Genomic DNA, 56714 nt, shown 5'->3' with positions numbered 1-56714 from the left:
GGCGCATCTGAAACTTTTTACCAACTGGTTCGCCACCTGGCTGCGCCCAAAAACGCCGATCACAGGGCAGAACCTGCCAAGCCACGGTGCAACATCCTGGGCCCCACCGCCTTGGGATTCAGGCACCGCGATGATTTGGCAGAAATACGCAAGCTGCTGACCGACATGGGCGTGGAGATCAATGTGGTGGCCCCTTTGACGGCCACGCCTGACGACATTGCACGCTTGGCCGATGCCGATTTCAATGTGGTTCTTTACCCTGAAATTGCCCAATTGAGCGCGCAGTGGTTGCAACGCACTTTTCAACAGCCGTTCACCAAAACCATTCCGATTGGGCACAACGCAACCTGTGCTTTTATTCGGGAAGTGGCGGAACTTGCCGGGTTCGATCCAGAAGCCACCTTGTCCAAGGCCGTGTCACGAGCCGCTTGGTACAGCCGCTCGGTCGATTCCAACTATTTGACGGGCAAACGGGTGTTTGTGTTTGGCGATGCCACACATGCCGTGGCCGCCGCCAAAGTGGCAGCGCAAGAAATGGGCTTCACGGTGGTGGGCATTGGCACTTACAGCCGGGAGTTTGCAAGGGAAGTGCGTGAAGCCGCAAAAATTTACGGTGTGGAGCCCTTGATCAGTGACGACTATTTGGAAATAGAAGCACACATCGCGCAGTTGAATCCTGAGTTGGTGCTGGGCACCCAAATGGAGCGCCACATTGCCAAGCGTTTGGGTGTGCCGTGTGCGGTCATTTCAGCGCCAGTGCATGTGCAAGATTTCCCCGCTCGCTATTCACCGCAAATGGGCTTTGAAGGCGCCAGCGTGCTGTTCGACACCTGGGTCCACCCACTGATGATGGGCTTGGAAGAGCACCTGATTGGGATGTTCCGTGGCGACTCTGAGTTCCATGAAGATGCTGCGCCCTCTCACCTGGGCGGTGGTGTTCACGCGCAAAGCCTTCAAGACGCAACGAAAGCGATGCCCGTGGATCAGGCACAAAAAACCAATGCATCCACCACTCCGGAAAGCATCACCGTATCAGTTTGGGATGCAGGCGCAGAGAAAGAGCTCAAAAAAATTCCATTTTTCGTCCGAGGCAAGGCCCGGCGGAATACCGAGAGATTTGCCACCGAACGCGGCATCTCGGTGATCACGACGGAGACACTGTATGAATCTAAAGCTCACTTCTCACAGTCGTAAACCACTGCTGCGAGACACCACACCCATCAAATTGGTGGTGGTGACCATGGACACGCACTTTGCGAGTTCATTCAATCGTGCCAATGACCAATTGAAACGTGACTTTCCAGGCTTGACTTGGAATTTGCATGCGGCCTCTGAATACGCTGGCAACGATGCGCTCATCGCCAAATGCAAGGCCGACATTGCCTCTGCCGACATTGTGTTGTGCGGCATGCTGTTTCTTGAAGACCACTTTTTGCCCATCCTGGACGATCTGCGTGCCCGTCGCATGCACTGCGATGCGATGATTTGCATGGCCAGTGCCACGGAAGTGACACAACTGACACGCTTTGGTCAGTTTGACATGAGCAAACCCGCCAGCGGCCCCATGGCCTTGTTGAAGAAATTGCGTGGCGGCAGCAAAGACAAGCCCACCACAGGTGGCGCTGCACAAATGAAAATGCTGCGCCGCTTGCCCCAGTTGTTGCGCTTCATTCCCGGCACCGCGCAAGACGTGCGTTCGTACTTCATCACCTTGCAATATTGGCTGGGTGGCTCGGACGACAATGTCTTGAACATGGTGCGCCACTTGATTGACCGCGGTGCCGATGGCCCTCGCAAATCACTGCGCGGCTCAGTCAAGGTTCATGCCCCTGTGGATTACCCAGAAGTGGGTGTGTACCACCCCCGCATGACGGGCAGGTTCAGTGAAGACACCCATGCCTTGCCCTTGCCGCAAGGCATTCCCGTCAAAGGCACCGTCGGTGTTTTGTTGTTGCGTTCCTATTTGCTGTCGGGCAATGCGGGGCATTACGATGGCGTGATTTCGGCACTGGAGGCCAAGGGTTTGCGCGTGATACCGGCTTTTGCGGCCGGCTTGGACTCCCGCCCGGCCATCGATGCATTTTTCATCCAAAACGGCCAAGTCTGCGTGGATGCCGTGGTCTCGCTCAGTGGTTTTTCGTTGGTCGGGGGCCCTGCTTACAACGATGCCAAGGCCGCAGAAGAGGTATTGGCCAAACTGGACGTGCCCTACCTGGCCGCGCACCCCGTTGAATTTCAGACGCTTGACCAATGGGGTGGATCGGACAGGGGTTTGTTGCCGGTGGAAAGCACCATCATGGTGGCCATTCCAGAACTGGACGGCTCCACCAGCCCCATGGTTTTTGGTGGGCGTCCAGGCACAGCAGGCGTGACCTGCACAGGCTGTCACCATGCTTGTACTTTTGGTGAAAGTACCAACGCGCAAGACATGCACTCGTGTCCAGAGCGCGCCATCATGTTGGCGGCGCGTGTCAGCAAATTGGTAGCCTTGAAACGCAGCGAGCGGCAAGACCGCAACGTGGCCATTGTGCTGTTTAACTTTCCGCCCAATGCAGGCAACATCGGCACGGCTGCTTTTCTGTCTGTTTTTGAGTCCTTGTGGCACACCCTGAACGCCATGAAGGCGCAGGGTTACCAAGTCGAATTGCCTGCAAGTGTGGACGATTTGCGCGATGCCTTGCTTCACGGCAACGCTGCTCAACACGGCGCAGATGCCAATGTGCATGCTTTGATATCTGCTGACGAACACATCAAGCGTGAGCGCTGGCTCAGAGAGATTGAGGCGCAGTGGGGCCCCGCTCCTGGTCGTCAGTTGAGCAACGGCAGTTCCATATTTGTGTTGGGTAAACAGTTTGGTCATGTGCTCGTCAGCGTGCAACCGTCCTTTGGCTATGAAGGCGATCCGATGCGCTTGTTGTTTGAAAAAGGCTTGGCACCCACGCATGCCTTCTCTGCTTTCTATCGCTATTTGCGTGAAGATTTCAAAGCCCATGCCGTGCTCCACTTTGGTACCCATGGTGCGCTGGAATTCATGCCGGGTAAGCAATCCGGCATGAGCGGCGCATGCTGGCCCGATCGTTTGATTGACGATTTGCCCAACATCTATTTGTATGCGTCCAACAACCCCTCAGAAGGTGCCATTGCCAAGCGTCGATCTGGCGCCACCTTGATCAGCTACCTGACACCCCCCATTACCCAAGCGGGTTTGTACAAAGGTTTGAACGAGCTGAAGTCATCGCTTGAGCGTTGGCGCTCCTTGGCAAGTGATGATGCCGAGCGTGTTGATTTGGCCGTGGTCATCCAAGCGCAAGCTGCACAACTGGATTTGGTGCCTGCAGAGCCTGCGTGGGACGCTGCCTTCATGGGTTCTGAGTTGGACATCCCGGTGATGCACTTGGCTGCACAAATGCTGGAGCTGGAGTACGCGCTGATTCCACATGGTTTGCATGTGACCGGTCGTGTCCCAAGCCCGGCACAACAGGTTGACATGTTGTTGGCCATGGCCGACGCCAACCACGGCATGCAACTGGAGCGTGCAGCTGTCGAGGCCTTGGTGGAAGGACACTCGCCAGAGCGTGCTTTGACGGCTGCAGGCTTGCCGCGCAACCACGCCAGCTTAGACGTTTTGCGTGCGTTGGTGGAACCTCAAGCGCATTTGGCTGTTGATACCGAAGTTTCTGCCATGCTTCGCGCTTTGGACGCTTGCTACATTCGGCCTGCACCGGGTGGCGATATTTTGCGCACACCGGCTGTGTTGCCGACGGGCCGCAACATCCACGGATTTGACCCCTTCAGAATTCCAAGTGCCATGGCCGTTCGGGATGGCAAAGTACATGCCCAGTTGTTGATTGACCGCTACTGTGCCGATGGCAACCCTTTGCCAGAATCCATTGCCATGGTGTTGTGGGGCAGCGACAACCTGAAAAACGAAGGCGCGCCCATTGCACAGGCCTTGGCCTTGATGGGCGCCATGCCCCGCTTTGACTCTTATGGCCGCATCGCGGGCGCCACGCTCATCTCTTTAGAGGAGTTGGGACGTCCTCGCATTGACGTGATCATGACCTTGTCAGGCATTTTCCGTGATCTCATGCCACTGCAAATCAAGCTGTTGGCTGAAGCCGCTTATCTGGCGGCATCGGCAGACGAGCCCCTCGAGATGAACTGGGTCCGAAAGCATGCACTGGCCTATCAGAAAGAGCATGGCTGCAATTTGGAAACAGCCTCGCTGCGGGTCTACGGCAATGCCGAAGGAGCTTATGGCTCCAACGTCAACAACCTGGTCGAAAGCAGCCGCTGGGACGATGAAGGCGAACTGGCTGAGACCTACAAACGGCGCAAAGGTTTTGCTTATGGACGCACGGGCCGAGCCGTTCAACAAACGGCGCTCTTGCAAACCGCTTTGGCCGATGTGCAACTGACCTATCAAAACCTCGATTCTGTCGAGTTGGGCGTCACCACCGTGGACAACTACTTTGACACCTTGGGCGGTATCACCCAAGCGGTGAAGATGGCCAAAGGCGGTAAAACACCGCCCGTCTACATCGGCGATCAGACCAAAGGCAATGCGGCTGTGCGTTCATTGAAAGAACAAGTGTCCATCGAAATTCGCACCCGCATGCTCAACCCCAAGTGGTTCGAAGGCATGTTGGAGCATGGCTACGAAGGTGTTAGACAAATAGAGGCCCATGTGACCAACACGATGGGTTGGTCTGCCACCACAGGCCAAGTACAACCTTGGGTCTACAAGCAATTGTCCGAGACATTCATGCTTGACCCTGCCATGCGTGATCGCCTGGCCAAACTGAATCCGACGGCCTCTGCCCGCGTGGCCAACCGTTTGATCGAAGCGTCTGAACGCAACTATTGGCAGCCCGATGCCGAGACCTTGCAAGCACTTCGCCAAGCCAGTGACGAATTGGAAGATCGCCTAGAAGGTGTATATGAAGGAGTTCCCGCATGAACGTTGAAACCTTACCGTTTCCCACAGTGAAACGCAATCCAAAATTGGATGGAGAGGGCAGCTTGCAAGTTCAGCTGGACCCGGATGTGAAAATTGGCAATGCCAAAGTTTTTGCCATTTATGGCAAGGGCGGCATTGGCAAAAGCACCACATCGTCTAACTTGTCAGCCGCCTTTTCCAAAATGGGCAAAAGGGTGCTGCAAATCGGTTGCGATCCCAAGCACGACAGCACATTCACCTTGACCAAGAAGATGCTGCCCACCGTGATCGACGTGCTGGAGTCCGTAGACTTTCACGCCGAAGAATTGCGCGTGGAAGACTTTGTGTTTGAGGGCTACAACGGTGTGATGTGTGTGGAAGCCGGCGGCCCGCCCGCAGGCACAGGCTGCGGCGGTTATGTGGTCGGTCAGACGGTGAAATTGCTCAAAGAGCATCACCTGCTGGAAGACACCGATGTGGTGATTTTTGACGTATTGGGCGATGTGGTGTGTGGTGGTTTTGCCGCACCTTTGCAACATGCCGATCGCGCCATGATCGTCACGGCCAATGACTTTGACTCCATCTTCGCGATGAACCGCATTGTGCAGGCCATTGGTGCCAAAGCCAAGAATTACAACGTGCGTTTGGGGGGGGTGATTGCCAACCGCAGTGCTGCCACCGATCAAATTGACAAGTACAACGACCGCATTGGATTGAAGCTGGCCGCGCATTTTCCAGACCTGGATGTGATTCGCCGCAGCCGCTTGAAAAAATCCACCCTGTTTGAGATGGAGCACTCGCCAGAACTCGAGGCCGTGCAAAAAGAATACATGCGACTGGCGGCGAACATGTGGTTAGGCGGCGAGGCATATTCCGCAGTGCCCATGAAAGACCGCGATATTTTTGACCTGCTGGGCTTCGATTGAGGCTTTGAACCATGAGTGACATCACTTACGAACAACGCCGCGGCCAAATCGAAAACTACTTCGATCGCACAGCCGCTGCCGCTTGGGAAAAATTGACCTCTGATGCGCCGGTGGGCCGCATTCGCGCCTCGGTGCGTGCAGGGCGCGATCAAATGAGGTCAACCTTGGTGTCATGGTTGGGTCAAGACCTCAAAGGCAAACGCATTTTGGATGCAGGCTGTGGCACAGGTGCACTGGCGGTTGAAGCAGCACGCTTGGGCGCTCAGGTGGTGGCCATTGATTTGTCCCCCACCTTGGTCGACTTGGCGCGGGAAAGAATTCCAGACGACATCGCGCACTTGGTGGAATTTCACAGCGGCGACATGCTCGACAAAGCCCTGGGCCAGTTTGACCATGTGGTGGCGATGGATTCCATCATTCACTACGACACCGAGGATGCTGTTCATGCACTGGCACAGTTGGCTGAGCGCACCAGCCAGTCCATTGTGTTCACCTTTGCGCCCCGCACGCCCATGTTGGCTTTGATGATCTCTGTGGGTCGCTTGCTGCCAAGGGGCGACCGTGCACCTTGGCTAGAGCCGATGGCTGAGACACGCATTGCGGAGTTGATGAAGACGCATCCATCGTTGAACGGCTGGCAATGTGCCCGCGCACACAAAGTGTCGAGCGGCTTTTACAAATCCAAAGCGATGGAGTGGATCCGCTCATGAGAGCCAAAACGTTTGCCAAGTTTGCCAAGCAAATGCCTGTGAATTGGCTGCCGTTTGCGGACGTGGCCAGCCCAGGCTTGCCGATGGCGCGTTTGTTGCGCTTGTCACTGTTCAAGTTCACCATGGGCATCACCACCGCCTTGATGATCGGCACGCTGAATCGGGTCATGATTGTGGAATTGTTTGTCCCCGCTTGGTTGGTGGCATTGATGTTGGCCCTTCCCTTGCTGGTGGCGCCGTTCAGGGCGGTCACGGGCTACCATTCCGATGTCCACATCTCCGCCTTTGGATGGCGCCGGGTGCCTTACATGTGGGGCGGCACATTGATTCAATTTTTAGGGCTTGCGGTCATGCCGTTTGCATTGCTGGTCTTGTCGGGGGGTGGGCAGGTCCCCGTGCCTGACTGGGTGGGTCAGGGCGCTGCTGCCATCGCATTCTTGATGGTGGGTGCAGGTTTGCAAACCTCGCAAACCGCAGGTCTGGCCTTGGCCACGGATCAAGCCAGTGAAGAGACCCGGCCACGCGTCGTGGCCCTGATGTACACCATGCTCTTGGTGGGGGCCGTCTTTGGCAGTTTGGCGTACAGCTTTTTACTCGCCACCTTTACACCCGAAATTTTGGTTCAGGTCGTGCAAGGTACGGCGCTGGTGGTGTTGCTGCTCAACGGTGTCGCGCTTTGGAAGCAAGAGCCCCGCAATCACGAGCGTGTCAAGGCGATGAAAACCGAAATTCGCCGCCCATTCAAAGAGGTTTGGGCAGAATTTATTGCTCTACCCAACGCGAGGCGCTTCTTATGGGCCACGGCTTTGGGCACCATGGGATTCAACATGCAGGACATTGTTCTTGAACCCTATGGCGGCGAAATTCTGAAATTGAGTGTGGGCGCCACCAGTGCTCTGACAGCGATGCTGTCTGCGGGTGGCTTGTTGGGCTTTTATGTGGCTGGCCGCCAATTGGCCAAAGGCATAGACCCCATGCGGCTGGCAGCCTATGGGGCATTGGCAGGCTTGCCTGCATTTGCAGCCGTGATTTTTTCAGCGCCTTTGGATGCGGGTTGGCTGTTCAGGTTTGGCGCCATGGGCATTGGCTTTGGTGGTGGCTTGTTTGCGGTCGGCACTTTGTTCACCGCCATGCGCATTGAGTCCAATTTCATAGGCTTGGCCTTGGGTGCTTGGGGGGCTGTGCAAGCGGCAGCCGCTGGCCTGTCGATGTTCTTTGGCGGTGCGTTGCGCGACATCATGAACACATTGGCCTCGCAAGGCGCTTTGGGCGAAGGTTTGACGGACCCCTCGGTGGGGTACAGCATGGTCTACCACGTTGAAATGCTGTTGTTGTTTCTCACCCTGATTGCTGTGGGGCCCCTGGTCAAACGCAGCAGCTCTTTTTCAATCGCTGTCCCCTCAACCCTCGGTTTGACCGAGTCACGCATTTAATTGTTCAAAGGAGAAGACGTTATGCAAACAGTTGGCAACATCACGGGTTATGTCGATTTAGCCCAAATCCTGCTTTATGTATTCTGGCTATTTTTTGCTGGCCTGATTTGGTACTTGGTCACCGAAAACCACCGCGAAGGCTATCCCATGGAGTCCAGCAGCAGCGGACGCGCTGTGGTCAAGGGCTTTCCCATTCCAGCCCCCAAAACTTTCTTGCTCGAAGGTGGCAAAACGGTCACGGTTCCAGACCTCACACGGAAAGAACCGGCTTACAACGCCGTGGCAACCAATCGCAGTTCTGGCTCTCCCATTGAGCCCAAAGGGAACGCCATGACCGCCGCCATCGGCCCAGGCGCGTACACGATGCGCGAGGATGTCCCCGAGCGGACATCCCATGGCGTGCCTCTGATTCAACCTTTGCGGATCGCCAACGATTACACCGTCGCACCACAGGACGTCGACCCACGCGGTCTGCCCGTCATGGCTGGCGATGGCAAACAAGGCGGCACGGTCAAGGACATTTGGATAGATTCTGCTGAAATGATGTTCCGATATTTGGAAGTTGAAATCGCGGGTGGTCGTACCGTTTTGCTGCCCATCACGTTTTCCCTAATTCGCAGAAACCAGGTAGAAGTGCATGCTCTCTATGCTCGCCATTTCGCAGATGTGCCTGCCCTGAAAAATCCAGACCAAGTCACAAAATTGGAAGAAGAAAAAATCAGTGCTTACTACGGGGCCGGAACTTTGTATGCCGATGCCCAACGCAGTGAGCCGCTGATTTAAAGCTTCACGGCCATGCGTGTTGAATGAACAGCTGAAGAGGAATCAAATGCCCATCGAAAACCTTGGTCATGAATACGAGTTTGAACCGCAGTACGGCCTGCCTGAAAGGTTGCCGTCTGATGAGTTCATAGTTTGGCAAGGCTCACCCGAAGTCGCAGCACTGGCCTCTTCGGCCTTTCATATCAAAAAGCTGGTCATCTATTTTGCGGTGCTCATTGTGGCCTGCGCGTGGCCGGCTTTGGAAGCAAGTGCTGGTGTCATGGCAGTGCTGCTGTCCATCCAATGGATTACGCCACTGGCCCTCGTTGGCCTAGGTTCCGTGTGGCTCATGGCTTACATGACCTCTCGCACGACGGTTTACACCTTGACCAACAAGCGGGTGGTCATGCGTTTGGGCATCGTATTCACCGTGTCGTTCAACTTCCCGTTGAAACAAGTGGCATCAGCCGATATTCGGACGCTGCAGAACGGCTTTGGGGACATCACCTTGGCGTTGAAAGGTTCAGACCGCATTGCATGGATTCATTTATGGCCCAGTGTGAGGCCCTGGAAAATAAACCAACCAGAGCCCACCCTGCGCGCCATTCCCCATGTTCAAGAGGTTTCCGCCAAGTTGCGAGATGCATGGTCACAAAATACAGGCCAGCCTGCCCATGCGACTGCTTCCGTCACGATTGGAAAATCCAATTCAAATGAACTTCAAGTGAGTCTGACATGAGCGGATTGCAAGCATCCACCTTGACACGCAAAGCCACACCGGATCACTTCCCTCAGTGGGTTTTGTATTGCGCGGCGGGCATCATCGCGTTCTCGCTCATTTCTGTCGGCCTCGTTCGCATCACCGGCAACGGTCCAGACCAAAAAGCCGCAACCCCCACTGTCCAACGATCACTGGTTTTTCAGGATCACCATGACGGTGGTGTCCGTGTGGAAGACGGCGTGACTGGAAAAACTTTGACGGTTTTGCACGGCGAGCAAGGCTTTGTTCGAGGCACTCTGCGTGCCTTGACGCGTGAGAGGTACTCACGGGGCATTGGTTCTGAGTTGCCCTTTGAATTGATTGCCCGCGTGGATGGCCGCGTCACTTTGTTTGACCCGAGCACTGGACAACGGGTGGACTTGGAGTCATTTGGACCGACCAATACGGGTGAATTTGCACGGTTCTTGGCCATGCAGCCCGAATAAAGACGCAACAGCTTTGTTTTAAGAAACTGGAATATTCGTTTATGCAAACCGCCTCAACCATTGACAGCGCTGAAAAAGCATCCCAAAAAGCCGTTGAGAGCACGATGCTCAGCCCACGCTTTTATACGACAGACTTTGCTGCCATGGACAAACTGGACGTGTCCCCCATGCGAGCGGAGTGGGACAAAATGATGGCGGAATACGAGGGTGACAACAACCACGATCACTTCCAGCGTGATGAAGCGTTTGCCAAAGAAGTGGCCGAAAGATTCTCTCAAGTCAGTCCTGAAATGCGCCAAGAGTTTTTAGACTTTTTGATTTCATCACTCACTTCCGAGTTTTCGGGTTGCATTCTGTACAACGAAATTTTTAAATATGTGGAGAACCCCGATATCAAACAGCTGATGCGTTACATGGCGCGAGATGAGTCTCGCCATGCCAGTTTCATCAACCAGTCCTTGAAGGACTTTGGCTTGGGTATCGACTTGGGTAATTTGAAACGCACCAAGGCTTACACCTACTTCAAGCCCAAGTACATTTTTTACGCGACCTATTTGTCCGAGAAAATTGGCTACGCCCGTTACATCACCATTTACCGTCAATTGGAAAAGAATCCGGACAAACGCTTCCACCCCATTTTCAGGTGGTTTGAGCGCTGGTGCAACGACGAGTTCCGCCATGGCGAATCTTTTGCCTTGATCATGCGCGCCAACCCGCATTTGCTGCGGGGCGGCAATGTGTATTGGATCCGATTTTTCTTGGTGGCCGTCTATGCCACGATGTATGTTCGTGATCACACCCGCCCCATGCTCCACCAGGAGATGGGTTTGGAGTCGGGCACCTACGATTACGAAGTGTTCCGCATCACCAACGAAATCACCAAGCAAGTATTTCCTGTCAGCTTGGACATCGACAACCCCGTCTTCAGGGATTGCTTGTCCCAGTTGTTCCATGTGCAAACCCAAATGGATGCGGCCAAAGCCAAGGGTGGTTTGGTGGGGAACTTACAGCGAGCGCGTTGGGCCATTTCGGGCGGTTTCACCTTCCTTCGCTTGTACTTTTTGCCGGTCAAACACCATGCGCTGCCCGAAGATGTTCGCATGGTGCCCGCCTGGTGATTTTGCAATCCACCCAATCTGAAAGCCAAGGATGACCGACACCTTGATGGCATTGGGATTTGCGATTTTTATCTGGTGGTTCAGCACGGGCATTGTGATCCTTTTGAATCGCATGTCGCGTACTGCAGTCACCTTGAGCTTGGTCATTTCTTCTGCGCTTGGCATTGGCGCTTTGATGGGTTTGTCCCATACCGCTCAGCAAACCGGCATCATGGGGGCCTATTGCGCTTTCACCTGTGCCTTGCTGGCTTGGGGTTGGAACGAGTTGAGTTTTCTCACGGGCTGGATCACCGGTCCACAAAAAACAGCCATCTTGAAAAGCACAACAGGTTGGCCTCGGTTTGCAGCCTCCTTCAATGCAGTGGTTTGGCACGAATTGGCCATCCTCATGGTGGGCTTGGCCATTGTGGCCATCACCTGGGATGCGCCCAACCAAGTGGGAACAGGCACTTATATGGTTTTATGGACCATGCGCACCAGTGCCAAGCTGAACCTGTTTTTGGGTGTGCGCAACCTGAGTGAAGAATTCTTGCCTGTGCACTTGGCGTATTTGGAAAGTTTCTTCAAGCGCCGCCGCATGAACGCATTTTTTCCCTTCGCTGTGGTCTCCGCCAGCGCCTGTTTGTGGTGGCTGGTTGACTTTGTAAATCAGCCCATGACCACACCTGCGCAAGTGGTGGGCTCGGTCCTGGTGGGCACCATGTTGGCATTGGCCATTCTTGAACACCTGATGCTGGTGCTGCCACTGGACACCACGGCATTGTGGCGCTGGGCCATTCGCAAGCAGAACACACAAGCCCCTGCGCCCTACGCGGCGCATGTGCCGCCGGTTTAGCCCGCCCACTTGGAATTTAATGACAAATCTCTACAAATCCATCCATTTCAACGCAGGCTCAGGTGACGGTGGTGGTCTTCAAAACCACCCCACAGGCTCAGCGTCAGATTTGGGAGATCGTGCACCGACGGCCATTGTGATTGGCACTGGTTTTGGTGGCTTGGCTGCCGCCATCCGTTTGAGCGTCAAAGGTTACCGCGTTCAAATGCTGGAGAAACTCGATGCACCGGGTGGCCGCGCCTATGTGCACAAACAAGACGGTTTTACCTTTGACGCGGGCCCCACCATCATCACCTTGCCGCACCTGATTGCCGAGCTGTTCACGCTGTGTGGACGAGAGATGAAAGACCACGTCGATCTGCGCTTGATGTCGCCCTTCTACCGCATCCGTTTTGACGATGGCACGCACTTTGACTACAGCAACAACGACGAGCAAATGCTCGAGCAAATTGCCAAGTTCAGCCCCGAAGATGTACAAGGTTTCAAGAACTTGATGGTGGCTTCCGAGAAGTGTTTCCAGCTCGGTTTTGTCGAGCTAGGCATGGTGCCCTTTGAAACCATTGGCGATGTGATCAAGGCCATGCCCAATTTGGTCCGCATGCAAGCTTGGCGCTCCATTTACAGCTTGGTGGCCCAGCACATCAAGCATCCCAAATTGCGCATCGTCATGAGCTTTCACCCCTTGCTCATTGGCGGCAATCCTTATTCAGTCACTTGCGTCTATTCCCTCATCCATTCATTAGAGCGCCGCTGGGGCGTTCACTCTGCCATGGGCGGCACCGGTGCCATTGTCAAAGAACTGGTCAAGCTGCTGGATGAACGCCAAGTGCCCATTCGCTACAACGCGCCCGTCACACGCATCCGTGTTGAGGACGGCCGAGCCCAAGGCGTCGAGTTGGCCAATGGCGAATATTTGCCTGCCGACATTGTGGTGAGCAATGGCGATGCCTCTTGGACTTACCGTCACCTCATCGAACCGCAGCACCGCAAACATTGGACCGACAAACGGATTGCCAAAGGCAAGTATTCGTCGGGCTTGTTCGTTTGGTATTTCGGCACGGATCGAAAGTACGAAGATGTGCCCCACCACATGATGGTCTTGGGCCCTCGCTACAAAGGCTTGCTGCAAGATATTTTCAAAAACCACAAGCTGTCCAAAGATTTCAGTTTGTATTTGTACCGCCCAACCGCCACCGACCCTTCTTTGGCACCTGAGGGCTGCGACAGTTTTTATGCACTCTCGGTGGTCCCCAACTTGAGCAGTGAAACCGATTGGCCTGCCATCACTGAGCAGTACCGCGATGCCATTGCCACCGTGCTGCAAGAAAGTGTGTTGCCCGATCTGAAGCAGCACGTGGTGTCGTCCAAGGTCACCACGCCGCAAGATTTCCAAGACCGTTTGTGGTCCTACAAAGGGGCAGGTTTTGGTCTCGAGCCCATCTTGGTTCAAAGTGCATGGTTTCGGCCGCACAACAGATGCCAAGATGTTGAAGGTTTATTCATGGTGGGTGCCAGCAGCCAGCCCGGCGCAGGCGTACCCAGTGTCTTGATGTCCGCAAAAATGCTTGAACAGGTGGTTCCCGATGTCAAATCTTTCGTCTGACCACAGCTTGAAATCAACGCCCGTGTCTATGCCTTATGACTTAGAGGCTTGTACAGAACTGATGCGCGGAGGTTCCAAATCTTTTTTTGCAGCTTCCAGGTTGTTGCCGGCCCGTTTGCGACCACCCGCGATCGCGCTATACGCATTTTGCCGCTTGGCCGACGACGCGATTGACGATGGCGATGACCCGGTTTTGGCTATGGCCGATTTGAAGTCGCGCTTAGCGGCCATCTATGCAGGACGTCCCGGCACCGAAGATGCCGACCGCGCTTTGACGGTGGTGGTTCATCGTTACGGTATTCCTTGTGGCTTGCTGGAGGCTTTGCTGGATGGTTTCTTGTGGGACTCTCAAGGCCGCCGTTACGAAACTATGGCCGATGTCGAAGCCTATGGCGCCAGAGTTGCGGGCACCGTCGGCGCCATGATGTCCATCATCATGGGGGCGAGCACAGACACGGCCATTGCACGCGCCAGTGAGCTGGGCGTGGCCATGCAATTGACCAACATTGCCAGAGACATCGGCGACGACGCGCGCATGGGGCGCTTGTACATTCCGCGAGCATGGTTCCGTGAAATTGGCATGGACGCCGACGCTTGGTTGGCCAACCCAGTTTTCGATTCCCGCATTGCAGGTTTCACGCAGCGCTTGTTGTTGCGTGCGGACGCCCTTTACCGCAGAGGCGAGTTTGGTTTGGCTGAATTGCCCTGGGATTGCCGCCCGGCCATACAGGCTGCCCGTTTGGTCTATGCCGAAATCGGCAAACAATTGGAACGCGAAGGCCTCAACTCTGTGAACCACCGCACGGTGGTTTCAACTGCGCGCAAACTGGCCTTGATTGCCAAAGCGACCGCCGTGGCGGTCAAGGCACCTGTGTTGCCCGATGTCCCTTTGAGTCCCGTGCCCGCCATCCATTATTTGGTGGACATCGTGAGCTGCGAGCGGCATTCACTGTCCATCCAAAAGCCTTGGACCGTGCCTTCTCGAAGCTTCGACCAACGCGTGGCGTGGATGTTGGATTTGTTCGGCCGCTTGGAGCAACGTGAAAGAGCGGAGCGCTGAACGGTCGTGTCACTGAAAGTCATTGAAGTCCTGGTGCTGCTGATCGCTGGCTTTTTGTTTTTCGCCTGGCAATGGCGCGATTTGAAAAAAGCCCGGGAAATCACACGCCAGCAAAACGAAAAACAGGCTCGTTCAGAGCCCTCCTCCGCTACAAACAAGTCCGCTCAACCGAGCACAGAACCTCCGGGCACTGAGAAAGGGTCAGATGGAGGTTAATCTGAAAATTTTGCACCTGGTGTGTGCTTGCTTGTTTTTGGGCAATGTGATCATCAGCGGCATTTGGGCCTTGTTGGCCGAACGCACGCGCAACCACACCATCATCAGCTTCAGCAACCGATTGGTGCTCATCACCGATGTTTTGTTCACCTTGACAGGTGCTGTGGGCGTGGTGTGGACAGGTCATCTGATGGCCCATTCTTTTGGCGGTGAGGCCAACCAACTTTGGATTCAATGGTCCTATGTTTTGCTCAGTTTTTCAGGCTTGATTTGGATCGGTGTCTTGGTGCCCATTCAACTCAAACAACGCGCCTTGCTGCGCAAAAGCACCACACTGGGTGAAGACTATTGGCGTCTGTCACGCATCTGGCAAATTTCGGGGGCGATTGCCACCTTGTTGCCGCTGCCTATTGTTTACCTGATGGTCACCAAAGCTGCTTGAAACAGTCCCTGGCATGACCGCGACTGAACCCACCTTCAAGCCCTTTTGGGGCAAAAGCAAGCACGTGGTGGTGATCACAGGTGCTGCCTCTGGCATTGGCGCGGCCACGGCCTTGGAGGTGATGGCACAAGGGGGTACACCGGTTTTGGTGGATTGCGATGCAGAGCCCTTGGCCGACATGGCGCTGCGCTGTGGTCCCAACACCTTGTATTGCGTGGCCGATGTCACGCACCTCGACGCCATGCACCAAGTGGTGGCCCAAACACTGTCGGTGCATGGCCAAATCGACGTGGTCTTTGCCAACGCGGGGGTGGCCGCTTTTGGGCCCTTGGCCCATGTCGACCCGAGTGCTTGGCGTCGCTGTATTGAAGTGAATGTTTTTGGTGTTTTCAACACCGTGCGAGCGGCCTTGCCGGCCCTGATGCAGCAGCAAGGCTATGTGTTGATCAATGCCTCCGTGTCTTCGTTTGCTCACCCACCGGTGATGTCGGCCTATGCGGCCAGCAAATCGGCCGTGGAAGCCATGGGCAATGCCTGGCGCATCGAGCTGGCAGCGCACCGCGTCGGCGTGGGCGTCTTGCACGCCGGGTGGGTACGCACCCCCTTGGTCACAGAAGGGGCCTTGCACCCAGGTTTTGTTCGCTTGCGCGCCACCATGCCAGGCCCATTGAACGGCGAATCTTCGGCACCCGATGCAGCGCGTGTCATTGTGCGCGGCATGGCCAAGCGAGAGCGAAGGGTATGGCTGCCCGGGTGGATGCGCATTTTGTTTGCACTGCGGGCCTTCTTGCACATGCCATTTGCCGAGCGCCAATTGCTGCGTGCAGCCCCTGAAATTGAGGCCCTTTATTTGGAAGGATTGGCCGCTGAAGGGGCTTTGGCCTCCAGCTTTGGCCCCCGAGAGCGAGAGCGAACTTTGCATCGGGCCCGGCAAAAAAGATGATCCGTTCACGCCCGTCTGGGCATGCGCCAAGGCAACATGAATCGCACCGGCCATGAGACCAGCCTGGGAATGTCCAAAGACTCGTGCACCGCAGTCACTGGCTCAGACTGCCATTGGGTGCGCAGCAATGAACGCACATAAAAAGGCGTGTCTTCCAAGGTGCTGATGATTTCTGGTGGATGGCCCGCCTCGCTGGACATGCTGCGGGCAATGCGCCAACCCGATGACGGCAAAGCATGCCGCGGCGGCGCGTCAAAGGCCACGTGGCTGCCATCCGGCGAGAATCGCTGCGCCACCACCCGCCCTGGCCCCGTCAAAGGCCTGACGTCGTAGACGACATTGGTATCGCCATTGGCCATCTCTGCACGCGCCCAATCCCAGTCTTTGAAACCGTTTTCTACCGGCTCATCGCCTTCATTCGAGTCCATGTAGGCGTGACCTCGCCAACTCAGGCCCGGACTGCTCATGTCCACCTCGATGCGCGAACAAGGGGCAATCGGACCCCAGCGGTGACGCCCTGCGTGGTCCAAAGGCGTGACAAAACGGCACAGCCCCTCAGGGCGCACCGTCACGCGGCCGCGCACACGCATGGGCCATGGGACATTGATTTCATCTATGTCTATCGTCAGGGCTTGGCCATCCCAATGCAAGCTGCTGGGCCCCATCTTGAATTGCTGCGCGCTGCGCGACGTGTGTTGACGCCCCCGCTCGGTCATGGTCCAGCGCTTGCCACCTTTGCCGTACAGCGCAACGTTCAAGGCGCAGAAATTTTCGGGATCGGCCACACCACCGCCTTGGCGGCGCGCCCAAGCGTAGTAAGGCGAAAACACACTGCCCACAAAAGCGATGATGGTCAGGCCATTTTGGCCATCATCACTCAGCGCATCGACGTACCACCAGAGATAACCACCCGGCGCGACGGTTTGGTCAAACCGAGGTCCGCCATCAGCGTCGCGGCCGCCAGACGCCCCGACATGGCTGCCATGGGCACGCCCGGCCCCGGGTGCACGCTGCCCCCCGCTGTATACAAGCCCGGTATGTTGCTGCGCGCACTGGGGCGCGAGAAGGCCGACATCCAACCGTGTGTCGCTTGGCCATAGAGTGCGCCCCCGCTGCCCGGGAACAGGTGGGCAAAGTCCTGTGGCAAGGTGCGCACCACCTGCTGGGGCGAGGCTGTTATCTCCAAGCCACAGCGGCGCATCAGCGCCAAACTGCTCGATTCGCATGCTTGAACCTCCGAAAAATTGAATGTGCGCACATCACCATCCGCTGGCGCATTGACCAAGCACAACAGCCTTTCCAAGCCTGGTTGGGCCAGACCGTGGTCGCTGCGGTCTTGTGCACAAACATAGACGGTTCCCTGTGTGGGTAAATTGCGTTTGTTGAAAATATCATCGAATTCACGGCGGTAGTCTTGATTGAAAAATACGTTGTGTCGCACCAGGTCGAAACCCTGGGTCTGCGCATGCATGGACAGGGTGAATGCCGACAAAGAACGCTGTGCTGGCGTCACCGGTGCAAAGCGACTCATCAACTCTTGACCCAAGAGGCCCTGGGCCAGCGCCGCGACATCGCCATTGAAAACCACATGCTCGGCGGGTACCCGCTCACCCGATGCCAACTGCACACCATTGACTCGGCCGCCGTCCGTCTCAATGCGCTCGCAGCGGCTGTTGTAACGCAGCTTGACACCCCGGTTTTCAGCCAACTGAGCCAGCGCCTGCGCCACCCGGTGCATGCCGCCTGCGACCGACCAAACGCCGTCGAGCTCCACTTGCGCCACCAGCATCAAAGTGGCAGGGGCAGACCAGGGTGAAGAACCGCAATAAGTGGCGTAGCGGCCAAACAGCTGCTGCAAACGCGGGTCGTGAAAGTGCCGCCCCAAGCTGCGCCATAAACTGGCAAATGGGCCCAAGCCCGTGAGGGTGGCCACCCCACTCCACCCCAAATCGCCCACCATGCTGAGCAGGTCGGGGCGTTCACTGCGGATGTAGGGTTTTTCCAGGGTGTTGTACAAATTCCGAGCTTGTTCGCAAAAGCCCAAAAAGCGCCTCGCCTCTTGGGGGCTGCTGAATTGGGCGATGGCTTCGGCGGTGCGGGACGTGTCGGCATGCAGATCGAGTGTGGGCGAGCTGCCATCCCAAGCATGGCGCGCCAAAACCCCAATGGGCTCGAGTTGCAAAATATCTTCCAGTGAAGTGCCCAACTCTTGCAGCATTTGGTCTAAAACCCAACGCATGGTGAACACCGTGGGGCCGGCATCAACACCCACCCCGTCAACCTGCACTTGCCGAATTTTGCCGCCGGGGGTGCTGGCACTTTCAAGCAAGGTGACATCCAGCCCATGGTGAGCCAAAACCAGCGCACTGACCAGTCCCCCAATGCCGGCACCCACCACCACCACACGCGGGGTTTGACCGGTCTTAAGCATAGGACTTGCCTTGCCACTGGCCCTGCACCTGCAAAGGCACAAACCGGGCGAACATGGACTCGGCAAAATAGCCATGTTGTGCGGCCGCTTGAATGGCTTGCAAATGGGCGCCTGAACGTGCATAGGCGTTCATGTCGGCCACGCTGTCCCAGATGGTGAGGGTCGCTTGTCGGAGCAAAGGGGCTTCGCCAAGACCAACGGCCAATTGACAGCCTTGGACCCCTTCCAGTGCGCGCTCAGAAGGGGGCGCGTGTCGCCAAAAAGCCGGGGCTTTGCCAAGCTTGATCGAGGCCCGTGTGAGCGCCGCCACCGGTCCATGGGTCGGTTCGGTGGCGGGGGCACTCAGCGAAAACCCATCCCATGTGCCACGACACGACCATGTTTGAAGTTTGACGCAGCAAAACTCGGCAGATCTTTGCCGGTATTTTTGAACCCATTGCGCGTGCGCCACGAAATCATCGGCAGTTTGTGCTGATTCAAACAAGGCAAACAAACCTTGTCGCGAGGCACTGGGCTTCAAGCCAAAGCCGCCTTCGTGGCCACTGCCCAGCAATTTCGCAAACAGCAAGCCTGGGACGCCGCGCAAAGCGGCGGAGCCCTGGACTATGCGCAACCAACCCCACCACCTTGAAGACTGAACGATGTCAGCCAGCAAGACAACGACCACTTGGCCTTTGACAAATTCTGATTGCCCCAGATGCATGAGCCCAGTTTCCATGAAAAAAGGCCTGCACCGCAACGGGTGCAGGCCTGATGAGTTTCAGAGTTTAAGGCTTTGCCAAAACTTGGAGCTCAGGATAGTCTTTGGCCATCTGCGCACCATAAAGTGGCTTGAAAGCACCCTGATGGCAGGTTGAGCAATTGACTTTGGCCACATCCCCTTTGGCACCTAAGCGATGCGCTGGGAAGGTATCGGTCAGGGGCGTCATGAACTCATTGTTCAATTCACGCGCCATCCGAATGCCATACCAAGAGGTCACCCGTTGCGGCCTGGACTCCTCCCAGGATTGGAAGTTGCGTGTGTTGTGGCAGTAAGTACAGTTCACACCCAGGGAATCTGACATGTGCACCATCAAGGAATACGTGTATTCGGCTTGCTTGGTCGATGCACGGTTGGCGTTGGAGCCCACACCTGCCATGGCTTCATTGCCGTTGACCCGGATAGGCAAAGCGTCTTTGAGGTAAGGCGTGAAAGGATCGAATGGCAGCGAAGAAAGTCCCGCTTCTTTGGTGGCCATGTTTTGCCCAGCCAAATCGCCCAACAAGCTGTTCGCATACTTGCGGTCTTTGGGTGCATTCCAAACTTGCGTGGGCACGTTGTTGCCACGGTGGCAGGTGTAACACGTCACACCCGTATCCGCCACGTGGGTTTTCCAGTCTTGATTGACTTTTTGGGTCATTTCAATCATCCGTCTGGCCACCACCTTGGTGTACATGCTGTCATCTGCAAAGTTTTGAACGTTGTGACAGTAAGCGCAGCCCTGATCGGGTGCAACCCATTGCGTGATGGCCGCCATTTGACGGTTGAATTGGCCCACACTCAAGTCTCCCAGAACCTTCACGTTCTGATAAACCTCACTGGCTTTGGGACCCTCCGCCGAAGCGGCTTCTGCCGCGACAGGCGCTTGGTTCAAAGCGGCTTCCTTGGCCAAGGTTCTGGGGTTGTAGATTTGCTCCATGCCGGTGCCACGGTAGCCTGTTTGGACCGTTTCAATCGGCGGCCGCTCACAGCCCGACAGCAGCACGGCGGCACCCAAGCAAAGCGCTAATTTAGACAAAAATTTCATGGCTTCACTCCCAACAAAGCAGGATCGAGAACGACTGGGCTGACCAAGGGATAGGCAGGGACCACATGGTGTTTGACCGACCACAGGTACCAGTTGTCCACCACGGGACCCGTCAACAAGATGCCCACGCCGCCGACCAAAGGACACAGCACGGCAAACCACCAGGCCCAACGGTGGATGGACTCCATCGTGGCATTGAAGCCCATGGTCCAGCGCCAGAACAAGCCAGCACGCTCAGATGCGGTGCCGCGGTCCACAATTTGCTCGATCTCGCGCTCGCCGCCGTAACGACTCACCGCCAAAATGGTGGCGCCGTGCATGGCAAACAGCAAAACCGAGCCGTACAAGAAGACGATCGACAGCGCGTGGAATGGGTTGTAAAACAAATTGCCATGACGCAGCGACAAGGCAGACACCCAGTCCAGGTGAGGGAAGATGCCAAAGGGCACTGCCTCGGACCAACTGCCCATCATGATCGGACGGAAAAAACCGCACACCAGATACAACCAAATGGCTGCCGCATAAGCCCACGCCACATGAGTCCCAAGGCCCAATTGACGAGCGCGTCGGTAGGTTCTCGCCCACCACAGCATGATGGACACGGTGAGCATGAAGCCAACGATGAGCCACCATCCACCCTGCTCAAGGGGCGGAATACCCAAACCATAAGCAGGAGGCGGTGGCTCCAGCGCAAGCCAAAACAACTGACGCACCAACTGAATGGGATTCCAGTCAACGGACGCCAACATGTTGAAACCAATGATGTTGAAAGCGGCGATGCCGAAAATCAAGGAGGCAAGACCCAGCGTTCCTAAATAAACAGGGCCGATTTGGGCATTACCGATGCGCCCCAAGAGGTGCACCAAAAATGGTTGACCTGTTCGCTTGTCGTCCCCTCGGGGCAGGTCAACGCCGTCGTGCAAGGGCCCTACAGGCTGCACAGAGGTGAAAAGATTTTGATATTGAGACATTTCAATTTCCTCTCTTTTAATCAAGTGCGCCAGATGGGCATGTTCAACCACCAGCCCCACCACTCGGGCCAAGCCCCGGTCCAAAATGGGCCGCTGACCACAATGCAGACAATGCCGAACCAAACACCTGCGAGCGCCAAAAACAAGCCCAAGCGGTGAATGCCCAAGGTGCCCACCGAGTACCCGATCAGGTCACGAAAGAAGGTGTCTTCGTGCTCTGGCGACTTCACGGTCTGGCCTTTTCCAGGGTTGGTGGCTGACAGCACCAAGCCGCCGTGCATGGACAGCGCAAGCACCGTTGCAAAGAAAAAGGTCACAGCAATCATGTGCCATGGGTTGTAGTGAAAATGCAGGTACTGGTAAGCGGTGTTGCTCACCCAATCCAAGTGGCTGTAAATGCCGTAGGGGAAAGCATGTCCCCAAGCCCCCATGAGCACGGGACGCACCACTTGCAAACTGAAATACGCCAATATGGCCATGGCAAAGGCCACAGGCACATGCAAGCCCATGCCCAATTTGCGGCAAATCTCAACTTCTCGAAGTGCCCACGAGACAAATGAGCCCAAGGCACACACCGTGATGATTTGCCATAAGCCCCCTTCCATCATGGGGGCGAAACGCAGCCCATAGGAGAGGTCTGGCGGTGCGATGTTGATTTGCCAGATATTCCAGGTCGGCCCCATGGCCGCGCCCCACAAAATCAACAGGGTGCCCGAGAGCGCAAAAAACAAGGTTGTGATTCCGAAAAATCCAACGTAAAAAGGACCGACCCAGAAATCAAACAGGTCGCCCCCAAAAAGGGTACCGCCGCGCACACGGTATTTGCGTTCAAAACTTAACATGGACATGGTTGCATCCTCCGACCGGGTGACTGTTTGAGAGGTCTTGTAGGCTTCAATTTTTAAAAAAAAGGACAGACGTACCGTTCAATGCGAGCGATGTACGTCTGTCTGAATAAAGACCAAGGGTCCTTACTTTTGCGGCAAAGCCGCGTTCTGTGGCTGAACTCTCGCCGCTGCGGCCTTGGCCGTATCGGGATGCCAGCTGTTGATGTTGTACCGATCGCCACTGATTTGAATCAGGTGAATCGATGTTGAAACAAAGGCAATCAACAGTCCAACGAGAACAATTGCCTTGCGGGGGTCGATAACACGCCACATACGCCACATAGTCATTTCCTTTCTTAACTCAATTGAGAAATAACGGTATAGACAGAAGACTTCACGCCGTCCAAAGTGCTCGTTGAACCTTCTGCGCCAGGAAGCCAGTTACGCCAGTCAAGAACCAGCAACCGCCCCGCCACAGCGAGAGCCATAAACACTAAAAATAACAAAACAAAAGTTATCCCATAACCATCAAAATGGTCATGAGCTTGAACCGTAGTCATGCGATTGTTCGGGTGGGTCATGCTTATCTCCGTTGAATGGTTCTTAGAACCAGGGACGCCAGATCCACACCAAGCTGTGGGCGAAAAAAGCCCCGACAGCCCACAACAGGTAACCCTGTATGAAGTACTGGTGGAACTCTTGGGCCTCTTGGTCTGTCAGCCCTGACGGGTTAGCTGCATCAGTCATAGTTTGTGCCTCTTTCAATATGCCTTTCGGCAACTCCCTGAACCCTTGCGAGTTCAGGACGGACTGTTGCGGCTTTGACCCCGCAACAGGTGGACCTCCGGACTGGCCGAAGGATTGAACGGGCCACCGAATTCGTGAGCACATCTTTCATGCATGTGCTCCTTCATTCACTTTTCCGAACAATTCTGTGAATCTTTCTGCGTCGACAAGAGAGCGGCCGGTTTCCCGTGCATCTCGCTCCGCTTGATCGCGCATGCGTTTGGCTGCTGAAATTCGCACCAAGACTGGTTGCTGTTCCAGCAAAGCATCCAACCTGTCTTGCGCCTCGGGCTCCCACGGCACGGTGGTGTTGGGCGCAGAGCGACCCAATGTGCCTTCGATCTTGTCCATCTCTGTGCCCAAGGGCAGGATATGGAAAAGTGCATCGAAGAGACCGTTGCAAAACTCTTGGATGATGTACGTCGCGCCTGCATAGCCCATGAACGGTGTGCCGGTATGGCGACGAATGATGGGCAATGGAAAACTGGCTGGTATGAAACTGGTTTTCATCATTCCGCCGCCGCCACACTCGGCCAAATAAATGCGTTCGTTGTAGCTGCCGTACAAGATGAGCGGCGTCTTTTCGGTGACCAGTTTGCGCACCTCGGCGTTGTCTGTTTTGGCACCTGCGATGCGGGAGATGGCAAAGTTGCAAGGCAGGCCCATCTCGTCTTCCAAGAAGTGGCGAATGCCGCGCGTGTAGGTTTCGTTGGCCACCACGCCAAAGTTGGCGGTGCCAAAGAAGTCTTGTGTCACAGACCGCCACAAATCCCAAATGGGTTTGATGGTGCTGTGCTTTTCTCTTTCGATGAAAGGCTCCGGATCGAGGCCGAGCAACTCACCCAAAGAACGCAGGAATTTGGTGGTGCTGTGCAAACCGATGGGCGCTTGCAAATAAGGTCGCTCTAAAGCTTCGCACAACATGCGGCCGAATTCGCGGTACATGCAAATGTTCACATCGGCTTCGACCAAACGCGAAACATCAGCAAGGTGTGAACCCAATGGAAAAACCATATTCACGTCAGCACCAATGCCTTGCACCAAACGTCGAATTTCAGCCAAATCGCTGGGGCAGTTGAAGGTGCCGTAACTGGGCCCAATGATGTTCACGCGAGGACGCTCGCCCTCTTTGCGCTCACGCTTGGGCACATGCTTGATGCCGTATTGCTGCCAGAGCCAGTACATGGCGCGGTTGGCGCATTGCCACTGGTCTTCGTCGATGGTGCGCGGCAAGAAGCGTTGCAGGTTGGTGCCTTCGGGTGTGACGCCACCGCCGATCATTTCTGCAATCGAGCCCGTGACCACCACGGCGGGCAGATCGGGATTCAGTGTGGCGTGCGCGCGGCGCATGGCGCCTTCAGTGCCTTCCCGGCCCAATTGTTCTTCTGCCAAACCCGTCACCACAATCGGCAGCTCATGGGGGGGCAGGGCATCGGTGTAATGCAGCACCGAAGTGACAGGCAAGTTCTCGCAGCCCACGGGGCCGTCAATGACAACTTGCAAGCCTTTGATGGCGGCGAACACATACACCGCTCCCCAATAGCCGCCTGCGCGATCGTGGTCAAGAACTAGCATCAGATCATGGCCTCCGCTTTGCGTTTTTTGGCCAGCTTTTCAAGCTGTCGGCGTGTTTCGGCTTCAAACTCAGGACGGTTTTGTGGCACGCCATGAGAGGCTTCCCAAACGCCAGCGGCATGGCCGGTACCGGTGTCGCCAAAGAAGGCTTTCATTTCATCAAAGCGCGATTTGTTGGCCATCGCGCCATTGATCACTTGCGCCAAAGAACCCGCACCCGCTGGGCCCATCAAGGGGCGAGCAGAAATCAAGTTGGTGAAATACAGGCTTGGAATGCTGCGCTCTTTGGCCGCCTGGACCACAGGTGTGGTGCCAATCGCCAAATCGGGCTTCCACTCGTGTATGGCGGCCAAGTCTTGTTCCAGTGATGCACGGTATTGAACGTGCACACCGCGTGCCTGCAGCCACTCACAGTCCGAAGCACTCCACGGTGTTTTTGGGCAAGCCGTGCCGACATAGCGCAGATCGGCACCGCTCTCCACCAGCAAACGCGCCACCAGCAACTCAGAGCCTTCATAGCCACTGAGCGTGATGCGACCTTTGATGGGTGACTTGGCCAAGCCGGCTTTGATGGCGCCCAGCATGCTGTTTTTGACCATGTCGATCCTGGCTTGAGGCACATTGGCCGCATTGCCAATGGCTTGCAACCAAGCCTCTGTGCCGTCATGTCCCACCGGGGCTGAGCCCACAATAGGGCGTCCTGCCGCTTCAAATTCGCGGACGCTCGCGGTGTAAAACGGGTGGATGGCGGCCACGGCGGCGCAATCGAGGGCCGCATACAGTTCGCGCCATTCGCGTGTGGGCACCACGGGGCCAGCAGCAAGGCCCATGGGTTCCAGCATGCGCCCAATGATCATAGGGTCGGCAGGGAACATTTCACCAATCATGGTGATGGTCGGCTTGTCAGAGCGGCCTGTGCGAGGTGCTTGAACGGGGCCCGCCACAATTTCTTCGCGTGCATATTTCAGCATAGCGCCAGCCAACACATCTTTGGCTTCTGCGTGCGTGGGCACGCCAAAGCCTGGCACATCGATGCCAATGATGCGAACGCCATTGATCTCTTTAGGCAGCAACTGCAGTGGCACGCCACTGGCTGTGGGCACACACAAATTGATGATCACGATGGCGTCGTATTTCTCGGGATCGGCCTGGTCGTACACCGACTCGCGAATGTCTTCAAACAACTTGCCCGTCACCAAGGACTCTGAGTTGAACGGCACGTAGCCGACACTGCGCCGAGCACCGTAGAAATGCGAGGTGAACGTCAGGCCATACACGCAGCAAGCAGAGCCCGACAAAATGGTGGCGGTGCGGCGCATGCGAAGGCCCACCCGCAAAGAGCCAAATGCAGGACACATGCTTTGCGGCTGATCGTGCGGTCCCGCTTTGGGGTCCACCGGATAGTCCTTGGCATATTGCGCCAGCACTTCAGACTTGCCAGAGGCTTTGGCTGCTGCCAGCATTTTTTCGCCGCCAGAGTGGCAACCCATGCCATCACCCTCGATGGCGGTGCTCATGCCCACTGGGGCTTGAGAGGCTGGGACGATAGGGATCGTTTTGCTCATGGTGTCAGACTTCGTCGTACACAACTTCAAGCGTGGGCTTGCTGGTGTCGGTCTTGCCGCACATGTCAAATTGGGTGGCCGGCTCGAGAATGACATCGCGACCTACGGCCGAAGCGGCAAACAAGCCCAACAGCTGGTCTTGGGTCATGGGGTTCGGGCGAATCGGCACTGAAGTGGCCACGTTGGCGGCCAATTCGGCAAACATGGGGCCCCACACGGATTCTGGTCGGCCAATGATTTCGTAGCTGGCGCTCTTTCTGCGAATATCTTCATTCGCAGGGATGGTGGAGAGCACTGGAATGCCCACCTTCTCGGCAAAGTTGGCAGCCTCGCCCGTGCCGTCGTCGCGGTTGATCACCATGCCGGCCACGCCCACGTTGCCGCCGAGCTTGCGGAAATATTCCACCGCTGAGCACACGTTGTTGGCCACATACAGTGACTGCAAATCGTTGCTGGCCACCACAATCACTTTTTGGCACATGTCGCGCGCAATGGGCAAACCAAAACCGCCACAGACCACGTCGCCCAAGAAATCGAGCAGCACATAGTCAAAGCCCCACTCGTGAAAGCCCAGCTTTTCCAGCAACTCAAACCCGTGGATGATGCCGCGGCCACCGCAGCCTCGACCGACCTCGGGTCCACCCAACTCCATGGCGTACACGCCATCGCGTTTGAAGCAGACATCGCCAATGGCCACCGCTTCACCCGCCAATTTTTTCTTAGAAGATGTCTCAATGATGGTGGGGCATGCGCGGCCACCAAACAGCAAACTGGTGGTGTCACTTTTCGGGTCGCAACCGATCAACAAAACCTTCTTGCCTTGCTGCGCCATCATGTAACTGAGGTTGGCCAAGGTGAAGCTTTTGCCAATGCCACCTTTGCCATAAATGGCGATGATTTGCGTCTCTTTGGTGGGCGCCTGTGTGCTGACAGTCTCAACAGGCAAGGCCGCCTCTTGGCGAAGACGATCCACAAATTGAATGGTTTGTTCTGTTGATGTTGATTGTGTTTTCATGCGTGAGCGCTCCAGTCAAGGACCATTTTTAGACAAGCAACATCACCGAATGCTGTTTCGTAAGCAGCAGTGGCAGATTGGGCGGTTTGAACATGCGTGATCAAACCTTGGAGAGACAGTTGACCGTTGTCGACCAACTGGTTAACCGCCCATAAATCAGGACGCCTCCATTCACCGGACAAGCGAATTCGGGCTTCGCGCAAAACGGCTTGAGCTGACGAGAAGTGCAAGTTTTGATGGAACAAACCTGCCAACACCAACTCACCACCTGGGCGAATTCTTTGGATCAGCGTATCCAAGAGCAGGGTGTCCCCACTGACGTCATAAATGGCTTGGTAAGCCCTGTGGTCATCGTCTTCTGGCCGAACGACGTTGTAACCTTCAGCGCCGTGCGCGCGCTCAGGCAGCGTTTCCCATACCGTGGGGGGGGCAAAACCGGCAGCCACTGTCAGGCGAGCCAGCAAACGGCCCATCACGCCATGACCCACGATCAAGTCCGGCGGGGTGAAAGGCTCTTGCCCACCACCGCCCGAGACGGCGTGGTAAGCCGTTGCAGCCAGTGCCAACAAAACAGCATCTGGCCCCCGTTGGTCAGCGATGGGGAAAATCTTCTGATCCGACACGACCAAACGAGAGGCCGCTCCTCCAAACAAGCTTTTGACGCCCGTGAAGCAATTGGCGCCGGGCACGAAAACCGTTTGACCTTCCTTGAGTTTCGCGCCCATTGGCGCTTTGACCACTTGACCCACGGTTTCATAGCCGGGCACCAGCGGGTAGGTACTGCCCATGAAGGCGGGCATGCTGCCGTCCCACAACATCCGCTCAGTCCCGGTGCTGATGCCGCTGTACTGCACAGCGACTTCCACCTCACCCGCTTGCAGCTGCGGCAGGGCCAATGCCTGCAAGGACAACTGTCTGGGTTGGTCAAAAACGACGGCGGTTGATTTCATGGTTGTATTGTTAGACTTACATCAGCTTGTGTCAAATTTGATTTACACAAATGGTCAAATTTTAGGGTAAACACTGATGTTTGCGCCCCACCAGAATCTGCGCATGGATGGGCATGGTATTGGGAACGCGCTCAATTTGTGCGAATCCAGCCTCTTGCATCAATCCCATCAACTCTTCTGGGGTGCGCAGGCGACCCGCCCCCATCGCCAGCAGGTAAAAGTGGAAATAGGCATCCGACTGTGTGTAGCCATCCTGAGCGCCTGACTGTGTTTGGGCCATGGGCTCAGCCAAAAGCAAGACGCCTCCCACGGGCAGTGCGGTGTGGATTTTTTTGAGCAAAAGTTTGACCACCTCATCGGGATGGTCATGGGCCACCCGAACCAAGGTGACCAGGTCAGCGCCTTGGGGCAAGGGGTCATGCAAAAAACTGCCAGAACACAAGCGCATCCGCTCGAGCAAGCCCTGTGCGCTGACATGGGCTTTGGCCAAAGCCAAGACAGGGGGCAAGTCAAACAACTGGAGGGACAAGTGTGGCGCGTGGTTGGCCAAGTCACTGGCAAACCGCCCCTTGCCTGCACCCACATCCAGCACACACCGGTGTTCATCAAAAGCATAGGACGACAAAATTTCTTGAACCACAAAACCTTGCGATGCGGCCATCAAGTCGGAATACCGACTGAACTTGTCTTGCGCTGCACGGTCAGCGGCCTGTTCGTCGTGCGCATAGGGCCAATACTCGGCCATCCCGCCCTGCCAAGCGTTCTTCAAGAAACCCACGGGGTCTTGCATGTCGCCATAGAGCAAGTGGTTGTGCTCAATCATGGCGCCAATACCGGGGTGGATCGCCAAGGGCACGCCCAGCGGGCCCAGTCCATAGCGGGATTGGCTTCTGAACTCCAGCAAACCCAAAGACACTGCCGACAGCAACAAGCGTTGCAACACGGCTTCAGGAACGCCAACGCGATGCGAGATTTGCTTCAAATCAGCCGGTGCTCGCTGCAACATTTTGAACAAATCCAAGCGCACACAGCCCAGCAAAACCTGCGAATACACAAAGCCCGACATCAAATCAAACAACTTTTGCGTGCGACGCCGTGGGATCCAACGCGTCAAGGGGTTGCTCATCGACCATTGGTAAAGCTTGGGGCTGGTATAGAGGCGTTCAAGCCATTGAAGAAAACGGTCATGCCAGGTCGTCACGTCGGGCAAGGAATAAGGCGTATGGGGGATGTCCGCAGGCTGAGTCATGGCAGGCTTGAGTGAGGGTTAACGGGTCAAGGCAGACGATGATTTTTTGGTTTTGGGACGCTGCAAGTCCAAAGCCTTTTTCCGATAGCTCTCACACATGGACTTGGGCACCAAGCGCTCGGACTCCAGCATCACCAATTGACGGAGCATGTCGCGGCAAGAGCAATCCGGAATGGCTTGGGCAGCTTGCGCGATGAGCCCATCAAAGTGCTCAATGGCGCCATCCAAACCCAAGGCCTGGGCAGAACTGGGGCGCTCGTTGAGCGTGTCTTGCCCCACAGGTTTACCCAAACTGGCCACGTCACCCAACACATCGCGAATGTCATCGGCCACCTGATAGGCCTCCCCCAAGAAGGCCCCCAAAGGTGCCCAAGGCTCAGGCGCATGGCCGCTGGCAATGGCGCCAGCACAGGTTGCAGAGACAAACAGAGACCCAGTTTTGGCACGTTGGTATTGGGCCAAATCAGCGGTGGTTTCGCACTCCCAAGCCTGTCCCGCCACAATGCCGCAGGGCAAACCCACGCCGCGCGAGAGGTTGTCCATCAAGTCCAACAAGCGCTCAGGGTGCTGGCGTCCTGCCCGCAACAAGACTTGGTAAGCCATCACGATCAAGCCGTCGCCAGCCAACAAGGCCAAGGGTTCGTTGAAGGCCTTGTGCACCGTGGGTTGGCCGCGCCGAAAATCGGCATTGTCAAAGATGGGCATGTCGTCGTGCACCAGCGAAGCGCAGTGCATGAACTCCAAAGCCACAGCGGCGGCATTGGTCAATTCCGGCGCGTCATCCCCACAAGCTGTGGCCACGGCCAAACACAGCTGCGGCCGAATCCGTGCACCGCCAGAGAAAACGGCATGCGCCATGGCGGCCTGTAACCTGGGTGGTGCCCCCACCCCGGCCGCAGCGGTGAAGTAAAACTTCAGCGCCTCCTCTGCTCGCGTCATCAGACCCATACATCCCCCTTGTTTCAGGAGCCTGTCAATGAAATATGACATACCCAGATGTCAATATAACAAGACAAAATAAGTTGTCAATACATGTTGACACTCAGCTTTGCGTCGGGCTGGGTTGGCAGGGGTCGTCGAATCGGCCCAACGGCACAAGCCGCTTGGACCCGCAAGCGCACGGTGCGCGGGGCTGAGAGATGCTTTTTCAGGCGGGTGGGCGGTACAAGCGCATCACAACGCATGCGTTGCGCCCACACCAAGTCGGTGCCGCCTGCAAAAAAGGGGCTGAGTGACCCTGTCCTGGATCAACGCGGGCCAGTGGCTGGCCTTGGCGCTGATACCCCAATTGACTGGGGCATGGCGCAAAATCAGGGTTTCTCAAGCCTTGTGACGGGGCTCTGGCATTGGTTCCCCAAGCCGTTTATTTCACCGCTTGCAGTTTTTTGTTGAGAAATTGGGTGACTGGGGCCAAACCAAGGTGCGACTGCTCTTCTTGCAGCAAATGCCCCAGATTGGGCAGCACCACGGTTTGGGCGTCCGCCAAAACACCCGCATAGCTTTGGGCGTTGCGGCTGGGAATCATGAGATCGTCTTGCCCCCAAAGGAGCAATGTCGGGGCGGTGATTTTCTTCAAACGGGGCACGGGGTCGGTGTAAACCGTCTGTTGGCCTCGCTCCAAAATGGCCCCTCGGACACCCGGCGCTCTGAGCATGTCGTGGTAGCGTTCAACCAGGCGCTCATCCAAAGCAGTGGCATCGAAAAAAGCAGGCTCCAGAGATTTTCGAACCAAGTACTTGGGCAAGAAAAACTTCATCAAACCCATGACCGCTGGCATGGCATAGGGTTTGGTGCCGATGTCTTGCGCTTGGGGGTACCCGTCAGGCGCCATCAAGACCAGGGCTTGGACGCGTGGCCCTTGTGCGGCCGCGAAAGTCCAAGCCATTTTGCCGCCCATGGAGTGGCCAATGACCGACAGCTCGGCGATCCCCAGCTTGTCCACGAAATGGGTCAAGGTGGCCAAATCTTTTTCTTCTGAGTAATCGTTCACCGGGCTGGGGCCCGTCAAGCCGAAGCCGGGCAGATCGAGCCTGATCACACGGTAATGCTTGTCCAGCTGGGCGGCCCAATCGTCCCAAGTTTGCAAACTGGAGCCAAAGCCGTGCAACAACAACAGAACCGGTGCACTTTTGGGGCCTGTGTCTTTGTAATGGATGTTCAAACCATCGACTTCAACCACCGCAAGCCCAGGCTTGGCGTACCGTTTCTCCAGGTCAATTGGGGACATGTCTGGCGTCCAGAATGCGAACACCACGGCGGCCAAAATAAAAGCACCCATAAACACCCACTTCATCGTCATGCGGTCAACCCGTCCCTCTGCTTTTCAAGGGACATTATGTGGGCAAAACAAGGGTTGACTGACTGGCGCTGCCGCAGCTCAAAGGCTCGAATGTGCGTTGAGCTTCGCGCCACGGTGTCGCGCACGCGAACGAAGCGGTGCTGGTATGCGACAAATTTTCAAGTGCGTCAAAATACCCCCCATGAAAGCCAAAGCCATTGTTTTTGAAGCGCCCCACTCCTTGAGTGTTCGTGAATTGGAACTCGCCCCGATGGGGCCCGGCGACCTGGAGGTGGCGGTGTCGTTCAGCGGCATCAGCACCGGCACCGAACGCTTGCTGTGGGAGGGCACCATGCCGCCCTTTCCGGGCTTGTCCTACCCTTTGGTGCCGGGCTATGAAACCGTGGGCACCATTGAAAAAATAGGCACCAACGTCACGGGCTTGGCCGTCGGTGACCTGGTGTTTTTACCCGGCTCTTACGCGTTCCAAGGGGTGCAAAACATCTTTGGCGGTTCGGGTGAGCGTTTGGTGGTGCCGCATGAACGGGCTGTCAAGTTGGACCCGGCCCTGGGCGCCAAGGGTGTGCTGCTGGCCTTGGCTGCCACGGCTCACCATGTGTTCACCGTGGGCCGCGAGGCCATGCCGTTGGCCTACCCCGACCTCATCATTGGCCACGGCATCATGGGCCGACTTTTGGCGCGCATGGTGGTGGCCGCAGGCCGACCTGCGCCGGTGGTCTGGGAAACCCAAACGGTCAGGCAAAAAGGCGCGCTTGGGTATGACGTCATCCACCCCGACCAGGATGTGCGCAAGGACTACCGCTGCATTTGCGACGTCAGCGGTGACGCCAGCATTTTGAACAAAGTGATTGCCAAGATGGCCCCAGGCGGCGAAGTGGTGTTGGCCGGTTTCTACAAACAAGACTTGTCCTTTGCCTACGCCCCCGCCTTCATGCGTGAAGCCACGGTGCGTGTCGCCGCGCAATGGAAAAAACACGACCTCGACGAGGTGGTTGCCATGTTCCACGATGGCTCCTTGCCCCTGGACGGCTTGCTGACCCATACCGAAACCGCCGAGCACGCACAACGCGCTTATGAGGTGGCCTTTGGCGACCCTGGGTGCTTGAAGATGGTGATCGACTGGCGATGAACATGCGCGTCGCACCTTCACTAAAAGCCAGTGAACAAGCCCACCAGCCCCCTTGTGATCGTCAACCTTACAACTGCATGACTTGGCTCGCCATGACATGAGCGGCAGAAGAACGGTGCTTAAAAAACCGCGTGTTCCCCGCGATCGGGCGCGCCCTCCCCTTTGACCCAACGGGCATAGGCATCCAACAGCGTTTGTGAGCCATGCGAGGGTGTGGCCTGCGCATCGTAGCGCTGTGCCTGAGCGTCCCACACCAACATGGACTCGGTGGCGTAATACCGCCCAATGCGGGCCAGCTCGGCCTTGTCCGCAGCAGCGGGAATGAGCTTGCCCAACACGCTCAACACACCCACGATGGCGTCCATCAGGCCCACCGGAACACGCTTGAAACGCGGCGGCATCCCCAGCAAAGCGAACAAATGCTCGCCCTGCGCCAGCGGCGTGATGGCTGGCCCCGGCCCGCCGATGGGCAAGATCTGGTTATGTCGCGACACATCGTCCAGACACCCCACCAGAAAATCGGCCAAATCGTCGTCGCTGATGGGTTTGCAAGCGGTCAACTGCCCGTCGCCAAAAATCAAGAATGGCTTGCCTTTTTTGACACGCTGGAGCTGGCCGGACAGGGATTTGAAAAAAGCAGTGGGTCGCACGATGGAATAGGTCATGCCCGATGAGATCAAGGTTTTTTCAAAAGCCAGCTTGGCATGTTGAAACGCCAACAAGGGCTTTTGCACACAGATGGCCGACAGCTGCACAAAATGCCTCACGCCCATCGTTTGTGCCGCTTGCAGCGCCCACACATGGGCTTGGTGATCAACCCGCCACGCATCTTGAGGAGAACCGGTGCGCGAGGCCATGCAAGAGACCACCACATCAAAACGGGCCTGCATGAAAGACGGCTGGCTCCAAACTTCTGGATCGGACGCATTGCCCCACAAAACCGTGACCCCGACCCAGCTTTCTGGTCGGGCCTCGTTGGCTTTCAGATGTGGATCACTTCGGCGCGGCCTGAGCAGACACACCACTTGGTGACCCCGTTGAACCAGTGCCCGCGCGGTGGCCATGCCGATCGTGCCCGTCGCCCCCAACAAAAGCACGCGCTTCGGGGAATGGACTTTCCCACCCATCAAAGGGTCGTGAACGGGCCATGGCGCATCGGTGGTAGAACGCCATTCAGGGGCCGAAGTTTCATCTGTGGTCAAGCCGTGAACTCCCAACAGGGGCAAAAAACAATTGACTTTGAATCTTGGCTTTGCGCTTCGTTGTGCCAGCACGCTAGCACGCCAGCACGCCAGCAGAAAAAAATACCAAATCATTATGACCAAACTTTGCTCATCGATCCCTCGTTGCAGCCCGGCCCAAACGCAGCATGGGCGCCAGCGACAGGCCCCCACGTCGGGGTTCAGGCCAATGCAGGGGCCGTGATTGTCCTTGCCATGTGCAGGGCTTGGGTTGCCCATGGGAGCGTGCCCCGGGGGCTGGTCTATAAAGACCCATGCAAAAAGCCACGACAATGCGTGCATCAAAACAGAAAGGACAAGCATGAACGACACAACGATGTGGTGGGTTCTGGCGGGTGCCTTGGTGGCATTGGAACTGGCGACCGGCACGTTTTACCTGCTGATGCTGGGCTTGGGCGCTGTGGCGGGAGCACTGGCCGCCATGGCGGGTTACACCATCAGCACGCAGCTGGTGGCGGCCGCCCTCGTCGGTGGCGCAGGCGCGTTGCTGCTGGGCCAATGGCGTCAACGCCAGGTGACCACCGACACACAAGCCCATGACCAACATCTGGACCTGGGTGCCACCGTAGAGGTCCAGGCATGGGATGCCATGGGCACGGCGCAAGTCAAGCACCGTGGTGCGGCTTGGACAGCCGTGCTGGCACCAGGCCAGACCGCGGCCCCAGGCGTTTACCGAATTCAGGCCATGGCGGGTAACCGCTTGGTGCTTGAGAAAACTTGAGCATGCCGCTCTCACCACTGCAAAGGGAATCCCTCCATGGAAATCGCTGCCATTCTCGTGATCATCGCGATCCTGTTCATCGTCAAAACCGTCAAGGTCGTGCCCCAGCAGCAGGCTTGGGTGGTCGAGCGTTTGGGCAAGTTCCACGCCAGCCTGACCCCGGGGCTGAACTTTGTTGTGCCCTTTGTCGACAAGGTGATTCAAAAACACAGCCTCAAAGAAGTGCCCCTGGACGTGCCCAGCCAGATCTGCATCACGCGTGACAACACGCAGCTGCAGGTGGATGGCATTTTGTATTTCCAGGTGACCGACCCCAAACTGGCCAGCTATGGCGCGTCGGACTACATCATGGCGGTGACCCAGCTGGCGCAAACCAGCTTGCGCAGCGTGATCGGCAAACTGGAGCTGGACAAAACCTTTGAAGAGCGCAGCATCATCAACGCCCAAGTGGTCCAAGCCATCGACGAAGCCGCTTTGAACTGGGGTGTGAAGGTCTTGCGCTACGAAATCAAGGACCTGACACCGCCCAAGGAAATTTTGCTGGCGATGCAGTCGCAAATCACCGCCGAGCGTGAAAAGCGTGCGCTCATCGCCGCCTCCGAAGGCCGCCGCCAGGAACAAATCAACATCGCCACCGGTGAGCGCGAGGCCTTCATCGCCCGATCCGAGGGCGAAAAGCAAGCGGCCATCAACAAAGCCCAAGGCGATGCGGCGGCCATCACCGAAATGGCCAATGCCACGGCGCAAGCCATTGAGCGCATTGCCAGCGCCATTCGCCAACCCGGCGGTGAAATGGCGGTGCAGCTCAAAGTGGCCGAGCAAGCGGTGCAGGCCTACAGCAAGGTGGCGCAAGACGCCAAGACCACGCTGATCGTGCCGGGCAACATGACCGAAGTGTCTGGCTTGATCGCCTCGGCCATGCAAATGGTGGGTACAGGGAAACAAGTGGGCCATTGACCCGAATGCTCATGCAGACGCAAAAAACCCGCCGAGGCGGGTTTTTTGTGGCTACGACCCTGCAGGCAAGGCATCAGCCCATGTGCAGACCCCCGTTGACCGAGAAGTCCGCACCGGTGGCGTAACCGCCCTCTTCGCTGGCCAACCAGGCCACGATGGAAGCGATTTCGCTGGGCTTGCCCAGACGCTTGACGGGCACGGTGGCCACAATTTTTTCCAGCACATCAGGGCGGATGGCGTTGACCATGTCGGTGCCAATGTAGCCGGGGCTGACGGTGTTCACGGTCACGCCTTTGGTGGCCATCTCTTGGGCCAAGGCCATCGAGAAACCGTGCATGCCCGCTTTGGCGGCCGAGTAGTTGGTCTGGCCTGCCTGACCCTTGTTGCCGTTGACCGACGAGATCTGGATGATGCGGCCCCAGCCTTTTTCCACCATGTCGGGCACGACCTGCTTGGTCACGTTGAACATGGAGTTCAGGTTGGTATCGATCACCGCATCCCAGTCTTCGCGCGTCATCTTCAAAAACACGCGGTCCCGGGTGATACCGGCGTTGTTCACCAGCACATCAATGACGCCATGCGCTTCTTTGGCTATGGTGAATGCAGCGACGGTGGAATCCCAATCGCCCACGTTGCCCACCGAGGTGTAGAAGGTGAAGCCCAGCGCTTTTTGCTCGTTGATCCATTTGGTGAAGTCCCGGGTCGGACCGCAACCGGCAATGACCTTGAAACCATCTTGGTGAAGACGCTGGCAGATCGCGGTCCCGATGCCGCCCATGCCGCCTGTGACGTACGCTACTTTTTGACTCATGATTGTCTCCTTGTGATGAGTGCAGTGAAATGAAGTGAGCCCACTCAAATCCTCCAGGTTGGCTGCCCTTATACCGCTGGGCAGTGTGCCAATCTATGGGGTCTGGGCGGCTTTTGGTTAAACGCGCTCGATGGCCAGGGACACGCCCATGCCGCCACCAATGCACAAGGCGGCCAGACCTTTTTGGGCCTGGGTGCGCTGCATTTCGTGCAGCAAGGTCACCAAAATGCGGCAACCGGACGCGCCGATGGGGTGACCGATGGCGATGGCACCGCCATTGACGTTGACCTTGGCCGGATCGATGTCCAGCGCCTGGTTGACGGCGCAAGCTTGTGCGGCAAAGGCTTCGTTCAACTCAAACAAGTCCACGTCCTGGGCTTTCCAGCCCGCGCGGGCCAGCGCCTTTTGCGACGCAGGCACGGGGCCCATGCCCATGGTGGCCGGGTCCAGGCCACTGGTGCCAAAAGCAACAATGCGGGCCAGCGGCTTGAGGCCCAAAGCAGCGGCCTTCTTGGCGCTCATGACCATGACGGCGGCAGCGCCGTCGTTGATGCCCGAGGCGTTGCCCGCCGTCACGCTGCCCGCCTTGTCAAACGCCGGGCGCAGCCCTGCCAAGACGTCCACGGTGGTTTTCTTGTTGATGAACTCGTCGGTGTTGAACACCAGCGCATCGCCCTTGCGCTGAGGAATCAGCACATCAACAATTTCATCCTTGAACTTGCCCGCGTCTTGCGCGGCCGCGGCTTTGCGCTGACTGCCTGCGGCCAGGGCGTCCTGCATGTCGCGGGTGATGCCGTGGGCTTTGGCCACGTTTTCGGCGGTGATGCCCATGTGGTACTGGTTGTACACGTCCCACAGGCCGTCCACGATCATGGTGTCGGTCATTTTCCAGTCGCCCATGCGCTGGCCGTCGCGGCTGCCGTTCAACACATGCGGGCTGGCGCTCATGTTTTCCTGACCGCCAGCGATGACGATTTCGCTGTCGCCCCAAGCCACGGCTTGCGCGGCCAGCATCACGGCCTTCAGGCCCGAGCCGCACACGGCGTTGATGGTCAAAGCAGGTGTTTCCTGGGCCACACCGGCTTTCATCATGGCTTGGCGGGCGGGGTTTTGACCCACGCCTGCGGCCAGCACCTGGCCCATGATGACCTCACCAATGGCGTCCACGGGCAGGCCACTGCGCGCCAGCAAACCCTTGATGACGATGCTGCCCAGCTCGGTGGCAGGGGTCTTGGCGAGCGTGCCGCCAAATTTGCCCACGGCGGTGCGTGCGGCTGCAACGATGACGATGTCTTGCATTTGTGTCTCCAATAAAAAAACGAATCAGGCCTTGGCCTTGACGTAGCGGCCCGGCGCCGCTTCGATGGCCTTGAACTTGCCAGCTTTCCCGTAGGTCTTGGGTGCGGCAATTTGCTTGCCCGCATGGCCCTTGAGCCAGTTGGACCAATCGGTCCACCAGCTGCCTGGCACCTCTTTGGCCTTGGCGATCCAGTCGTTCACCTCGGCCGGGAATTTTGTGCCCTCGCTCAACCAGTGGCTGCGTTTTTTGGCCGCAGGCGGGTTGATCACGCCGGCAATGTGGCCCGAAGCGCCCATGACGAAACGCTTTTTGCCCGGCAGCACCTGGGTGCTGGCATAGGCACCACCAATGGGCACGATGTGGTCTTCGCGCGAGCCGTAGATGTAAACGGGCATGTCGACCTTGGCCAGGTCAATGGCCTCGCCACACACGGTGACCTTGCGGGGTTTGACCAGGTTGTTCTCCAGGTAGGTGTTGCGCAGGTACCAGGCATAAAAAGGACCCGGCAAGTTGGTCGAGTCGCTGTTCCAATAAAGCAAGTCAAACGGTGGTGGTGTTTCGCCCTTGAGGTAGTTGCCCACCACGTAGTTCCAGACCAGGTCGTTGGGACGCAGAAAGCTGAAGGTGGACGCCAGGTCCTGGCCCTTGAGCAAACCGCCTTGGCCCAATTGCTGCTCGCGGAATTTGACGAAGTTCTCGTCAATGAACACATCCAGAATGCCGGTGTCGGTGAAGTTGATCAGCGTGGTGAGGAACGTGGCACTGGCCACCGGCTTTTCGCCGCGTGCGGCCAGTACGGCCAGCGCGGTGGACAAGATGGTGCCGCCCACGCAAAAACCTAAAGCATTGATCTTGGGTGCGCCGGTGATGGCCTGCACGGTGTGGATGGCCTCCATGGCCGCGTGCTCAATGTAGTCGTCCCAGGTTTTTTGCGCCATCGACGCGTCAGGGTTGCGCCAGCTGACCACAAAGGTGCGGTGGCCTTGGCTGACCGCATAACGGATCAGCGAATTTTCAGGCTGCAGGTCGAGGATGTAGAACTTGTTGATGCAAGGGGGCACCAGCAAGAACGGTTTTTCATAGACCTTGGCCGTGAGCGGTTTGTATTCGATGAGCTGGAAGAAATCGTTTTCAAAAACCACCGCACCTTCGGTGGTGGCCACGTTCTTGCCCACTTCAAACAGGCTTTCATCGGTCATCGAAACGTGCCCTTGTTGCATGTCATGCACCAGGTTTTGCACGCCTTTGGCGATGCTCTCGCCTTGTGTGTCGATGGCTTTCTTTTGCGCCTCTGCGTTGAAGGCCAAAAAATTGCTGGGCGCAGCTGCAGCCACCCATTGCTCGACAGCAAACCGAATGCGGGTGCGTGTTTTCTCGTCGGCTTCCACCGCATCGGCCAGCCCCATCAGGGTGCGGGTATTGAGCAAATAAGAAGCGGCACTGAAGGTAGCCATGGGGTTAGCGGCCCAGGCTTCGCCCGAAAAGCGTCGGTCTTTGACTTGCAAACTGTTGTGCAAGCTCTGATTCCACATTTCAGAGGCGTCTTTGAAGTACTGGCCTTGCAGGGTCTGGAGCTTTTCAGGCGAGAATTTGAGCTGGGGCACGGCCGCATCGGCCGATGGCTTCAAGCCACCGAGATCCATGGTCTGAAAATGCTGCATCGCCTGACCCCAGCTTTTGCTCAGGTCTTGCTGAAAGCCTTCGCTCATTTGGGACCAAAATTCCGGCGTGAAAGTGCTCATCGTTTTTCTCCTGAATCGATCGTTTTTCTCAATTCTCTGGTTCCGAGTATCTTTCAGTTTGTTGTCACATAAATTACAAGGGCTAAAAAAATCATGTATTTGATCGTGATTGGTTGGCTTTACGTCACCCTGCTGATGGCCCTGGCTGAAGCCTTCAGCTCGCAAGGCAGCGTGCTGGGGGCCATCATCACCTTTGTGTTCTATGGCTTGCTGCCCATGGCCTTGGTGGTTTACCTGATGGGCACACCCCTGCGCCGCAAGGCCATTCGCCAACAGGAACAACAGGCCAGGCAAGAGGCCGCAGGTGGTCCAATCCAGCCCGACTCAGCGGTCCAGCCAGATGCAGGCGGCCATGCGGCCGCTTTGCCCGAGGTGGCGGCTGTCCCTGCGGTGGGAAAAGAAGAGCGCCGACCCTGACACTGTGCACCATGGCAGGCTGCTGTCGTTGCCAAACACGCGTGTGATGCCCAAGGCCTGCAAGCGCACCCGAGCCAAACCAGCCAGATCGGCCCTGTATTTTCCGTGGCCTGTCGGCGTGAACAGCGCCTGTACCTCGGGCGAACCATCGTCAAAAGCGGCCCGTACTTCGGGCCCCACTTCAAAGGCTTGCGGTCCGATGCAGGGCCCCAGCCACGCCAGCACGTCCGACACATCGACCCCCGCAAGCTGGATGTTGGCCCACAGGCTCTCCAGCACGCCCATCCCTTTTGACGGGGTGGCCACAGCCGGCCCCGCCAGCCCACGCCAGCCCGCATGGGCTGCAGCCACCCAGCGCCCTGCTGCATCGCAAAGCAACACCGGCAAGCAATCGGCCACCATGATGGTGCAGGCCACACCCGGATCGCGGCTCCAGCAGGCATCGGCCACCAGCCCCTGGGGCGTGGCCGCGCCCAGTTGCAAACTGGCCACCCCGTGCACTTGTTGCAAAAACACCGGCATGTGCCCAATCTGCGCCGCCAGGCGCTCACGGTTGGTGTGCACATCGGCCGACCGGTCACCCACATGGTCCCCCAGATTCATGCTGTCCCATGGGGCGACCGAAACCCCGCCCTGGCGACTGGTCATGAGCGCGCGAACGCGGGTGGGGGTCGGCCAATCGGGTTGTATCCAGTGAGCGGGCAGGTTTTGCATCCGCAAAATGATAGCGCCACGCCGCACTGCGGCTTTTATTGTGTAATTGCGCCATGACCAGCGAAGCCGAAGCCAACGCACATGCCCCTGAACTGCCCTGGATTGTGGAGGGCCAGGCCCTTCCGCCGGTCAGCCAGGCTTGGGGGGCCTCATCGCCCGCCCCAGGTCTGCTGGCCGCCAGCAAAGATGTGTCGGCCCCGCGTTTGATGCAAGCGTACGCCGAAGGCGTTTTCCCCTGGTTCAACGTGGGTCAGCCCGTCCTGTGGTGGAGCCCCGACCCCCGCATGGTGCTGAAAACGCGCGATTTTCGCTTGCACAGATCGCTGCAGCAAAGCCTCAAACGCTGGAGCCTGACACACCAGTTTGAAATGTGCTTTGACCGCGACTTCTCGCAGGTCATCCAACGCTGCGCCTCATCGCCTCGCCCTGGCCAGAAAGGCACCTGGATCGTGCCCCAAATGGTGGCTGCTTACGAAGAACTGCACCGCATGGGCCTGGCCCACAGCTGTGAATTGCGCATCGAGGGCGACCTCGTGGCAGGCCTGTACTTCGTGGCCTTGGGCCGCGCTGTGTTTGGCGAGTCCATGTTCACCACCGTCAGCGATGGCTCCAAGATGGCACTGGCCTGCTTGGTCAGTGTCTGCTTGCAACACGGGGTCCAGGCGATTGATTGCCAGCAAAACACCCCCCACCTGGGCTCGCTGGGGGCCCGTGAAATACCGCGCAGCGACTTTGTGCACGGCGTGCACGAAGGGCGCGAACAAGATCCCATCGACTGGGCGCGTCAGTCCCTGAATTGGCCGGCTCTGGCTTCATTGACGGCCCCCACCAAATGACCCAACTCAAAGAACTCCCGCTGCAGGCACTGCAGTTTTACGCCACAGCCCCTTATGCGTGCAGCTACCTGCCCAACCGCTCCGCCCGCTCCCAAGTCGCCACCCCCAGCCACCTGATTCACAACGAGGTGTACGCAGACTTGGTGGAGCAGGGCTTTCGGCGCAGCGGCCTGTTCACCTACCGCCCTTACTGCGATGGCTGCCAAGCCTGTCAGCCTTTGCGCGTGCGGGTGGACGCTTTCAAACCCGACCGCAGCCAGCGTCGCGCTTGGCAAGCGCACCGAAATTTGCAGGTGCGTGTGCTCGACTTGCATTACGACCCCGAGCATTACGCCCTGTACTTGCGCTACCAGAACACGCGTCACCCGGGTGGCGGCATGGACCACGACAGCGTCGACCAGTACACCCAGTTCCTGTTGCAAAGCCGTGTCAACTCCCGCATTGTGGAATTCAGAGCCCCAGGCGTTGGCGAGGAACTCGGTGAACTGAAGATGGTCAGCATCGTCGATGTGCTCAACCACGGTTTATCGGCGGTTTACACCTTTTACCAACCCGATGAAACGGCCAGCTTTGGCACCTTCGGGGTACTTTGGCAAATCCAGCAAGCGGCCCAACTGGGTCTGCCCTATGTCTACCTGGGTTACTGGATCGATGGCAGCCCCAAAATGAATTACAAATCCCGCTTCAAGCCCTGCGAAATCAAAGTGCAGGGCCAATGGCAGGCTTTTGATTGAGGCGACTGTTTGACCCTTTCGTCGAGGGACATTTCGTTGACCCCGCAACCGTACAGCCCCCCTTCATTTCACTGTGTAAAATAGAATCTCTTGGCATGACACAATGAAAAAAGACCCCGCCCTCACGACCGTGCCCACCATCCAGGTGATTGAACGCATGTTCAGCCTGATCGACGTGCTGGCGTCCCGCGAAGAAGCCATCTCGCTCAAGGAAATCAGCCAAAAAACCGGGCTGCACCCCTCTACGGCGCACCGTATCCTGAACGACCTGGCCACCGGCCGCTTTGTGGACCGCCCGGAGGCTGGCCACTATCGCCTGGGCATGCGTTTGCTGGAATTGGGCAACATGGTCAAGGGCAGGCTCAATGTGCGCGATGCGGCCCTTGCCCCCATGCGTGACCTGCACAAACTCATTCAACAACCCGTCAACTTGAGCATGCGCCAAGGTGACGAAATCGTTTACATCGAACGCGCCTACAGCGAACGCTCGGGCATGCAGGTGGTCCGTGCCATTGGTGGTCGCGCCCCTTTGCACCTGACGTCGGTGGGCAAGCTTTTCCTGGCCGCAGACGACCCTTTGCGAGTTCGCTCTTATGCCACGCGCACCGGCTTGGCTGGCCAGACACGCAACAGCATCACGCAACTGCAAGTGCTGGAAAGAGAGCTCTCGCGCGTCAACCAGTCCGGCTTTGCGCGTGACAATGAAGAGCTGGAGTTGGGCGTGCGTTGCATCGCAGCGGGCATATACGATGACCAGGGTAAGCTGCTGGCAGGCTTGTCTATCTCTGCCCCGGCCGATCGGCTGGATGAAAGCTGGCTGCCCAAGTTACAAGAAACCACCAAAGCGATCTCTGAGACATTGGGTCACCACGAATCGCACTGAAGGCCAGTCGTCCTGTGCCTTGGCTTGGTAGACCTCAGCCTGGCATCTGAACTGCTGATTCCCAAGAGCGCTGGTTCATGGACGACTTTTGCTCAAGCCACTTGCGCACCCGCTCGGCGTCACCCATTCGGCTGAACTTCCCCGTCGAATCGAGAAAAACCATGATCAACTTTCGACCTGCCACCTGGGCTTGCATGACCAAGCAACGACCAGCCTCAGAGATGTAACCGGTCTTTTGCAGGCCTATGTCCCATTGTGGATTTTTGATCAATCCGTTGGTGTTGTTGTACTGCAGCGTTATGCGGCCCACTGCAACCTCACGGCCTTGCGAGGTGGACAGCTCTCGCAGCATGGGCTCGTTGTAAGCCTTGGCCGCTAAGACAGCCAAATCATTGGCACTGGACTGGTTTTGGCTGGACAGCCCCGTTGGCTCCACATAGCGGGTGTCCGTCATGCCCAATGAACGGGCACGCTGGTTCATTCGACTGATGAACAGATCCATGCCGCCCGGGAAAGTGCGCCCCAATGCGTGCGCTGCGCGGTTTTCGCTGGACATCAAGGACAGGTGCATCAAGTCACCACGGCTGAGTTCTGTGCCTACAGCCAAGCGGGAAGAGCTCCCTTTTTCGGTGTCCACATCGGCCTGGGTAATGCGGATGCGTTCGTCCATGGGCAAATTGGCCTCCGCGATGACCAAGCCCGTCATCAGTTTGGTCAAGGATGCGATGGGCAAAACCACATGGTCATTCTTGCTGTAGAGAACTTCCTGCGTATCTTGGTCCACCACCAGGGCGACGCTGGAGTGCAAGCCCAGGGCATCGGAAGTGGCATGCAGACCTGCCATATGACCAAAAGACGAGCGAATGGGGCGCGCGTTTGGCCTGGCTTTCAGATTTTGAGCGTTCAGGGTTGATTTGGACGTTTGCCTTTTATGACCTGAAGACTTGGCTACTGGTTTTTTCTTTGCCGATGCAATTTGACCCGATTTCGCTTTGCGGGGTCCAGCCGACTTTTCGGCACTTTTTGGTTTTTTTTGCGCTTTGGCGGGTGTCTGCTGAGTGTTTTGCGCATAGGCCAGACTCAACTGGCCCGACACGATGGTGACCAGCCCCACCACCATGGCCAATACAGCGATGCGTAACCAGGATTTGGGCAAAGGAAAAATAGAAACTGATTTCAATGGCATGTCTTGATGGTCTGATTTTTCAAATATGAGCCCCAGTGTATCCAAATAAAAAAAGTCACGCAAGAACAATAACTTACGTGACTTTTATAAAGCAAATAATTACTTATTTGGGATTCATTTTATCCTTGCGCAGCGACGCGATCGGCTTTGCTCTGCAATTTATTCAATGCACTCAGGTAGGCCTTGGCCGAAGCCACCACGATGTCCGGATCGGACCCGACGCCGTTGACCACCCGCCCGCTGTTTTGCAAACGCACGGTCACCTCCCCCTGACTTTCGGTGGAACCACTGATGGCGTTGACCGAATACAGCACCATTTCTGCGCCACTTTTGACATGCGACTCGATCGCCTTGAGGGAGGCATCCACCGGGCCATTGCCATCCGACTCGGTGCTCACCTCCTTGCCCTGCACGGTGAAGACCACGGCCGCATGCGGTCGCTCGCCGGTTTCGCTGTGTTGGGACATCGAGACAAAGCCGTACTGCTCTTTTTCGGTGCTGACACTTTCGTCACTGACCAAGGCCAAAATGTCCTCATCAAAGATTTCACTCTTGCGGTCGGCCAACTCCTTGAACTTGGCAAAAGCGTTGTTGATTTCGGTTTCACTGTCCAGGGTCACGCCCAAATCTTGCAAACGTTGTTTGAATGCGTTGCGGCCGCTGAGTTTGCCCAGCACGATTTTGTTGTTGGACCAGCCCACATCTTCCGCACGCATGATTTCGTAGGTATCGCGGGCCTTGAGCACGCCATCTTGGTGGATGCCGGAGGCGTGGGCAAAAGCATTCGCACCCACCACCGCTTTGTTGGGCTGGACCACAAAACCGGTGGTTTGACTGACCATGCGACTGGCGGCCAAGATGTGGCTCGCATCGATGCCCACATCCAGACCAAAATAGTCACGGCGCGTCTTCACGGCCATGACCACTTCTTCCAGCGAGCAATTGCCTGCGCGCTCGCCCAGCCCATTGATGGTGCACTCGACCTGACGGGCCCCGCCGATCTTCACACCGGCCAGGGAGTTGGCCACCGCCATGCCCAAGTCGTTGTGGCAATGCACAGACCAAATCGCTTTGTCAGAGTTGGGGATGCGCTCGCGCAAAGTGCGGATGAACTCACCATAAAGCTCGGGCACCGCGTAACCGACCGTGTCGGGCACGTTGATGGTAGAGGCGCCCTCGGCAATCACCGCCTCCAGAACTCGGCACAGAAAATCCATGTCGCTGCGGTAGCCGTCTTCCGGACTGAACTCGACATCGCTCACCAGGTTACGGGCAAAGCGCACCGACTGCTTGGCCTGCTCAAACACCTGGTCGGGCGTCATGCGAAGCTTCTTTTCCATGTGCAGGGGCGACGTGGCAATGAAGGTGTGGATGCGTCCGTTGTTGGCGCCTTTGAGGGCCTCGGCGGCGCGAGAGATGTCGCGGTCATTGGCGCGTGACAAAGAGCAAATGGTGGAATCCTTGATCGCATCGGCAATGGCTTTCACTGCTTCAAAGTCGCCGTTGGAACTGGCCGCAAAACCGGCTTCGATCACGTCCACGCGCAGTCGCTCCAGTTGGCGGGCAATGCGCAGCTTCTCATCACGTGTCATGGAGGCACCGGGCGATTGCTCGCCATCGCGCAAGGTGGTGTCGAAAATAATCAGTTTGTCAGCCATGTTCACTCCTGGTCAAAACCCGCAAGTCCAAGCAAAAATGCAAAAGGCCCGTTGCGGATGGCATACGGGCCTTTTGGGAAAATGTTTGCGTGCGCTACACATCCCGCCCGTGGGGCGCTAGCAGTAGAGCAAACAAAGAAAAATACATGCAATGACTTTAGCACAGTTCAAAACCCGAACTGTCGTGCAGTTGACATCACTGGTGCAAACCCCGCTCGTCGGGCTCGTCAGTGGAGGTGCTGATCATGCTCGTGGGCTGACCTTTGGCCTTGCGCCAGGCATAAATCACATAGCCACTCAAGCCGTAAACCACAAACGCGCCAAACAAGACGGTGGGCGGATCGATGTTCACAGCCGCAATGCCCAAAGCCACCAGCACCAGCGTGGCAAAAGGCACGCTCTTTTTCATGTGCATGTCCTTGAAACTGTAAAACGGCACATTGGTCACCATGGTCAGACCTGCAAACAGGCACACGGCAAACATGCCCCAAGACACGGCTTTGGCAGGCACGGCGTTTTCAAACATGATCCAGACAAAACCCATCACCAAGGCTGCGGCCGCAGGCGAGGGCAGGCCCTGAAAAAAACGCTTGTCGACCACGCCCGTGTTGACGTTGAAGCGCGCCAAGCGCAACGCAGCGCAAGCACAGTAAACAAAGGCCGCAATCCAGCCCCAACGGCCCAACTCCTTGAGCGTCCAGACATAGGCGATCAGCGCGGGCGCCGCGCCAAAGGACACCATGTCCGACAGCGAATCCATTTGCTCGCCAAAGGCACTTTGGGTGTTGGTCATGCGGGCCACGCGACCGTCCAGGCTGTCGAGCACCATGGCGCTGAAGATGCCCACGGTGGCCAGGTCAAACCGGCCATTGATGGCCATGACCACGGCATAAAAACCAGCAAACAGGGCCGCCAATGTGATCATGTTGGGCAGCATGTAGATGCCCTTGGAGGGCTTACGCACTGGCGCAGGGCCTTCTGCGTCTTCAGCGATGTTGGTGGTTTTGTTCATCGTCCATTCCTGTTGCGGTTTTTCGGATTCATACCGTGGCAACCGAGTTTAAGGCAGACCCAGCGCCCAAGAAAAAGGCCACCGCAGTGGCCTTTTCAATTCTTGCACAAGGGCCAGATCAGTTGCGGGTTTTGTCCACCAGCTTGTTCTTGGCGATCCAAGGCATCATGGCGCGCAATTGGGCGCCCACAACTTCGATGGAATGCTCGGAAGTCAAGCGACGACGCGCGGTCATGCTCGGGTAGTTGGTGCGGCCTTCCAAGATGAACATCTTGGCGTATTCGCCCGTCTGGATGCGCTTCAAGGCGTTGCGCATGGCTTCACGTGACTGCTCGTTGATGATTTCAGGACCGGTCACGTACTCGCCGTATTCGGCGTTGTTCGAGATCGAGTAGTTCATGTTGCCGATGCCGCCTTCGTAGATCAGGTCCACGATCAGCTTCAACTCGTGCAAGCACTCGAAGTAAGCCATTTCTGGGGCGTAACCGGCTTCCACCAAGGTCTCGTAACCCATCTTGATCAGCTCAACGGCGCCACCGCACAGAACAGCCTGCTCGCCGAACAGGTCGGTTTCGGTCTCTTCTTTGAAGTTGGTTTCGATGATGCCGGCCTTGCCGCCGCCGTTGGCCATGGCGTAGCTCAGGGCCATCGCACGGGCTTTGCCGCTCTTGTCCTGGTGAATGGCCACCAAGTGGGGCACGCCGCCGCCTTGGGTGTAGGTGTTGCGCACGGTGTGGCCTGGGGCCTTGGGTGCGACCATCCACACGTCCAGGTCTTCGCGGGGCACAACCTGGTTGTAGTGCACGTTGAAGCCGTGGGCAAAAGCCAGCGAAGCGCCTTGTTTGATGTGTGGCGCCACGTTGTTGTTGTAGACCTCGGCGATCATTTCATCAGGCAACAAGATCATGACCACGTCAGCGGCTTTGACAGCGTCGTTGACTTCCATCACGGTCAAGCCGGCTTTGCCGACTTTGTCCCACGATGCGCCGCCTTTGCGCAGACCGACGACCACTTTGACGCCGCTGTCGTTCAGGTTTTGGGCGTGGGCGTGGCCTTGAGAGCCGTAACCAAGGATGGCAACGGTCTTGCCCTTGATGACACTCAGATCACAATCTTTGTCGTAAAAAACTTTCACAGGGTTCTCCTTAGGAATAAACAGGTTGGTGATTGGATTTAGACGCGCAGGATGCGCTCGCCGCGCCCGATACCGCATGCACCGGTGCGTACGGTTTCCAAAATGGCGCTGCGGTCGATCGCCTCCAAAAAGGCGTCGTTCTTCGATTGGTCACCGGTGAGCTCAATCGTGTAGCTCTTGTCGGTGACATCAATCACACGGCCACGAAAGATGTCGGCCATGCGTTTCATTTCTTCGCGTTCCTTGCCCACGGCACGCACTTTGACGAGCATCAACTCGCGCTCTGTGTAGGCACCTTCGGTCAGGTCAACCACCTTCACCACCTCGATCAGGCGGTTCAGGTGCTTGGTGATCTGCTCGATCACGTCGTCGGAGCCAGCGGTCTGGATGGTCATGCGTGACAAGCTGGGGTCTTCGGTCGGTGCCACCGTGAGTGACTCGATGTTATAGCCACGGGCCGAAAACAGCCCCACCACGCGGGACAAAGCGCCCGCTTCGTTTTCAATCAGTACAGCGATGATGTGTTTCATGTGTGATTCCTCTTTTTGCGACGGCATGCAACCAGGAAAATTGGGCCGCAGAAAACTGCCGTTTTTCGCCGCCCTCCCCTGCACACGGTCATGCGCAGGCTTGGCGGGCAATAGATTCGTCCAGTGGGATTAATTAAAGATCTTCAGCGCCCATCAGCATCTCGGTGATGCCTTTGCCAGCCTTGACCATGGGGAACACGTTTTCAGTCGGATCCGTACGGATGTCCAAGAAAACCGTTCGGTCCTTTAGCCTGCGTGCTTCGCGCAAAGCAGGCTCCACATCCTCGGGCTTTTCCACCAAGATGCCGACGTGGCCATAGGCCTCGGCCAACTTCACGAAGTTGGGCAACGCATCCATGTAGCTGTGGCTGTAACGACCGGAGTAATCAATTTCCTGCCACTGGCGCACCATGCCCAAGTAACCGTTGTTCAGGGCCACGACTTTGATGGGCGTGTTGTATTGCAAGCAGGTCGAGAGCTCTTGGATGCACATTTGCACCGAGCCTTCGCCGGTCACGCAATACACCTCGCTGTCGGGCTTGGCCAGCTTGATGCCCATGGCGTAAGGAATGCCCACGCCCATGGTGCCCAAGCCACCGGAATTGATCCAGCGGCGCGGCTCATTGAACTTGTAGTACTGGGCGGCCCACATCTGGTGCTGGCCCACATCGGAGGTGATGTACGCGTCGGCGTCTTTGGTCATTTCCCACAAGGTCTCGATGACCTTTTGCGGCTTGATGACCAGGCTGCTGCTGCTGTCGTACTTCATGCAATCGCGGCTGCGCCAGCCTTCGACCGTTTCCCACCACTGCGCCAGCGCCTGGCTGTCGGGCTTGAGACCGGATTCGCGGATCATGCCCATCAATTCGATCAGCACGTCTTTCACGTCGCCCACGATCGGCACATCGACCTTGACGCGCTTGGAAATGCTGGAAGGGTCGATGTCGATGTGGATGATCTTGCGTTCGTTTTGCGCAAAGTGCTTGGGGTTGCCAATCACGCGGTCGTCAAAGCGGGCACCCACGGCCAGCAAGACGTCGCAGTTTTGCATCGCGTTGTTGGCCTCGAGCGTACCGTGCATGCCCAGCATGCCCAGGAAACGGCGGTCATTGGCCGGGAAAGCGCCCAAACCCATCAAGGTGTTGGTGACCGGGAAGTTCAGCAGGTCTACCAAAGCGCGCAACTCGGGACTGGCATTGCTCAGCAGCACGCCACCACCGGTGTAGATGTAAGGTCGCTTGGCCGACATCAGCAGCTGCATGGCCTTGCGAATCTGGCCACCGTGTCCTTTGCGCACCGGGTTGTACGAGCGCATCTCGACCTTGTCGGGGTAGCCGGTGTACGGGGTTTTGTTGAAAGACACGTCCTTGGGCACATCCACCACCACCGGGCCAGGGCGACCGGTACGCGCAATGTGGAAGGCTTTTTTCATGACCTCGGCCATGTCCTTAGCGTCTTTGACCAGGAAGTTGTGCTTGACGATGGGGCGTGTAATGCCCACGGTGTCGCATTCCTGGAAGGCATCGAGGCCAATGGCCGCAGTGGGCACTTGCCCGCTGATGATGACCATGGGGATGCTGTCCATGTAGGCAGTGGCGATGCCGGTCACGGCATTGGTCAGGCCGGGGCCCGAGGTGACCAGCGCCACACCCACTTCGCCCGTGGCACGAGCGTAGCCATCGGCCGCGTGCACCGCCGCTTGCTCGTGGCGCACCAGCACATGCTGAATGGTTTCTTGTTTATAGAAAGCGTCGTAGATGTGCAGCACGGCCCCACCGGGGTAGCCCCAAACGAACTGAACGTTTTCGGCTTGCAGCGCTCTGACCAGAATTTCGGCCCCGCGCAACTCTTGAGATGTGGCCGCGGCGGACGCAGCAGACGCCATTTCGGTTTTATTGATTTCCATATTCAACCTTTTGAACCTTTGTGAATTTCTCTAACGAAAAACCTTGGGTGCCCCTGGGCTCGACTCTTGTGAAGTGGCTTTGGGACTTGAGACCACAGACATGGGCACCTCACTGTAAAAGTGCCGGACGGTGATCCGTTTGCTTTTTTTCAATTGCAACCCAATATTATCGCACCGTTGACAGCGTGTCTTTAAAAACAGAACGGCCAGATTGGGGTCAGTGACATAATTGCCTTGCATCATTGCCCGTCTCGCCACCCGCCATCCCATCTCGCCCACACAGGACACAGCCCGCCGCTGCAAGCAACTTGGCCTCGGACACCGAAATTTCTGACTTTCTCAAAAGCGTGGAGAAAAAAGCCTTCAAACGGGCCTATTACCACGTGGGCGATGAAGAAGGGGCCCTGGACATCGTGCAAGACAGCATGATCAAGCTGTGCAGCCACTACTCGGACAAAACGGCACCAGAGCTGCCTTTGCTGTTCCAGCGGATATTGTCCAATACCGTGCTGGACTGGTTTCGCCGTCGCAAGACGCGCAACGCCCTGTTTTCCAACCTGGACGATTTTGACCACCACGACGACCTGGGCGACTTTGACCTGCTCGAAGTCACCACGGGTGCGGCCGACGCCCCTGCCAGTCAAAGTGCTGAGCAATGGTTGGGGCGGGTGCAAACCCTGGAACACATTGAAAAAGCCATCATGAGTTTGCCTGCACGTCAACGAGAAGCCTTCCTGCTGCGTTATTGGGAGGAGCTGGACGTGGCTGAAACTGCCGCCGTGATGGGCTGCTCTGAAGGCAGCGTCAAAACCCATTGCTCCCGAGCCATCCAGTCCTTGAGTAAAACCTTGGCCCAACAAGGCATGAAACCATGAAAAATTTCCAAACATCCGCCACTGCCACCACCACCGACATGGACCTTTGGGGTCGAACCTTGGCCGCGCAATTGGACCTGGCATCGCAGGATTTGGGGCATGACATCGGCGAGCGGCTGCGCGTGGCCCGCCAAATGGCCTTGAAGACCCGCCCCACGCCGCAACGCCTGCTGCGCCACAGCCTGGCCTTGAATGCCAATGGCACGCTCAGCGGGCCACCTGACGAGGGCCTTAACCTTTGGCGCATCCTGGCCTCGGCCCTGCCTTTGTTGGCCCTGGTGTCGGGCCTCATGTTCATCCAGGCCCTGCAACAAGACTTGGCCGAGGCCGACATCGCCTCCCTTGACTCTGCTTTGCTGCTCGACGAATTGCCACCGGACGCCTACACCGATCCAGGCTTTGCCCAGTTCCTTAAGCTTCAGCAACACGCGCGGCATGACTGAAACAGGTTGCAAGTTTGGCCTTCAGCACACGGCCGAGCAGCCTGTGTGCCGACTTGGTCTGAGCTGGCTCAGACCAGGGTGGGGCATCAGCGGCCTGGCCACCTTGGCACTGAGCTTGGGCATGCAAGCCTGGGCGCAAACACAGACCCCCATGGGAAATGCCCCAGCCCCGGCGGAACAACAAGCGTCTATGCCCAACTCGAGCATGCCGGCCAGCATGAATGCTGTCACCGACCCGTCTTTGCCGGCCACACCGGCATTGGGGCACAGTGTGCAAGTTCCCTTGACTTCCAGCGCCGCCAACAGCTCACCCGCCCCCGACTCCATTGCTTGGCAGTCCTTGAGCAAACGTCAAAAACAAGCCCTGGCCCCATTGAGCAAGGAATGGCATGCGCTGACGGCGCAGCAGCGCCAAAAATGGCTGGCTCTGTCCAAAAATTTTCTGCAACTCAGTGACGAAGAACAGATGACCCTGCACAGCCGCATGCGGGAGTGGGCGGCGCTCAGTCCTCGCCAACGCAGCCAGGCGCGCTTTCACTTCAACACCACCCAATCCCTGTCTGCCCAAGACAAGCGGGCCCAGTGGGAAGCCTACCAGGCACTGTCCGATCAGGAAAAACACAAACTGTCTTTGGGCCCCAAACCGCCTGCCAAAAGTGCCGCCCGCAGTTTCGCAACGCCCAGCACCCGCCTGGTCAGTCCCCCACTGCTGCCCGTCAATGCCACACGGGAGATTCAGCGTGTGGCGCCTTCAAAACCGATCCACCCCAAAACCTTGTTGCCTCAGCCCTCTTGAATCCATGCAGCGCGGTTCATCCGCGCATTTGAGCCACAATCGGGTGCAATGTCTGAGCGCTCAATCCCTCACGCTGTGACGCACAAACCATCCGGCCTGCGCCTGCTGGCAGCGCTGAACCCCTTCGCCATCCGATCTTCCATCCTCCATTGCTGCCATGACCCAGCGCGTGCCCGCCTCACCGACACACCCCGTACCGCCTGCCGCCGACCCGCTGGCCGCCCCCTCGCTCAAACGGCGCATGGCCTGCTGGCTTTACGAAGGCATGCTGCTGTTCGGTGTTGTGTTCATCGCGGGCTACTTGTTTGGCACGCTGAGCCAGACCCGCCACGCCTTGGACAACCGCTCAGGCTTGCAAGCCTTCCTGTTTTTGATATTGGGCATTTACTTCACCTGGTTTTGGCACCGGGGCCAAACCCTGGCCATGAAAACCTGGCATGTCAAAGTCGTCAGCGCGCAAGGCCTGCCGCTGAGCCAAAGCCGCGCCCTGCTGCGCTACCTGCTGAGCTGGATGTGGTTTTTGCCCCCGCTGCTGCTGACCATTCCCTTGGGCCTGCCCGCCGGCTCGATGGGTCTGCTCAGCTTGGTCTGGGTCCTGGTCTGGGCCTTGCTCAGCCGCTTTCACCCCCAGCGCCAGTTCTGGCACGACGCCTGGGCCGGCACCCGGCTGGTTTCTGCCAAATGAACACCCCATGAACACGCCCCACCCCCTCCAAGCAGCCCAACCGGCCTTCTCGGTCTGCGTTTACTGCGGCTCCAAGCCCGGGAACAAGCCCGAATTTGCGCAAATCGCGGTGCAAGTGGGCACCTGGATCGGCGCACACGGTGGCCAACTGGTCTATGGCGGGGGACGCAACGGCCTGATGGGCCTGGTGGCCGAAGCCACGCTGGCCGCAGGCGGCACGGTGGTCGGCATCATCCCCACAGCCTTGGTCGAAAAAGAATGGGCGCACCACGGCTGCACCGAACTGCATGTGGTGGACACCATGCACGAGCGCAAGCGCCTCATGGCCGACAAAGCCGACGCGTTTTTGGCCCTGCCTGGCGGCATCGGCACGTTTGAAGAGTTGTTTGAGGTGTGGACTTGGCGACAGCTGGGCTACCACGACAAGCCTGTCGGCATCCTGAACAGCTTGGGCTATTACGATGGCTTGATGGCCTTCATCGGCCAAGTGGTGCAAGACGGTTTCATGGGCGATTGGCAGACCGATCTGGTCACCCTGGGCCACGAACCTGAAGCGCTGCTGCAAAACTTGGTGCAAAAAGCAGGCTTTTCACCCCGCGCCAAAATCGAACTGCTCTGACCTTGGACGCGAGCTGAGCCGGGGTGCGCCGCCCGGCTTTCCCATCAAACCGCGGTTTCGTCTTGTTCGCCGGTGCGAATACGGATCACGCGCTCGACCGAAGTCACAAAAATCTTGCCGTCACCGATCTTGCCGGTGCGCGCCGCCTTGATGATGGCGTCCACGCAGCTGTCCACGTCTTGGTCCTTGACCACCACCTCGACCTTCACCTTGGGCAAAAAGTCGACCACGTACTCTGCGCCGCGGTACAACTCGGTGTGGCCTTTTTGACGGCCAAAACCCTTGACTTCGGTCACGGTCAGGCCCGTCACGCCACATTCGGCCAAGGCTTCGCGCACTTCTTCCAATTTGAAAGGTTTGATGACGGCGGTGATCTGCTTCATGTGAAATGTCCTCGAAAGATAGAGAGCGCCTGGATTCAGGCCCGAAACTTGTTGGTCATAGGATAACGCCAATCCTTGCCAAAACTGCGGTGCGTCACGCGAATGCCCACGGGCGATTGGCGGCGTTTGTACTCGTTGAGCTTGATCAGGCGCGTGACTTTTTCCACATCGGCGCGCTCAAAACCGTCGGCAATCAGCGCCTCCACGCCCTCGTCGTTTTCCATGTAACGCTGAATGATCGCGTCCAGCACCTCATAAGCGGGCAAGCTGTCCTGGTCTTTTTGGTCGGGGCGCAGCTCGGCGCTGGGCGGCCGGGTGATGATGCGCTCGGGGATCGGTTGGCTGCCCGTGCCATACGGATCGTTCTGGTTGCGCCAGCGCGCCAGGTCAAACACGCGGGTCTTGACCACGTCCTTGATGACCGCAAAACCGCCCGCCATGTCGCCGTACAGCGTGCAATAACCGGTGGCCATCTCGCTCTTGTTACCCGTCGTCAGCACAATGGCCCCGGTTTTGTTGGACAGCGCCATCAGCAGGGTGCCGCGAATGCGGGCCTGGATGTTTTCCTCGGTCGTGTCTTCTTTCAAGCCCTCAAACTGCGCCAACAGCGCCTGCTTGAAGCCGTCAAACAACGGCGCAATCGAGATCTCGTCGTAACGCACATTCAGGCGCTTGACCATGTCGCGCGAATCGATCCAGCTGATGTCGGCCGTGTAGGGCGAAGGCATCATCACCGCGTGGACCTTGTCGGCCCCGATCGCGTCCACCGCAATCGCCAGCACCAGCGCCGAATCGATGCCGCCCGACAGGCCCAAAATCGCGCCTTTGAAACCGTTCTTGCCCAAATAATCGCGCACGCCCAGCACCAGCGCGTCCCACAGTTCGGCATCGGCACTGGCCATGGGCACCAAGGCCTCGGGCGCAGCGCTCAAGTCCACGCCCAGGGCTGCGGCCTGAACCTGCACCGTCATGGCCGCTTCGCGAAAGCCTTCGGCGCGCGCCACCACTTGGCCTTGGGCGTTCAGGGCAAACGAGCGCCCTTCAAAAATCACCTCGTCCTGCCCACCCACCAAATGCGCGTAAATCAGGGGCAAGCCACCATCGGCCACCCGCTCGCGCATGCGCTGTTCGCGCTCCGGGCCCTTGCCTGCGTGAAAAGGCGAGGCGTTCAACACCGCCAGCATTTGCGCGCCCGCATCACGCGCCAGGCGGGCAGGCTCGTCAAACCAGGCGTCTTCGCAAATCAGCAAGCCCACCCGCACGCCCTCGACCTCAAACACGCCTACACCGTTGCCGGGCGTGAAGTAGCGGCGCTCGTCAAACACCTGGTAATTGGGCAACTCGCGCTTGTCGTAAGCGCAGACCACCTGCCCCTCGCACAGCACGCTGGCGCGGTTGTGGCGGCGCGTCACCGCCACGCTGCGGGTGCGCAGGCCGCCGCCCTCGGGGTGGCCCACCACCACATGCAGGCCTTTTAACCCAGCCAGTTCGCGGGCCACCGTTTTCAGGGCATCATCGCAGGCGTCGATGAAGGACGGGCGCAAGAACAGGTCTTCGGCCGCATAACCGCAAATCGACAGCTCGGGTGTCAGCACCAGGCGTGCACCCTCGGCATGCGCCCGGGTGGCGAAGTCGATGATTTTGCGGGCATTGCCCGGCATGTCTCCGACGACAAAGTTGAGCTGGGCCACACGAATTTGGAGAGTCATACAGGTGCTGGAAAATGTGAGCTTGAATTATGTCACCCGGGTGCTGGGCGACCTGAGTGCCATCGCGCCTGAAGCCTGGGACAGCCTGCTCGCCCGGCAAGACGCCCCATCCCCCTTCATGCAGCATGCCTATTTGTCGGCCATGCAGACCAGCCAATCGGCCGCGCCCGAGACCGGCTGGACGCTGCAAGTCATCAGCCTGTGGCGCAACACGCATCAAGGCGATGTGTTGGCCGCCGCCTGCCCGCTCTACATCAAGACCCACTCACGCGGCGAATACGTGTTTGACCACGCCTGGGCCGACGCCTACCAGCGCCACGGCCTCGACTATTACCCCAAAGCCCTGGTCGCCTCGCCCTTCACCCCCGTGCCGGGCAGCCGCTTGCTGGCCGAATCCGACGCCGCCCGCCAGGCCCTGCTGGCCGCCTTGCTGGACATTTGCCAAACCAACAACATCCCGTCGCTGCACATTTTGTTTGGCAGCCCGCACGACCTGCAAGCCTGCGAACAAGCCGGGCTGCTGCAACGCGACCAGGTGCAGTTCCACTGGCAAAACCAGGGATGGCGCGACTTCGATGACTTTTTGGCCAGCCTGACCCAAGAAAAGCGCAAAAAAATCCGGCAAGAGCGCCGCAAAGTGCAGG

Annotated in this window: 57 protein-coding genes (1 of these 57 running past the window's edge); 28 read left to right on the top strand and 29 right to left on the bottom strand. The window is 57.5% G+C overall.

All coding sequences use genetic code 11. The features are described from left to right. The 15 genes in view from bchB to ACIQ47_RS00610 are tightly spaced (at most 46 nt apart) and all read left to right on the top strand, a layout consistent with a single transcriptional unit that may run on beyond the window. Window positions 1-1194: the 3' portion of a ferredoxin:protochlorophyllide reductase (ATP-dependent) subunit B gene (gene bchB / locus ACIQ47_RS00680; protein ID WP_396436342.1), read on the top strand. The gene continues 393 nt to the left of window position 1, outside the view; 1194 of the gene's 1587 nt are visible here — the last part of the coding sequence; its start codon lies beyond the left edge, outside the window; it ends in the stop codon at window positions 1192-1194. Further along, a complete protein-coding gene (locus ACIQ47_RS00675) occupies window positions 1163-4960 on the top strand; it encodes a magnesium chelatase subunit H (RefSeq protein WP_396436341.1) in 3798 nt (1265 codons plus the stop codon). The genes bchB and ACIQ47_RS00675 overlap by 32 nt, the downstream gene beginning before the upstream one ends. Beyond that, window positions 4957-5865 carry a ferredoxin:protochlorophyllide reductase (ATP-dependent) iron-sulfur ATP-binding protein gene (bchL, locus tag ACIQ47_RS00670; protein ID WP_293747925.1) on the top strand — a complete coding sequence of 303 codons (909 nt, stop codon included), beginning with the start codon at window positions 4957-4959 and terminating at the stop codon, window positions 5863-5865. Before ACIQ47_RS00675 ends, bchL begins: the two co-directional genes overlap by 4 nt. An 11-nt stretch (window positions 5866-5876) precedes the next feature. Beyond that, window positions 5877-6575, top strand: a complete 699-nt coding sequence (gene bchM, locus ACIQ47_RS00665) for a magnesium protoporphyrin IX methyltransferase (protein WP_396436340.1) — start codon at window positions 5877-5879, stop codon at window positions 6573-6575. Next, window positions 6572-8008 carry a BCD family MFS transporter gene (locus ACIQ47_RS00660; protein ID WP_396436339.1) on the top strand — a complete coding sequence of 479 codons (1437 nt, stop codon included), beginning with the start codon at window positions 6572-6574 and terminating at the stop codon, window positions 8006-8008. The genes bchM and ACIQ47_RS00660 overlap by 4 nt, the downstream gene beginning before the upstream one ends. Then, on the top strand, window positions 8009-8791 hold the full coding sequence (gene puhA, locus ACIQ47_RS00655) for a photosynthetic reaction center subunit H (protein ID WP_396436338.1): 783 nt from the start codon (window positions 8009-8011) through the stop codon (window positions 8789-8791). 46 nt (window positions 8792-8837) lie between these two features. After that, the gene (gene puhB / locus ACIQ47_RS00650) at window positions 8838-9509 is read left to right on the top strand and encodes a photosynthetic complex putative assembly protein PuhB (protein ID WP_396436337.1); all 672 of its coding nucleotides are present in this window, start codon (window positions 8838-8840) and stop codon (window positions 9507-9509) included. Next, window positions 9506-9976, top strand: a complete 471-nt coding sequence (gene puhC, locus ACIQ47_RS00645; protein WP_396436336.1) for a photosynthetic complex assembly protein PuhC — start codon at window positions 9506-9508, stop codon at window positions 9974-9976. The genes puhB and puhC overlap by 4 nt, the downstream gene beginning before the upstream one ends. 41 nt (window positions 9977-10017) lie before the next feature. Next, window positions 10018-11094, top strand: coding sequence for a magnesium-protoporphyrin IX monomethyl ester (oxidative) cyclase (gene acsF / locus ACIQ47_RS00640; protein ID WP_396436335.1), 1077 nt, complete (start codon window positions 10018-10020; stop codon window positions 11092-11094). Window positions 11095-11125: 31 nt separating this feature from the next. Continuing rightward, entirely contained in the window at window positions 11126-11929 is an 804-nt protein-coding gene (puhE, locus tag ACIQ47_RS00635) for a putative photosynthetic complex assembly protein PuhE (RefSeq protein WP_396436334.1), read from the top strand. 19 nt (window positions 11930-11948) lie between these two features. Beyond that, complete coding sequence (locus tag ACIQ47_RS00630; protein WP_396436333.1) at window positions 11949-13532, top strand: phytoene desaturase; 1584 nt, start codon at window positions 11949-11951, stop codon at window positions 13530-13532. Next, complete coding sequence (locus ACIQ47_RS00625; RefSeq protein ID WP_396436332.1) at window positions 13513-14592, top strand: phytoene/squalene synthase family protein; 1080 nt, start codon at window positions 13513-13515, stop codon at window positions 14590-14592. Before ACIQ47_RS00630 ends, ACIQ47_RS00625 begins: the two co-directional genes overlap by 20 nt. A 6-nt stretch (window positions 14593-14598) precedes the next feature. Further along, window positions 14599-14808 carry a hypothetical protein gene (locus ACIQ47_RS00620; protein WP_396436331.1) on the top strand — a complete coding sequence of 70 codons (210 nt, stop codon included), beginning with the start codon at window positions 14599-14601 and terminating at the stop codon, window positions 14806-14808. Then, entirely contained in the window at window positions 14798-15250 is a 453-nt protein-coding gene (locus ACIQ47_RS00615; RefSeq protein ID WP_396436330.1) for a DUF2269 family protein, read from the top strand. The genes ACIQ47_RS00620 and ACIQ47_RS00615 overlap by 11 nt, the downstream gene beginning before the upstream one ends. Before the next feature lie 13 nt (window positions 15251-15263). Then, window positions 15264-16193, top strand: coding sequence for an SDR family NAD(P)-dependent oxidoreductase (locus ACIQ47_RS00610; RefSeq protein WP_396436329.1), 930 nt, complete (start codon window positions 15264-15266; stop codon window positions 16191-16193). 5 nt (window positions 16194-16198) lie between these two features. Here ACIQ47_RS00610 and ACIQ47_RS00605 read toward each other — a convergent pair whose 3' ends face one another. The 16 genes from ACIQ47_RS00605 to ACIQ47_RS00530 form a co-directional block, all read right to left on the bottom strand. After that, on the bottom strand, window positions 16199-17032 hold the full coding sequence (locus ACIQ47_RS00605; protein ID WP_396436328.1) for a carotenoid 1,2-hydratase: 834 nt from the start codon (window positions 17030-17032) through the stop codon (window positions 16199-16201). 38 nt (window positions 17033-17070) lie between these two features. Further along, window positions 17071-18624 carry a 1-hydroxycarotenoid 3,4-desaturase CrtD gene (gene crtD, locus ACIQ47_RS00600; RefSeq protein ID WP_396436327.1) on the bottom strand — a complete coding sequence of 518 codons (1554 nt, stop codon included), beginning with the start codon at window positions 18622-18624 and terminating at the stop codon, window positions 17071-17073. Next, on the bottom strand, window positions 18617-19327 hold the full coding sequence (locus ACIQ47_RS00595) for a spheroidene monooxygenase (protein WP_396436326.1): 711 nt from the start codon (window positions 19325-19327) through the stop codon (window positions 18617-18619). The genes crtD and ACIQ47_RS00595 overlap by 8 nt, the downstream gene beginning before the upstream one ends. 64 nt (window positions 19328-19391) lie before the next feature. Continuing rightward, complete coding sequence (gene pufC, locus ACIQ47_RS00590) at window positions 19392-20411, bottom strand: photosynthetic reaction center cytochrome PufC (RefSeq protein WP_396436325.1); 1020 nt, start codon at window positions 20409-20411, stop codon at window positions 19392-19394. Beyond that, window positions 20408-21382 carry a photosynthetic reaction center subunit M gene (gene pufM / locus ACIQ47_RS00585; RefSeq protein ID WP_396436324.1) on the bottom strand — a complete coding sequence of 325 codons (975 nt, stop codon included), beginning with the start codon at window positions 21380-21382 and terminating at the stop codon, window positions 20408-20410. The genes pufC and pufM overlap by 4 nt, the downstream gene beginning before the upstream one ends. Window positions 21383-21402: 20 nt before the next feature. Next, window positions 21403-22230, bottom strand: coding sequence for a photosynthetic reaction center subunit L (gene pufL / locus ACIQ47_RS00580; RefSeq protein WP_396436323.1), 828 nt, complete (start codon window positions 22228-22230; stop codon window positions 21403-21405). A 123-nt stretch (window positions 22231-22353) separates the two neighbouring features. Next, window positions 22354-22551 carry a light-harvesting protein gene (locus ACIQ47_RS00575; protein WP_396436322.1) on the bottom strand — a complete coding sequence of 66 codons (198 nt, stop codon included), beginning with the start codon at window positions 22549-22551 and terminating at the stop codon, window positions 22354-22356. Between the two features lie 14 nt (window positions 22552-22565). Further along, window positions 22566-22790 carry a hypothetical protein gene (locus ACIQ47_RS00570; RefSeq protein WP_396436321.1) on the bottom strand — a complete coding sequence of 75 codons (225 nt, stop codon included), beginning with the start codon at window positions 22788-22790 and terminating at the stop codon, window positions 22566-22568. Between the two features lie 22 nt (window positions 22791-22812). Beyond that, window positions 22813-22956: a light-harvesting antenna LH1, beta subunit gene (gene pufB / locus ACIQ47_RS00565; protein WP_396436320.1), complete on the bottom strand. Its 144-nt coding sequence runs from the start codon at window positions 22954-22956 to the stop codon at window positions 22813-22815. A gap of 147 nt (window positions 22957-23103) precedes the next feature. Beyond that, window positions 23104-24570 (bottom strand): chlorophyllide a reductase subunit Z, encoded by a 1467-nt coding sequence (bchZ, locus tag ACIQ47_RS00560; RefSeq protein ID WP_396436319.1) that lies wholly within the window; start codon window positions 24568-24570, stop codon window positions 23104-23106. Further along, window positions 24570-26135 (bottom strand): chlorophyllide a reductase subunit Y, encoded by a 1566-nt coding sequence (bchY, locus tag ACIQ47_RS00555; protein WP_396436318.1) that lies wholly within the window; start codon window positions 26133-26135, stop codon window positions 24570-24572. The genes bchZ and bchY overlap by 1 nt, the downstream gene beginning before the upstream one ends. A 4-nt stretch (window positions 26136-26139) precedes the next feature. Beyond that, window positions 26140-27150 carry a chlorophyllide a reductase iron protein subunit X gene (locus ACIQ47_RS00550; protein ID WP_396436317.1) on the bottom strand — a complete coding sequence of 337 codons (1011 nt, stop codon included), beginning with the start codon at window positions 27148-27150 and terminating at the stop codon, window positions 26140-26142. After that, entirely contained in the window at window positions 27147-28100 is a 954-nt protein-coding gene (gene bchC, locus ACIQ47_RS00545) for a chlorophyll synthesis pathway protein BchC (protein ID WP_396436316.1), read from the bottom strand. The genes ACIQ47_RS00550 and bchC (ACIQ47_RS00545) overlap by 4 nt, the downstream gene beginning before the upstream one ends. Window positions 28101-28161: 61 nt before the next feature. Further along, window positions 28162-29349, bottom strand: coding sequence for a methyltransferase (locus tag ACIQ47_RS00540; RefSeq protein ID WP_396436315.1), 1188 nt, complete (start codon window positions 29347-29349; stop codon window positions 28162-28164). Window positions 29350-29367: 18 nt separating this feature from the next. After that, the gene (locus ACIQ47_RS00535; protein WP_396436314.1) at window positions 29368-30288 is read right to left on the bottom strand and encodes a polyprenyl synthetase family protein; all 921 of its coding nucleotides are present in this window, start codon (window positions 30286-30288) and stop codon (window positions 29368-29370) included. Window positions 30289-30712: 424 nt separating this feature from the next. After that, a complete protein-coding gene (locus ACIQ47_RS00530) occupies window positions 30713-31576 on the bottom strand; it encodes an alpha/beta fold hydrolase (RefSeq protein WP_396436313.1) in 864 nt (287 codons plus the stop codon). 253 nt (window positions 31577-31829) lie between these two features. Between ACIQ47_RS00530 and bchC (ACIQ47_RS00525) the strand changes: the two genes are divergently transcribed. Further along, on the top strand, window positions 31830-32777 hold the full coding sequence (gene bchC / locus ACIQ47_RS00525) for a chlorophyll synthesis pathway protein BchC (RefSeq protein ID WP_396436312.1): 948 nt from the start codon (window positions 31830-31832) through the stop codon (window positions 32775-32777). Window positions 32778-32896: 119 nt separating this feature from the next. On the opposite strand, the gene ACIQ47_RS00520 is transcribed toward bchC (ACIQ47_RS00525), so the two are convergent. After that, window positions 32897-33979, bottom strand: coding sequence for an NAD(P)H-binding protein (locus ACIQ47_RS00520; protein WP_396436311.1), 1083 nt, complete (start codon window positions 33977-33979; stop codon window positions 32897-32899). Window positions 33980-34319: 340 nt separating this feature from the next. On the opposite strand from ACIQ47_RS00520, the gene ACIQ47_RS00515 reads away from it, so the two are divergent. Both ACIQ47_RS00515 and ACIQ47_RS00510 read left to right on the top strand, forming a co-directional pair. Next, a complete protein-coding gene (locus ACIQ47_RS00515) occupies window positions 34320-34739 on the top strand; it encodes an NfeD family protein (protein ID WP_396436310.1) in 420 nt (139 codons plus the stop codon). 36 nt (window positions 34740-34775) lie between these two features. Further along, entirely contained in the window at window positions 34776-35696 is a 921-nt protein-coding gene (locus ACIQ47_RS00510; RefSeq protein ID WP_396436309.1) for an SPFH domain-containing protein, read from the top strand. 73 nt (window positions 35697-35769) lie between these two features. Here ACIQ47_RS00510 and phbB read toward each other — a convergent pair whose 3' ends face one another. From phbB to ACIQ47_RS00495, 3 genes are all read right to left on the bottom strand, one after another. Next, window positions 35770-36507 (bottom strand): acetoacetyl-CoA reductase, encoded by a 738-nt coding sequence (gene phbB / locus ACIQ47_RS00505; RefSeq protein ID WP_396436308.1) that lies wholly within the window; start codon window positions 36505-36507, stop codon window positions 35770-35772. Between the two features lie 117 nt (window positions 36508-36624). Continuing rightward, window positions 36625-37806: an acetyl-CoA C-acetyltransferase gene (locus tag ACIQ47_RS00500; RefSeq protein WP_396436307.1), complete on the bottom strand. Its 1182-nt coding sequence runs from the start codon at window positions 37804-37806 to the stop codon at window positions 36625-36627. Window positions 37807-37830: 24 nt separating this feature from the next. Continuing rightward, window positions 37831-39549: a PHA/PHB synthase family protein gene (locus tag ACIQ47_RS00495; protein WP_396436306.1), complete on the bottom strand. Its 1719-nt coding sequence runs from the start codon at window positions 39547-39549 to the stop codon at window positions 37831-37833. 93 nt (window positions 39550-39642) lie between these two features. On the opposite strand from ACIQ47_RS00495, the gene ACIQ47_RS00490 reads away from it, so the two are divergent. Then, window positions 39643-39966 (top strand): hypothetical protein, encoded by a 324-nt coding sequence (locus tag ACIQ47_RS00490; protein WP_396436305.1) that lies wholly within the window; start codon window positions 39643-39645, stop codon window positions 39964-39966. On the opposite strand, the gene pgeF is transcribed toward ACIQ47_RS00490, so the two are convergent. Further along, window positions 39874-40614: a peptidoglycan editing factor PgeF gene (pgeF, locus tag ACIQ47_RS00485; protein ID WP_396436304.1), complete on the bottom strand. Its 741-nt coding sequence runs from the start codon at window positions 40612-40614 to the stop codon at window positions 39874-39876. The genes ACIQ47_RS00490 and pgeF overlap by 93 nt on opposite strands. A gap of 119 nt (window positions 40615-40733) precedes the next feature. On the opposite strand from pgeF, the gene aat reads away from it, so the two are divergent. The 3 genes from aat (at window position 40734) to ACIQ47_RS00470 (ending at window position 43133) form a co-directional block, all read left to right on the top strand. Then, window positions 40734-41516, top strand: a complete 783-nt coding sequence (aat, locus tag ACIQ47_RS00480; RefSeq protein WP_396436303.1) for a leucyl/phenylalanyl-tRNA--protein transferase — start codon at window positions 40734-40736, stop codon at window positions 41514-41516. Continuing rightward, the gene (locus tag ACIQ47_RS00475; protein WP_396436302.1) at window positions 41513-42250 is read left to right on the top strand and encodes an arginyltransferase; all 738 of its coding nucleotides are present in this window, start codon (window positions 41513-41515) and stop codon (window positions 42248-42250) included. Before aat ends, ACIQ47_RS00475 begins: the two co-directional genes overlap by 4 nt. 103 nt (window positions 42251-42353) lie before the next feature. Continuing rightward, entirely contained in the window at window positions 42354-43133 is a 780-nt protein-coding gene (locus ACIQ47_RS00470; protein ID WP_396436301.1) for an IclR family transcriptional regulator, read from the top strand. A gap of 34 nt (window positions 43134-43167) precedes the next feature. Here the strand turns inward: ACIQ47_RS00470 and ACIQ47_RS00465 are convergent, their stop codons facing one another. The 6 genes from ACIQ47_RS00465 to ACIQ47_RS00440 all read right to left on the bottom strand — a co-directional run bounded on the left by ACIQ47_RS00465 (window position 43168) and on the right by ACIQ47_RS00440 (window position 50560). Beyond that, entirely contained in the window at window positions 43168-44253 is a 1086-nt protein-coding gene (locus ACIQ47_RS00465; protein ID WP_396436364.1) for a serine hydrolase, read from the bottom strand. A 185-nt stretch (window positions 44254-44438) separates the two neighbouring features. Further along, window positions 44439-45977 carry a 2-isopropylmalate synthase gene (locus tag ACIQ47_RS00460; RefSeq protein ID WP_396436300.1) on the bottom strand — a complete coding sequence of 513 codons (1539 nt, stop codon included), beginning with the start codon at window positions 45975-45977 and terminating at the stop codon, window positions 44439-44441. 196 nt (window positions 45978-46173) lie between these two features. Further along, a complete protein-coding gene (gene pssA / locus ACIQ47_RS00455) occupies window positions 46174-46989 on the bottom strand; it encodes a CDP-diacylglycerol--serine O-phosphatidyltransferase (protein ID WP_396436299.1) in 816 nt (271 codons plus the stop codon). 118 nt (window positions 46990-47107) lie between these two features. Then, window positions 47108-48124, bottom strand: a complete 1017-nt coding sequence (gene ilvC, locus ACIQ47_RS00450; RefSeq protein WP_396436298.1) for a ketol-acid reductoisomerase — start codon at window positions 48122-48124, stop codon at window positions 47108-47110. Window positions 48125-48162: 38 nt separating this feature from the next. Then, window positions 48163-48654 (bottom strand): acetolactate synthase small subunit, encoded by a 492-nt coding sequence (gene ilvN, locus ACIQ47_RS00445; RefSeq protein ID WP_019429372.1) that lies wholly within the window; start codon window positions 48652-48654, stop codon window positions 48163-48165. A gap of 133 nt (window positions 48655-48787) precedes the next feature. Beyond that, window positions 48788-50560: an acetolactate synthase 3 catalytic subunit gene (locus ACIQ47_RS00440; protein ID WP_396436297.1), complete on the bottom strand. Its 1773-nt coding sequence runs from the start codon at window positions 50558-50560 to the stop codon at window positions 48788-48790. 308 nt (window positions 50561-50868) lie between these two features. Between ACIQ47_RS00440 and ACIQ47_RS00435 the strand changes: the two genes are divergently transcribed. From ACIQ47_RS00435 to ACIQ47_RS00415, 5 genes are all read left to right on the top strand, one after another. Continuing rightward, window positions 50869-51435 carry an RNA polymerase sigma factor gene (locus ACIQ47_RS00435; RefSeq protein WP_396436296.1) on the top strand — a complete coding sequence of 189 codons (567 nt, stop codon included), beginning with the start codon at window positions 50869-50871 and terminating at the stop codon, window positions 51433-51435. Further along, entirely contained in the window at window positions 51432-51878 is a 447-nt protein-coding gene (locus ACIQ47_RS00430; protein ID WP_396436295.1) for a DUF3619 family protein, read from the top strand. The genes ACIQ47_RS00435 and ACIQ47_RS00430 overlap by 4 nt, the downstream gene beginning before the upstream one ends. Next, complete coding sequence (locus tag ACIQ47_RS00425; RefSeq protein ID WP_396436294.1) at window positions 51871-52674, top strand: DUF3106 domain-containing protein; 804 nt, start codon at window positions 51871-51873, stop codon at window positions 52672-52674. Before ACIQ47_RS00430 ends, ACIQ47_RS00425 begins: the two co-directional genes overlap by 8 nt. A 157-nt stretch (window positions 52675-52831) precedes the next feature. Further along, complete coding sequence (locus ACIQ47_RS00420; RefSeq protein WP_396436293.1) at window positions 52832-53359, top strand: RDD family protein; 528 nt, start codon at window positions 52832-52834, stop codon at window positions 53357-53359. A gap of 7 nt (window positions 53360-53366) precedes the next feature. Continuing rightward, window positions 53367-53978: a TIGR00730 family Rossman fold protein gene (locus ACIQ47_RS00415; protein WP_296292525.1), complete on the top strand. Its 612-nt coding sequence runs from the start codon at window positions 53367-53369 to the stop codon at window positions 53976-53978. A 44-nt stretch (window positions 53979-54022) separates the two neighbouring features. Here the strand turns inward: ACIQ47_RS00415 and ACIQ47_RS00410 are convergent, their stop codons facing one another. Both ACIQ47_RS00410 and ACIQ47_RS00405 read right to left on the bottom strand, forming a co-directional pair. After that, window positions 54023-54361, bottom strand: a complete 339-nt coding sequence (locus tag ACIQ47_RS00410; protein WP_296292526.1) for a P-II family nitrogen regulator — start codon at window positions 54359-54361, stop codon at window positions 54023-54025. A gap of 35 nt (window positions 54362-54396) precedes the next feature. Next, window positions 54397-56070, bottom strand: coding sequence for an NAD+ synthase (locus tag ACIQ47_RS00405; protein ID WP_296292527.1), 1674 nt, complete (start codon window positions 56068-56070; stop codon window positions 54397-54399). A gap of 4 nt (window positions 56071-56074) precedes the next feature. Between ACIQ47_RS00405 and ACIQ47_RS00400 the strand changes: the two genes are divergently transcribed. Next, window positions 56075-56714, top strand: a 640-nt coding sequence (locus ACIQ47_RS00400) for a peptidogalycan biosysnthesis protein (RefSeq protein WP_396436292.1), incomplete at its 3' end; no start/stop codon positions are given.

This window comes from Limnohabitans sp. (assembly GCF_044373035.1).
GTDB lineage: Bacteria > Pseudomonadota > Gammaproteobacteria > Burkholderiales > Burkholderiaceae_C > Limnohabitans_A.
The sequence above is the reverse complement of the archived record's forward strand: the minus strand, read 5'-3'. Positions and strand labels throughout refer to the sequence as shown.

Coding starts and splice junctions, on each gene's coding strand:
- ACIQ47_RS00675 (WP_396436341.1), top strand. CDS start 1,163: ATGAATCTAAAGCTCACTTCTCACAGTCGTAAACCACTGCTGCGAGAC.
- bchL (WP_293747925.1), top strand. CDS start 4,957: ATGAACGTTGAAACCTTACCGTTTCCCACAGTGAAACGCAATCCAAAA.
- bchM (WP_396436340.1), top strand. CDS start 5,877: ATGAGTGACATCACTTACGAACAACGCCGCGGCCAAATCGAAAACTAC.
- ACIQ47_RS00660 (WP_396436339.1), top strand. CDS start 6,572: ATGAGAGCCAAAACGTTTGCCAAGTTTGCCAAGCAAATGCCTGTGAAT.
- puhB (WP_396436337.1), top strand. CDS start 8,838: ATGCCCATCGAAAACCTTGGTCATGAATACGAGTTTGAACCGCAGTAC.
- puhC (WP_396436336.1), top strand. CDS start 9,506: ATGAGCGGATTGCAAGCATCCACCTTGACACGCAAAGCCACACCGGAT.
- acsF (WP_396436335.1), top strand. CDS start 10,018: ATGCAAACCGCCTCAACCATTGACAGCGCTGAAAAAGCATCCCAAAAA.
- puhE (WP_396436334.1), top strand. CDS start 11,126: ATGACCGACACCTTGATGGCATTGGGATTTGCGATTTTTATCTGGTGG.
- ACIQ47_RS00630 (WP_396436333.1), top strand. CDS start 11,949: ATGACAAATCTCTACAAATCCATCCATTTCAACGCAGGCTCAGGTGAC.
- ACIQ47_RS00625 (WP_396436332.1), top strand. CDS start 13,513: ATGTCAAATCTTTCGTCTGACCACAGCTTGAAATCAACGCCCGTGTCT.
- ACIQ47_RS00615 (WP_396436330.1), top strand. CDS start 14,798: ATGGAGGTTAATCTGAAAATTTTGCACCTGGTGTGTGCTTGCTTGTTT.
- ACIQ47_RS00610 (WP_396436329.1), top strand. CDS start 15,264: ATGACCGCGACTGAACCCACCTTCAAGCCCTTTTGGGGCAAAAGCAAG.
- crtD (WP_396436327.1), bottom strand. CDS start 18,624: ATGCTTAAGACCGGTCAAACCCCGCGTGTGGTGGTGGTGGGTGCCGGC.
- ACIQ47_RS00595 (WP_396436326.1), bottom strand. CDS start 19,327: ATGCATCTGGGGCAATCAGAATTTGTCAAAGGCCAAGTGGTCGTTGTC.
- pufC (WP_396436325.1), bottom strand. CDS start 20,411: ATGAAATTTTTGTCTAAATTAGCGCTTTGCTTGGGTGCCGCCGTGCTG.
- pufM (WP_396436324.1), bottom strand. CDS start 21,382: ATGTCTCAATATCAAAATCTTTTCACCTCTGTGCAGCCTGTAGGGCCC.
- pufL (WP_396436323.1), bottom strand. CDS start 22,230: ATGTCCATGTTAAGTTTTGAACGCAAATACCGTGTGCGCGGCGGTACC.
- ACIQ47_RS00575 (WP_396436322.1), bottom strand. CDS start 22,551: ATGTGGCGTATGTGGCGTGTTATCGACCCCCGCAAGGCAATTGTTCTC.
- ACIQ47_RS00570 (WP_396436321.1), bottom strand. CDS start 22,790: ATGACCCACCCGAACAATCGCATGACTACGGTTCAAGCTCATGACCAT.
- pufB (WP_396436320.1), bottom strand. CDS start 22,956: ATGACTGATGCAGCTAACCCGTCAGGGCTGACAGACCAAGAGGCCCAA.
- bchZ (WP_396436319.1), bottom strand. CDS start 24,570: ATGCTAGTTCTTGACCACGATCGCGCAGGCGGCTATTGGGGAGCGGTG.
- bchY (WP_396436318.1), bottom strand. CDS start 26,135: ATGAGCAAAACGATCCCTATCGTCCCAGCCTCTCAAGCCCCAGTGGGC.
- ACIQ47_RS00550 (WP_396436317.1), bottom strand. CDS start 27,150: ATGAAAACACAATCAACATCAACAGAACAAACCATTCAATTTGTGGAT.
- bchC (WP_396436316.1), bottom strand. CDS start 28,100: ATGAAATCAACCGCCGTCGTTTTTGACCAACCCAGACAGTTGTCCTTG.
- ACIQ47_RS00540 (WP_396436315.1), bottom strand. CDS start 29,349: ATGACTCAGCCTGCGGACATCCCCCATACGCCTTATTCCTTGCCCGAC.
- ACIQ47_RS00535 (WP_396436314.1), bottom strand. CDS start 30,288: ATGACGCGAGCAGAGGAGGCGCTGAAGTTTTACTTCACCGCTGCGGCC.
- ACIQ47_RS00530 (WP_396436313.1), bottom strand. CDS start 31,576: ATGTCCCCAATTGACCTGGAGAAACGGTACGCCAAGCCTGGGCTTGCG.
- bchC (WP_396436312.1), top strand. CDS start 31,830: ATGAAAGCCAAAGCCATTGTTTTTGAAGCGCCCCACTCCTTGAGTGTT.
- ACIQ47_RS00515 (WP_396436310.1), top strand. CDS start 34,320: ATGAACGACACAACGATGTGGTGGGTTCTGGCGGGTGCCTTGGTGGCA.
- ACIQ47_RS00510 (WP_396436309.1), top strand. CDS start 34,776: ATGGAAATCGCTGCCATTCTCGTGATCATCGCGATCCTGTTCATCGTC.
- phbB (WP_396436308.1), bottom strand. CDS start 36,507: ATGAGTCAAAAAGTAGCGTACGTCACAGGCGGCATGGGCGGCATCGGG.
- ACIQ47_RS00500 (WP_396436307.1), bottom strand. CDS start 37,806: ATGCAAGACATCGTCATCGTTGCAGCCGCACGCACCGCCGTGGGCAAA.
- ACIQ47_RS00495 (WP_396436306.1), bottom strand. CDS start 39,549: ATGAGCACTTTCACGCCGGAATTTTGGTCCCAAATGAGCGAAGGCTTT.
- ACIQ47_RS00490 (WP_396436305.1), top strand. CDS start 39,643: ATGTATTTGATCGTGATTGGTTGGCTTTACGTCACCCTGCTGATGGCC.
- pgeF (WP_396436304.1), bottom strand. CDS start 40,614: ATGACCAGTCGCCAGGGCGGGGTTTCGGTCGCCCCATGGGACAGCATG.
- aat (WP_396436303.1), top strand. CDS start 40,734: ATGACCAGCGAAGCCGAAGCCAACGCACATGCCCCTGAACTGCCCTGG.
- ACIQ47_RS00475 (WP_396436302.1), top strand. CDS start 41,513: ATGACCCAACTCAAAGAACTCCCGCTGCAGGCACTGCAGTTTTACGCC.
- ACIQ47_RS00470 (WP_396436301.1), top strand. CDS start 42,354: ATGAAAAAAGACCCCGCCCTCACGACCGTGCCCACCATCCAGGTGATT.
- ACIQ47_RS00465 (WP_396436364.1), bottom strand. CDS start 44,253: ATGGTGGTGGGGCTGGTCACCATCGTGTCGGGCCAGTTGAGTCTGGCC.
- ACIQ47_RS00460 (WP_396436300.1), bottom strand. CDS start 45,977: ATGGCTGACAAACTGATTATTTTCGACACCACCTTGCGCGATGGCGAG.
- pssA (WP_396436299.1), bottom strand. CDS start 46,989: ATGAACAAAACCACCAACATCGCTGAAGACGCAGAAGGCCCTGCGCCA.
- ilvN (WP_019429372.1), bottom strand. CDS start 48,654: ATGAAACACATCATCGCTGTACTGATTGAAAACGAAGCGGGCGCTTTG.
- ACIQ47_RS00440 (WP_396436297.1), bottom strand. CDS start 50,560: ATGGAAATCAATAAAACCGAAATGGCGTCTGCTGCGTCCGCCGCGGCC.
- ACIQ47_RS00430 (WP_396436295.1), top strand. CDS start 51,432: ATGAAAAATTTCCAAACATCCGCCACTGCCACCACCACCGACATGGAC.
- ACIQ47_RS00425 (WP_396436294.1), top strand. CDS start 51,871: ATGACTGAAACAGGTTGCAAGTTTGGCCTTCAGCACACGGCCGAGCAG.
- ACIQ47_RS00420 (WP_396436293.1), top strand. CDS start 52,832: ATGACCCAGCGCGTGCCCGCCTCACCGACACACCCCGTACCGCCTGCC.
- ACIQ47_RS00415 (WP_296292525.1), top strand. CDS start 53,367: ATGAACACGCCCCACCCCCTCCAAGCAGCCCAACCGGCCTTCTCGGTC.
- ACIQ47_RS00410 (WP_296292526.1), bottom strand. CDS start 54,361: ATGAAGCAGATCACCGCCGTCATCAAACCTTTCAAATTGGAAGAAGTG.
- ACIQ47_RS00405 (WP_296292527.1), bottom strand. CDS start 56,070: ATGACTCTCCAAATTCGTGTGGCCCAGCTCAACTTTGTCGTCGGAGAC.